68 protein-coding genes (1 of these 68 running past the window's edge) are annotated in these 53,291 nt (G+C 69.2%); 14 read left to right on the top strand and 54 right to left on the bottom strand.

The window, feature by feature from the left end; genetic code table 11:
- Positions 1-571, bottom strand: partial view of a LysR family transcriptional regulator gene (locus tag ACFYMC_RS08055; RefSeq protein WP_388520538.1) — the 5' portion only. It extends 335 nt beyond the left edge of the window; the window shows 571 of its 906 coding nt (coding positions 1-571); it begins with the start codon at positions 569-571; the stop codon falls past the left edge of the window.
- Between the two features lie 79 nt (positions 572-650).
- On the opposite strand from ACFYMC_RS08055, the gene ACFYMC_RS08050 reads away from it, so the two are divergent.
- From ACFYMC_RS08050 to ACFYMC_RS08035, 4 genes are all read left to right on the top strand, one after another.
- A complete protein-coding gene (locus tag ACFYMC_RS08050; RefSeq protein WP_388520535.1) occupies positions 651-1,331 on the top strand; it encodes an MOSC domain-containing protein in 681 nt (226 codons plus the stop codon).
- Between the two features lie 113 nt (positions 1,332-1,444).
- Entirely contained in the window at positions 1,445-2,983 is a 1,539-nt protein-coding gene (locus tag ACFYMC_RS08045; RefSeq protein WP_388520533.1) for a multicopper oxidase family protein, read from the top strand.
- A gap of 9 nt (positions 2,984-2,992) precedes the next feature.
- Positions 2,993-3,766: an SDR family NAD(P)-dependent oxidoreductase gene (locus ACFYMC_RS08040; RefSeq protein WP_388520531.1), complete on the top strand. Its 774-nt coding sequence runs from the start codon at positions 2,993-2,995 to the stop codon at positions 3,764-3,766.
- A 42-nt stretch (positions 3,767-3,808) separates the two neighbouring features.
- A complete protein-coding gene (locus ACFYMC_RS08035) occupies positions 3,809-4,507 on the top strand; it encodes an ester cyclase (RefSeq protein WP_388520528.1) in 699 nt (232 codons plus the stop codon).
- A 177-nt stretch (positions 4,508-4,684) separates the two neighbouring features.
- On the opposite strand, the gene groL is transcribed toward ACFYMC_RS08035, so the two are convergent.
- Complete coding sequence (groL, locus tag ACFYMC_RS08030) at positions 4,685-6,313, bottom strand: chaperonin GroEL (RefSeq protein WP_388520526.1); 1,629 nt, start codon at positions 6,311-6,313, stop codon at positions 4,685-4,687.
- 99 nt (positions 6,314-6,412) lie between these two features.
- A complete protein-coding gene (gene groES, locus ACFYMC_RS08025; RefSeq protein ID WP_369261375.1) occupies positions 6,413-6,721 on the bottom strand; it encodes a co-chaperone GroES in 309 nt (102 codons plus the stop codon).
- 311 nt (positions 6,722-7,032) lie between these two features.
- Here groES and ACFYMC_RS08020 point away from each other — a divergent pair, with 311 nt between their 5' ends.
- A complete protein-coding gene (locus tag ACFYMC_RS08020; RefSeq protein WP_388520523.1) occupies positions 7,033-8,463 on the top strand; it encodes an FtsW/RodA/SpoVE family cell cycle protein in 1,431 nt (476 codons plus the stop codon).
- Positions 8,464-8,731: 268 nt separating this feature from the next.
- Here the strand turns inward: ACFYMC_RS08020 and ACFYMC_RS08015 are convergent, their stop codons facing one another.
- Positions 8,732-9,610, bottom strand: coding sequence for a polysaccharide deacetylase family protein (locus ACFYMC_RS08015; RefSeq protein ID WP_388520521.1), 879 nt, complete (start codon positions 9,608-9,610; stop codon positions 8,732-8,734).
- A 64-nt stretch (positions 9,611-9,674) separates the two neighbouring features.
- Between ACFYMC_RS08015 and ACFYMC_RS08010 the strand changes: the two genes are divergently transcribed.
- Both ACFYMC_RS08010 and ACFYMC_RS08005 read left to right on the top strand, forming a co-directional pair.
- Positions 9,675-10,958, top strand: a complete 1,284-nt coding sequence (locus ACFYMC_RS08010) for an SAM-dependent methyltransferase (RefSeq protein ID WP_388520518.1) — start codon at positions 9,675-9,677, stop codon at positions 10,956-10,958.
- Between the two features lie 364 nt (positions 10,959-11,322).
- Positions 11,323-11,856, top strand: a complete 534-nt coding sequence (locus tag ACFYMC_RS08005; protein ID WP_388520514.1) for a hypothetical protein — start codon at positions 11,323-11,325, stop codon at positions 11,854-11,856.
- Positions 11,857-11,884: 28 nt separating this feature from the next.
- Here the strand turns inward: ACFYMC_RS08005 and ACFYMC_RS08000 are convergent, their stop codons facing one another.
- The 4 genes from ACFYMC_RS08000 to tsaB are packed head-to-tail and all read right to left on the bottom strand — an operon-like array spanning position 11,885 to position 14,452.
- A complete protein-coding gene (locus ACFYMC_RS08000; RefSeq protein ID WP_388520511.1) occupies positions 11,885-12,139 on the bottom strand; it encodes a hypothetical protein in 255 nt (84 codons plus the stop codon).
- Positions 12,136-13,254: a tRNA (adenosine(37)-N6)-threonylcarbamoyltransferase complex transferase subunit TsaD gene (gene tsaD / locus ACFYMC_RS07995; RefSeq protein ID WP_388520508.1), complete on the bottom strand. Its 1,119-nt coding sequence runs from the start codon at positions 13,252-13,254 to the stop codon at positions 12,136-12,138. The genes ACFYMC_RS08000 and tsaD overlap by 4 nt, the downstream gene beginning before the upstream one ends.
- Positions 13,255-13,259: 5 nt before the next feature.
- Complete coding sequence (rimI, locus tag ACFYMC_RS07990) at positions 13,260-13,745, bottom strand: ribosomal protein S18-alanine N-acetyltransferase (protein ID WP_388520881.1); 486 nt, start codon at positions 13,743-13,745, stop codon at positions 13,260-13,262.
- A gap of 50 nt (positions 13,746-13,795) precedes the next feature.
- Positions 13,796-14,452 carry a tRNA (adenosine(37)-N6)-threonylcarbamoyltransferase complex dimerization subunit type 1 TsaB gene (gene tsaB, locus ACFYMC_RS07985; protein ID WP_388520505.1) on the bottom strand — a complete coding sequence of 219 codons (657 nt, stop codon included), beginning with the start codon at positions 14,450-14,452 and terminating at the stop codon, positions 13,796-13,798.
- Between the two features lie 351 nt (positions 14,453-14,803).
- On the opposite strand from tsaB, the gene ACFYMC_RS07980 reads away from it, so the two are divergent.
- Entirely contained in the window at positions 14,804-15,358 is a 555-nt protein-coding gene (locus tag ACFYMC_RS07980) for a L,D-transpeptidase (protein ID WP_388520502.1), read from the top strand.
- A 154-nt stretch (positions 15,359-15,512) separates the two neighbouring features.
- Here ACFYMC_RS07980 and ACFYMC_RS07975 read toward each other — a convergent pair whose 3' ends face one another.
- The 8 genes from ACFYMC_RS07975 to ACFYMC_RS07940 form a co-directional block, all read right to left on the bottom strand.
- A complete protein-coding gene (locus ACFYMC_RS07975) occupies positions 15,513-15,707 on the bottom strand; it encodes a hypothetical protein (protein WP_388520499.1) in 195 nt (64 codons plus the stop codon).
- A 241-nt stretch (positions 15,708-15,948) separates the two neighbouring features.
- A complete protein-coding gene (gene tsaE / locus ACFYMC_RS07970; protein ID WP_388520496.1) occupies positions 15,949-16,488 on the bottom strand; it encodes a tRNA (adenosine(37)-N6)-threonylcarbamoyltransferase complex ATPase subunit type 1 TsaE in 540 nt (179 codons plus the stop codon).
- Positions 16,460-17,653, bottom strand: a complete 1,194-nt coding sequence (locus ACFYMC_RS07965; protein WP_388520493.1) for an alpha/beta fold hydrolase — start codon at positions 17,651-17,653, stop codon at positions 16,460-16,462. Before ACFYMC_RS07965 ends, tsaE begins: the two co-directional genes overlap by 29 nt.
- 60 nt (positions 17,654-17,713) lie before the next feature.
- On the bottom strand, positions 17,714-18,859 hold the full coding sequence (gene alr, locus ACFYMC_RS07960) for an alanine racemase (protein WP_388520490.1): 1,146 nt from the start codon (positions 18,857-18,859) through the stop codon (positions 17,714-17,716).
- Positions 18,860-18,938: 79 nt separating this feature from the next.
- On the bottom strand, positions 18,939-20,372 hold the full coding sequence (locus ACFYMC_RS07955; RefSeq protein WP_388520487.1) for an NAD(P)H-hydrate dehydratase: 1,434 nt from the start codon (positions 20,370-20,372) through the stop codon (positions 18,939-18,941).
- Positions 20,373-20,503: 131 nt separating this feature from the next.
- On the bottom strand, positions 20,504-20,872 hold the full coding sequence (locus tag ACFYMC_RS07950; RefSeq protein ID WP_388520484.1) for a holo-ACP synthase: 369 nt from the start codon (positions 20,870-20,872) through the stop codon (positions 20,504-20,506).
- A gap of 13 nt (positions 20,873-20,885) precedes the next feature.
- The gene (glmS, locus tag ACFYMC_RS07945; protein WP_388520482.1) at positions 20,886-22,733 is read right to left on the bottom strand and encodes a glutamine--fructose-6-phosphate transaminase (isomerizing); all 1,848 of its coding nucleotides are present in this window, start codon (positions 22,731-22,733) and stop codon (positions 20,886-20,888) included.
- Between the two features lie 50 nt (positions 22,734-22,783).
- Positions 22,784-23,572, bottom strand: coding sequence for a hypothetical protein (locus tag ACFYMC_RS07940; RefSeq protein ID WP_388520479.1), 789 nt, complete (start codon positions 23,570-23,572; stop codon positions 22,784-22,786).
- A 305-nt stretch (positions 23,573-23,877) separates the two neighbouring features.
- Between ACFYMC_RS07940 and coaA the strand changes: the two genes are divergently transcribed.
- Together coaA and ACFYMC_RS07930 are read left to right on the top strand one after the other, a co-directional pair.
- Positions 23,878-24,873, top strand: a complete 996-nt coding sequence (coaA, locus tag ACFYMC_RS07935) for a type I pantothenate kinase (protein ID WP_388520476.1) — start codon at positions 23,878-23,880, stop codon at positions 24,871-24,873.
- A gap of 58 nt (positions 24,874-24,931) precedes the next feature.
- Positions 24,932-25,903 (top strand): DUF389 domain-containing protein, encoded by a 972-nt coding sequence (locus ACFYMC_RS07930; protein WP_388520473.1) that lies wholly within the window; start codon positions 24,932-24,934, stop codon positions 25,901-25,903.
- 75 nt (positions 25,904-25,978) lie between these two features.
- On the opposite strand, the gene glmM is transcribed toward ACFYMC_RS07930, so the two are convergent.
- From glmM to ACFYMC_RS07740, 38 genes are all read right to left on the bottom strand, one after another.
- Entirely contained in the window at positions 25,979-27,337 is a 1,359-nt protein-coding gene (gene glmM / locus ACFYMC_RS07925) for a phosphoglucosamine mutase (protein WP_388520470.1), read from the bottom strand.
- A gap of 114 nt (positions 27,338-27,451) precedes the next feature.
- Positions 27,452-27,961: a 30S ribosomal protein S9 gene (gene rpsI, locus ACFYMC_RS07920; RefSeq protein WP_388520467.1), complete on the bottom strand. Its 510-nt coding sequence runs from the start codon at positions 27,959-27,961 to the stop codon at positions 27,452-27,454.
- A gap of 42 nt (positions 27,962-28,003) precedes the next feature.
- A complete protein-coding gene (gene rplM / locus ACFYMC_RS07915) occupies positions 28,004-28,447 on the bottom strand; it encodes a 50S ribosomal protein L13 (RefSeq protein WP_388520464.1) in 444 nt (147 codons plus the stop codon).
- A gap of 235 nt (positions 28,448-28,682) precedes the next feature.
- The gene (locus tag ACFYMC_RS07910; RefSeq protein WP_388520461.1) at positions 28,683-29,948 is read right to left on the bottom strand and encodes a glycosyltransferase 87 family protein; all 1,266 of its coding nucleotides are present in this window, start codon (positions 29,946-29,948) and stop codon (positions 28,683-28,685) included.
- Positions 29,945-31,573 (bottom strand): ABC-F family ATP-binding cassette domain-containing protein, encoded by a 1,629-nt coding sequence (locus ACFYMC_RS07905; protein ID WP_388520458.1) that lies wholly within the window; start codon positions 31,571-31,573, stop codon positions 29,945-29,947. Before ACFYMC_RS07905 ends, ACFYMC_RS07910 begins: the two co-directional genes overlap by 4 nt.
- 52 nt (positions 31,574-31,625) lie before the next feature.
- On the bottom strand, positions 31,626-32,492 hold the full coding sequence (gene truA / locus ACFYMC_RS07900; RefSeq protein ID WP_388520455.1) for a tRNA pseudouridine(38-40) synthase TruA: 867 nt from the start codon (positions 32,490-32,492) through the stop codon (positions 31,626-31,628).
- Positions 32,493-32,578: 86 nt separating this feature from the next.
- A complete protein-coding gene (gene rplQ / locus ACFYMC_RS07895; RefSeq protein WP_388520453.1) occupies positions 32,579-33,058 on the bottom strand; it encodes a 50S ribosomal protein L17 in 480 nt (159 codons plus the stop codon).
- Between the two features lie 105 nt (positions 33,059-33,163).
- Positions 33,164-34,186, bottom strand: coding sequence for a DNA-directed RNA polymerase subunit alpha (locus tag ACFYMC_RS07890; protein ID WP_010473911.1), 1,023 nt, complete (start codon positions 34,184-34,186; stop codon positions 33,164-33,166).
- A 148-nt stretch (positions 34,187-34,334) separates the two neighbouring features.
- Positions 34,335-34,739 carry a 30S ribosomal protein S11 gene (gene rpsK / locus ACFYMC_RS07885; RefSeq protein WP_003948617.1) on the bottom strand — a complete coding sequence of 135 codons (405 nt, stop codon included), beginning with the start codon at positions 34,737-34,739 and terminating at the stop codon, positions 34,335-34,337.
- A 68-nt stretch (positions 34,740-34,807) separates the two neighbouring features.
- Entirely contained in the window at positions 34,808-35,188 is a 381-nt protein-coding gene (gene rpsM / locus ACFYMC_RS07880) for a 30S ribosomal protein S13 (protein WP_101389611.1), read from the bottom strand.
- 197 nt (positions 35,189-35,385) lie between these two features.
- A complete protein-coding gene (rpmJ, locus tag ACFYMC_RS07875) occupies positions 35,386-35,499 on the bottom strand; it encodes a 50S ribosomal protein L36 (protein ID WP_003956441.1) in 114 nt (37 codons plus the stop codon).
- 73 nt (positions 35,500-35,572) lie between these two features.
- Positions 35,573-35,794, bottom strand: a complete 222-nt coding sequence (infA, locus tag ACFYMC_RS07870; RefSeq protein WP_003956442.1) for a translation initiation factor IF-1 — start codon at positions 35,792-35,794, stop codon at positions 35,573-35,575.
- A gap of 168 nt (positions 35,795-35,962) precedes the next feature.
- Complete coding sequence (gene map, locus ACFYMC_RS07865) at positions 35,963-36,799, bottom strand: type I methionyl aminopeptidase (RefSeq protein WP_388520450.1); 837 nt, start codon at positions 36,797-36,799, stop codon at positions 35,963-35,965.
- A gap of 144 nt (positions 36,800-36,943) precedes the next feature.
- On the bottom strand, positions 36,944-37,603 hold the full coding sequence (locus tag ACFYMC_RS07860) for an adenylate kinase (protein WP_388520447.1): 660 nt from the start codon (positions 37,601-37,603) through the stop codon (positions 36,944-36,946).
- Positions 37,603-38,916 (bottom strand): preprotein translocase subunit SecY, encoded by a 1,314-nt coding sequence (secY, locus tag ACFYMC_RS07855; RefSeq protein WP_388520444.1) that lies wholly within the window; start codon positions 38,914-38,916, stop codon positions 37,603-37,605. Before secY ends, ACFYMC_RS07860 begins: the two co-directional genes overlap by 1 nt.
- 187 nt (positions 38,917-39,103) lie before the next feature.
- Positions 39,104-39,568 (bottom strand): 50S ribosomal protein L15, encoded by a 465-nt coding sequence (gene rplO, locus ACFYMC_RS07850; protein WP_388520441.1) that lies wholly within the window; start codon positions 39,566-39,568, stop codon positions 39,104-39,106.
- Position 39,569: 1 nt separating this feature from the next.
- Positions 39,570-39,752: a 50S ribosomal protein L30 gene (gene rpmD, locus ACFYMC_RS07845; RefSeq protein WP_053682614.1), complete on the bottom strand. Its 183-nt coding sequence runs from the start codon at positions 39,750-39,752 to the stop codon at positions 39,570-39,572.
- Positions 39,752-40,357: a 30S ribosomal protein S5 gene (gene rpsE, locus ACFYMC_RS07840; RefSeq protein ID WP_030201551.1), complete on the bottom strand. Its 606-nt coding sequence runs from the start codon at positions 40,355-40,357 to the stop codon at positions 39,752-39,754. The genes rpmD and rpsE overlap by 1 nt, the downstream gene beginning before the upstream one ends.
- A 45-nt stretch (positions 40,358-40,402) precedes the next feature.
- Positions 40,403-40,786, bottom strand: a complete 384-nt coding sequence (rplR, locus tag ACFYMC_RS07835; protein ID WP_388520437.1) for a 50S ribosomal protein L18 — start codon at positions 40,784-40,786, stop codon at positions 40,403-40,405.
- Between the two features lie 4 nt (positions 40,787-40,790).
- The gene (rplF, locus tag ACFYMC_RS07830) at positions 40,791-41,330 is read right to left on the bottom strand and encodes a 50S ribosomal protein L6 (protein ID WP_365104012.1); all 540 of its coding nucleotides are present in this window, start codon (positions 41,328-41,330) and stop codon (positions 40,791-40,793) included.
- Positions 41,331-41,350: 20 nt separating this feature from the next.
- The gene (gene rpsH / locus ACFYMC_RS07825; protein WP_365104010.1) at positions 41,351-41,749 is read right to left on the bottom strand and encodes a 30S ribosomal protein S8; all 399 of its coding nucleotides are present in this window, start codon (positions 41,747-41,749) and stop codon (positions 41,351-41,353) included.
- 222 nt (positions 41,750-41,971) lie between these two features.
- Positions 41,972-42,157 carry a type Z 30S ribosomal protein S14 gene (locus tag ACFYMC_RS07820; protein WP_003956452.1) on the bottom strand — a complete coding sequence of 62 codons (186 nt, stop codon included), beginning with the start codon at positions 42,155-42,157 and terminating at the stop codon, positions 41,972-41,974.
- Positions 42,158-42,162: 5 nt separating this feature from the next.
- A complete protein-coding gene (gene rplE / locus ACFYMC_RS07815) occupies positions 42,163-42,714 on the bottom strand; it encodes a 50S ribosomal protein L5 (protein WP_388520433.1) in 552 nt (183 codons plus the stop codon).
- Entirely contained in the window at positions 42,714-43,037 is a 324-nt protein-coding gene (rplX, locus tag ACFYMC_RS07810; RefSeq protein ID WP_388520430.1) for a 50S ribosomal protein L24, read from the bottom strand. Before rplX ends, rplE begins: the two co-directional genes overlap by 1 nt.
- Positions 43,038-43,039: 2 nt before the next feature.
- Positions 43,040-43,408: a 50S ribosomal protein L14 gene (gene rplN, locus ACFYMC_RS07805; protein WP_003956455.1), complete on the bottom strand. Its 369-nt coding sequence runs from the start codon at positions 43,406-43,408 to the stop codon at positions 43,040-43,042.
- Between the two features lie 138 nt (positions 43,409-43,546).
- Positions 43,547-43,831 (bottom strand): 30S ribosomal protein S17, encoded by a 285-nt coding sequence (rpsQ, locus tag ACFYMC_RS07800; RefSeq protein WP_388520427.1) that lies wholly within the window; start codon positions 43,829-43,831, stop codon positions 43,547-43,549.
- Positions 43,831-44,055 (bottom strand): 50S ribosomal protein L29, encoded by a 225-nt coding sequence (rpmC, locus tag ACFYMC_RS07795; RefSeq protein WP_388520424.1) that lies wholly within the window; start codon positions 44,053-44,055, stop codon positions 43,831-43,833. Before rpmC ends, rpsQ begins: the two co-directional genes overlap by 1 nt.
- Positions 44,055-44,474 carry a 50S ribosomal protein L16 gene (gene rplP / locus ACFYMC_RS07790; RefSeq protein ID WP_028812370.1) on the bottom strand — a complete coding sequence of 140 codons (420 nt, stop codon included), beginning with the start codon at positions 44,472-44,474 and terminating at the stop codon, positions 44,055-44,057. The genes rpmC and rplP overlap by 1 nt, the downstream gene beginning before the upstream one ends.
- A gap of 5 nt (positions 44,475-44,479) precedes the next feature.
- Positions 44,480-45,313, bottom strand: a complete 834-nt coding sequence (gene rpsC / locus ACFYMC_RS07785; RefSeq protein ID WP_219664737.1) for a 30S ribosomal protein S3 — start codon at positions 45,311-45,313, stop codon at positions 44,480-44,482.
- A complete protein-coding gene (gene rplV, locus ACFYMC_RS07780) occupies positions 45,313-45,660 on the bottom strand; it encodes a 50S ribosomal protein L22 (RefSeq protein WP_388520878.1) in 348 nt (115 codons plus the stop codon). The genes rpsC and rplV overlap by 1 nt, the downstream gene beginning before the upstream one ends.
- A 41-nt stretch (positions 45,661-45,701) precedes the next feature.
- Complete coding sequence (gene rpsS / locus ACFYMC_RS07775; RefSeq protein ID WP_166628878.1) at positions 45,702-45,983, bottom strand: 30S ribosomal protein S19; 282 nt, start codon at positions 45,981-45,983, stop codon at positions 45,702-45,704.
- 12 nt (positions 45,984-45,995) lie between these two features.
- Positions 45,996-46,832 carry a 50S ribosomal protein L2 gene (gene rplB, locus ACFYMC_RS07770; RefSeq protein WP_388520419.1) on the bottom strand — a complete coding sequence of 279 codons (837 nt, stop codon included), beginning with the start codon at positions 46,830-46,832 and terminating at the stop codon, positions 45,996-45,998.
- Positions 46,833-46,871: 39 nt separating this feature from the next.
- Positions 46,872-47,195 carry a 50S ribosomal protein L23 gene (rplW, locus tag ACFYMC_RS07765; protein WP_388520416.1) on the bottom strand — a complete coding sequence of 108 codons (324 nt, stop codon included), beginning with the start codon at positions 47,193-47,195 and terminating at the stop codon, positions 46,872-46,874.
- Positions 47,195-47,845 carry a 50S ribosomal protein L4 gene (gene rplD / locus ACFYMC_RS07760; protein ID WP_388520413.1) on the bottom strand — a complete coding sequence of 217 codons (651 nt, stop codon included), beginning with the start codon at positions 47,843-47,845 and terminating at the stop codon, positions 47,195-47,197. Before rplD ends, rplW begins: the two co-directional genes overlap by 1 nt.
- A 5-nt stretch (positions 47,846-47,850) precedes the next feature.
- Positions 47,851-48,495, bottom strand: a complete 645-nt coding sequence (gene rplC, locus ACFYMC_RS07755) for a 50S ribosomal protein L3 (RefSeq protein WP_388520410.1) — start codon at positions 48,493-48,495, stop codon at positions 47,851-47,853.
- 14 nt (positions 48,496-48,509) lie between these two features.
- Positions 48,510-48,818, bottom strand: a complete 309-nt coding sequence (gene rpsJ, locus ACFYMC_RS07750) for a 30S ribosomal protein S10 (protein WP_003948644.1) — start codon at positions 48,816-48,818, stop codon at positions 48,510-48,512.
- A 415-nt stretch (positions 48,819-49,233) separates the two neighbouring features.
- Complete coding sequence (locus ACFYMC_RS07745; RefSeq protein ID WP_388520407.1) at positions 49,234-49,440, bottom strand: DUF397 domain-containing protein; 207 nt, start codon at positions 49,438-49,440, stop codon at positions 49,234-49,236.
- Positions 49,437-50,294: a helix-turn-helix domain-containing protein gene (locus tag ACFYMC_RS07740; protein WP_388520405.1), complete on the bottom strand. Its 858-nt coding sequence runs from the start codon at positions 50,292-50,294 to the stop codon at positions 49,437-49,439. Before ACFYMC_RS07740 ends, ACFYMC_RS07745 begins: the two co-directional genes overlap by 4 nt.
- Positions 50,295-50,433: 139 nt before the next feature.
- Here ACFYMC_RS07740 and ACFYMC_RS07735 point away from each other — a divergent pair, with 139 nt between their 5' ends.
- The 4 genes from ACFYMC_RS07735 (at position 50,434) to ACFYMC_RS07720 (ending at position 53,105) form a co-directional block, all read left to right on the top strand.
- Positions 50,434-50,856 carry an ATP-binding protein gene (locus ACFYMC_RS07735; protein WP_388520402.1) on the top strand — a complete coding sequence of 141 codons (423 nt, stop codon included), beginning with the start codon at positions 50,434-50,436 and terminating at the stop codon, positions 50,854-50,856.
- Positions 50,857-50,910: 54 nt separating this feature from the next.
- Positions 50,911-51,315, top strand: a complete 405-nt coding sequence (locus ACFYMC_RS07730; protein WP_388520400.1) for a hypothetical protein — start codon at positions 50,911-50,913, stop codon at positions 51,313-51,315.
- A 197-nt stretch (positions 51,316-51,512) separates the two neighbouring features.
- Positions 51,513-52,166, top strand: a complete 654-nt coding sequence (locus ACFYMC_RS07725) for a hypothetical protein (RefSeq protein WP_388520397.1) — start codon at positions 51,513-51,515, stop codon at positions 52,164-52,166.
- A 432-nt stretch (positions 52,167-52,598) separates the two neighbouring features.
- Positions 52,599-53,105: a transposase gene (locus tag ACFYMC_RS07720; RefSeq protein WP_388520394.1), complete on the top strand. Its 507-nt coding sequence runs from the start codon at positions 52,599-52,601 to the stop codon at positions 53,103-53,105.
- Positions 53,106-53,291 lie beyond the last annotated feature (186 nt).

The raw sequence follows: 53,291 nt of genomic DNA, 5'->3' as shown, positions 1-53,291 counted from the left end.
CCGTCTCCGCGTCCGCCAGCCGGTGGCCCTCCGGGACCAGTCCCACCAGGCGGTCGGTGAGCACGGGTCGCACCACTAGGTCGTCCCACTCCCCCGGCGCGGCGGCCGGGCCGGTGCTCGCGTAACGGAAAGCGAGCGCCACATCGCAGTCGCCTTCGCGCAGCATCTCAACCGAGCGTGGTGGTTCTGCCTCCACCAACGACACCCGGGTACCGGGGTGGTCCCGGCGCAGTGCGGCGAGCGCCGTGGGCACCAGCGTCGAGCTGCCGCTGGGGAAGGACACCAGGCGCACCCGGCCGGCACGTAGCCCGGCGATGGCGGCGACCTCCTCCTCGGCGGCGGTGAGTCCCGCGAGGATGCCGGCGGCGTGCCGCACCAGGGCTTCCCCCGCCTCGGTCAGGCGCATCTCGCGGCCGGTGCGGATCAGCAGCGTGGTACCGGCGGACTGTTCGAGCGCCTTCATCTGCTGACTGACCGCGGGTTGGGTGCAGCCCAGTTCACGGGCGGCGGCGGAGAACGAGCCGGTGGCGGCCACCGCGCGCAGGATTCGGAGATGTCGAGCCTCGATCACCCTTTGAGCATAAGGGTCGCTTTGCCTTCGATACCAATGCCAAGTCACCTCTTTGAGTGAGGTCGGCTACCGTGCAGGAATGCACGTTCTCTCCGTGAACCTGGGCAAGGCGACCAGGGTCGACTACACCGACAACGAAGGCGGCCTCACCGGCATCGCCAAACGCCCCGCCACCGGACCGGTCCGGTTCTTCGCCCCGGGTCCCAAGGGGATCGGGGCCAGCGGCGTCGAGGGCGACGACCTCTGCGACCAGCGCCACCACGGCGGCGACCACCAGGCGGTCTACGCCTACGCCCGCGAGGACCTCGACCGCTGGGAGGGAGAACTGGGCCGCCCGCTACCGGCCGGCATGTTCGGCGAGAACCTCACCACCTGGGGAGTGGACGTCAACGGCGCCCGGATCGGCGAACGCTGGCAGGTGGGCCCGGAGGTGGTGCTGGAGGTCGCCTCGGCGCGCATCCCCTGCCGCACCTTCGCGGGCTGGCTCGGGATCCGCGGCTGGGTCAAACGGTTCACCCAGGACAACACCCCCGGTGCGTACCTGCGGGTGGTGAGGCCCGGGTACGTCCAGGCCGGTGACCCCGTGGAGGTGGTGCACCGGCCCGACCACGAGGTCACCGTCGCCTTCTTCTTCCGGGCCTTCACCCTGGAGCGGACGCTGCTGCCGCGCACCCTGGCCGCGGGCGACGCCCTGGAGCCCGAAGCGGTGGAGAAGGTCCACAGCTACCTGGCCGCCCAGGGCTCATCCGGCTTCCGGTAGACCGCACCGCCCGCGTGAGGGAACTTCCCCGGGGTGGCCGCTGCGGGCGGCTGGGGGATTCCTCAGGGACTCCCCCGATGCCCCGGGTCGGGCGCCTTCGGCAGGCTCGGGACATGCCCCGCTTCAAGCGCCTCCTGCTCGTGCTCGGCTCCGTCGCGGCCTTGGTCTCCGCCCTCCTGGGCGGCGGCTTCCTCTGGCTGTGGAACTCGGCCAAGGTCTCCACCGCCGGGTCCGTCGAGTTCCGCAACGAGTTGGCCGTACCACCGCTCGCCCCCTCCACGGTGCGCGCCGACGGCACCCGGGTCTTCCGGCTGGAGATGCAGTCGGGGAGCACCGAGTTCCGTCCCGGGCGGCCCACCCCGACCTGGGGCTTCAACGGCGACTACCTCGGACCCACGTTGCGTGCCAGGCGCGGCGAGAGGGTCGAGGTGCAGGTACACAACACCCTCGGCGAGACTTCCAGCGTCCACTGGCACGGGATGCACCTGCCCGCCCGGATGGACGGCGGTCCGCATCAGCCGGTCGGGGCGGGCGGCACCTGGACCGCGCGCTGGACGGTGGATCAGCCGGCTGCGACCCTCTGGTACCACCCCCACCCGCACGGCGAGACGGAGAAGCACGTGCAGCGGGGCCTCGCGGGGATGTTCCTCCTGGACGACGACGTCAGCACCGGGCTGGCCCTGCCCTCCCGGTACGGGGTGGACGACCTGCCCGTCATCGTTCAGGACGTGAAGTTCGACGGCGCGGAGTTCGACCACAGCCGGATGTTCCTGGCCAACTCCGGCTCCCTGGGCAAGGAGATCCTGGTCAACGGCACGCTGGCGCCGTACCGGCAGGTGCACGACGAACTGGTGCGGCTGCGAGTGCTGAACGCCTCCACCGCCCGGATCTACACCTTCGGCTTCGAGGACGACCGCGCGTTCTCCCTGATCGGCACTGACGGTGGGCTCCTCGAACGCCCCGCAGAGCTGGACCGACTCCAACTCACGCCCGGGGAAAGGGCCGAGATCGTGGTGCGGATGAAGCCCGGTGAGCGGACCGTGCTGCGCAGCGGGCCGTGGGCCGGGGGCGAGGCGTGGGAGAAGCGGTTCAGCGGTGGCGACGACTCCTTCGACGTGCTCCAACTGCGTGCCGCGCCTTCGCTGCGCCCCTCCCCCGCGCTACCCGCGCGGCTGGGGGCCGTGGACCTGCCCGACGCCCGGCAGGCGGTCAACGAACGGCACTTCGAGCTCAAGATGTCCGGCATCAACGGCAAGAAGATGGACATGGGTCGGATCGACGAGGTGGTCACCAGGGGTTCGACGCAGTTGTGGACCCTGCGCAACGGTGGGGACGCCACTCACAACTTCCATGTCCACGACGTGCAGTTCCGGGTGGTGGAGGTGGAAGGTGGCAGACCGCCGGTGGAGTTGAGGGGGCGCAAGGACACCGTCCCGGTCCCCAAGGGCGCGACCGTGAAGCTGGCGGTCCGCTTCGACGGGGACAGCGACCCGAACCTCCCGTACATGTACCACTGTCATCTGCTGTGGCACGAAGACCGAGGAATGATGGGGCAGTTCGTGGTGGTGGACCCGGCAGCCGCGGCGGGTCGGGTGCCCGGTGCCGCCACCGGGAGCCAGCACCCAGCACACTCCGCCCACCGGGGGCACTAAGTTGCCGGTATGACGACTGCACTGATTACGGGATCCACCGCAGGCATCGGCGCCGCCTTCGCCCGGAGGCTGGCGGCCCAGGGACACAACCTGGTGCTGGTGGCCAGGGACACCGAACGACTTCAGGAGCAGGCGACCGAACTGCACGACCGGCACGGCATCGAGGCCGAGGTCCTCACCGCCGACCTGTCCACGGAGGACGGCATCGCTTCGGTCGAGAACCGTCTGGGCGATCTGCGCGACCCGGTGGACCTGCTGGTCAACAACGCGGGGTTCGGTAACCGGGGCCGCTATCTGGAAGTCCCGATGGCGGACGAGCTGACGATGCTGAAGGTGCACGTGGAGGCCGTGCTCCGGCTCACTTCGGCGGCGGCACAGAGTATGCGTACCCGGGGCCGGGGCGGGGTCGTGAACGTGGCCTCGGTGGCTGCCTTCGTGCCCCGCGGCACGTACGGGGCGAGCAAGTCCTGGGTGGTCCAGTTCACCCAGGGAGCGGCCAGGGACCTTGCGGGGTCCGGTGTGCGGCTGATGGCACTGTGCCCGGGCTTCGTGCGCACCGAATTCCACCAGCGGGCCGGGATGGGCACCGACAACATCCCGAACTGGCTGTGGCTGGATGCGGACAAGCTGGTGGTGGAGGCGCTGGCCGACCTGGCCCGCGGCAGGACCGTCTCGATTCCGGATCCGCGGTACAAGGCGTTGATGGGCGTCGTGAAGCTGACTCCGCGGACCCTGCTGGGCGGGCTGTCCTCTCGGACCGGCCGCAAGTACGGACCGGCATAAAAAGCGCAGAATGGACGTATCCCTTCCACTGCGGGAGACGCCATGACATTCGTGCAGATCATCGATTACGAGACTCATCGGCCGGAGGACCTCAACGCCGCCCTCGACCGGTGGCTGGAGCAGTCCGACGGCAAGCGCACGGCCACCCACAGCATGGTCGGCAAGGACCTCGACTCGGCGACGCACTTCGTCGACGTGGTCGAGTTCCCGTCGTACGAGGCGGCCATGCGCAACTCCGCCCTGCCCGAGACCGACCGCATGTTCAAGGAGATGGTGGCGCTCTGCGACGGCATGCCGCAGTTCACCAACCTCGACGTGGTGCGCGACGAGAACCTGAACAAGGTACTGGTCAACCGGACCTTCGACGCGATCGCCGCGGAGGACGGCTTCGCGTTCGTCGAGGAGTGCTTCGCCGAGGGCTACGTCGACCACGACATCATGCCGAACACCAGCGGGGCCACCGGACGCGAGATCATCCGCCACGACGTGGGCATGTGGCGGGACGCGTTCGACTTCTCCTTCACCATGGACCGGCAGGTCGCCGAGGGTGACAGCGTGGCCACCCTGTGGACCTGGACCGGAGTCCACCGAGGTGAGTTCATGGGAGTGGCGCCGACCGGCAAGGAGTGCACCATGACCGGCTGTACCGTCTTCCGGATCGCCGACGGGCAGATCGCCGAGGGGTGGTGGCAGTTCGACGCCATGTCCCTGATGCGACAGCTGGGCATGACGGAGTCCTAGCCCGATCCCACCCGTGCGGCACCTGGTGCCGTGCACCGCACCCGAGACCGCACGTCGACCCAGCGGGGCGCACTGCCCCGCCCGTCGTGGCCCGCCACCGGCCGTCGGCGGTGCGCAGAGAACACGGAAGGCCCCGCCACCCGTCGCACGGCGAGGGTGGCGGGGCCTTCCGACGGCTCAGTGGCTGTGGCCGTGACCGTGGCCGTGCCCGGCCTCCGGCTCCTCCTCGGCCGGCTTCTCGACGACCAGGGTCTCGGTCGTGAGCAGCAGGGAGGCGATGGAGGCGGCGTTCTCCAGGGCGGAGCGGGTGACCTTGACCGGGTCGATGACGCCGGCCTTCACCAGGTCACCGTACTCACCGGTGGCGGCGTTGAAGCCCTGGCCCTTGTCGAGCTCGGCGACCTTGGAGGTGATGACGTAGCCCTCAAGGCCGGCGTTCTCGGCGATCCAGCGCAGCGGCTCGACGACGGCGCGGCGGACGACCGCGACACCGGTGGCCTCGTCGCCCTCCTTGCCGAGGTTGCCCTCCAGCACCTTGGCGGCGTGCACCAGGGCGGAGCCACCACCGGAGACGATGCCCTCCTCGACCGCGGCGCGGGTCGCGGAGATGGCGTCCTCCAGACGGTGCTTCTTCTCCTTGAGCTCCACCTCGGTGGCGGCGCCGACCTTGATCACGCACACGCCGCCGGCCAGCTTCGCGAGGCGCTCCTGGAGCTTCTCGCGGTCCCAGTCGGAGTCGGTGGACTCGATCTCGGCCTTGATCTGGTTGACGCGGCCCACGACGTCCTCGTGGTTGCCGCCGCCGTCGACGATCGTGGTGTCGTCCTTGGAGACGGTCACGCGGCGGGCGGAGCCCAGCACGTCCAGACCGGCCTGGTCCAGCTTGAGACCGACCTCCTCGGCGATGACGGTGGCGCCGGTGAGGGTGGCCATGTCCTGGAGCATCGCCTTGCGGCGGTCACCGAAGCCGGGGGCCTTGACGGCCACGGCGTTGAAGGTACCGCGGATCTTGTTCACGACCAGGGTCGACAGGGCTTCGCCCTCGACGTCCTCGGCGATGATCAGCAGCGGCTTGGAGCCACCCGCCTGGATGACCTTCTCCAGCAGCGGCAGGAGGTCCTGGATCGAGGAGATCTTGCCCTGGTTGATCAGGATGTACGGGTCGTCGAGGACGGCCTCCATACGCTCCTGGTCGGTGACCATGTACGGCGAGAGGTAGCCCTTGTCGAAGGCCATGCCCTCGGTGAACTCCAGCTCCAGGCCGAAGGTGTTGGACTCCTCGACGGTGATGACACCGTCCTTGCCGACCTTGTCCATCGCCTCGGCGATGAGCTCGCCGACCTGCTGGTCCTGCGCGGAGAGCGCGGCCACGGCGGCGATGTCGGCCTTGTCCTCGATCGGGCGGGCGGTCGCGAGGAGGTCCTCGGACACGGCCTTGACCGCGGCGTCGATGCCCTTCTTCAGGGCGGCCGGGGAAGCGCCGGCGGCGACATTGCGCAGGCCCTCGCGGACCAGCGCCTGGGCCAGCACGGTGGCGGTGGTGGTGCCGTCACCCGCGATGTCGTTGGTCTTGGTCGCCACCTCCTTCACCAGCTGGGCACCGAGGTTCTCGTACGGGTCGTCGATCTCGACCTCACGGGCGATCGTGACACCGTCGTTGGTGATGGTGGGGGCGCCGAACTTCTTGTCGATGACGACGTTGCGGCCCTTGGGGCCGATCGTCACCTTCACCGTGTCGGCCAGCTTGTTGACGCCGCGCTCAAGGGCGCGACGGGCGTCCTCGTCGAACTTCAGGATCTTCGCCATGGGAGCGTTTCAGTCCTCTTCTGAGAAACGAACAGCGCCCCGTGCCCGGATACGAAGGTCAGGGCCCGGGGCGCAGCTCAAAGCATCTGCTTCGGTGAATTACTTCTCGATGATCGCGAGCACGTCGCGAGCCGAGAGGACGAGGTACTCCTCGCCGTTGTACTTCACCTCGGTGCCGCCGTACTTGCTGTAGAGCACGATGTCGCCGACGGTCACGTCGAGCGGCAGGCGGTTGCCGTCCTCGAAGCGGCCCGGGCCAACAGCGAGGACGACGCCCTCCTGGGGCTTCTCCTTCGCAGTGTCCGGGATGACCAGGCCCGAGGCCGTGGTCTGCTCGGCGTCGAGCGGCTGGACCACGATGCGGTCCTCAAGCGGCTTGATGGCAACCTTGGAGCTGGCGGTCGTCACGATCCGACCTCCCCCTTCGGAGATCTCACGGGGTTAACTGTCTGAGGTGGCGACCAGGTGGATCCGTCGTCGCGGGTGCCGGACCTGCCCGTCGCTGTGTTGGCACTCCCCAGTGGCGAGTGCCAGAGCCGAGACTATTCCGGTGATTAGCACTCGGTCAAGCGGAGTGCCAATCCAGCGGCGATTCGACCCCATCGAAGGGCTCCTGGGCAGCAGCTCGGCGGGAACTGAGGGAACCTCGGGGTCGAGCCTCTCGTCGTTGAAGATATGAAGATGAAACATGGCAAAGGACAACAGACCGGGCCCAGGTCTTGAGGTCCGCGCTGGCCCCGGCAAACACGGCCATCGCCCGCCGGCGCGTGGAGGCGACCCTGCTCCTCCTGGTCCTCGGGATCACCGTCGCCGGGCAGGCGAGCGTGGGTCTGGCCATGACCGGCCGACTACCGGGCGACCTCAGCGGATTCGCCGTCAGCATGTCGCTGCTGGCCTTCGTCTCCCACCTCGCCGTGCGCCGCTTCGCCGCTTACGCCGACCCCCTGATCCTGCCGCTGGCGCTCCTCCTTACCGGCCTTGGCCTGGTGCTCCTGGCCAGATTGGACCCGACGTACCAGGAGAAATGGCCGAAATCCGAGCTGACGGCACCCGGGCAGCTGCTCTGGACCGTGATCGGAGTGGGCGTCTGCACCGCGCTGCTGGCGCTCGTGCGGGACCACCGGCTGCTCCAGCGCTACATCTACCTGACGATGGCCGTATCGCTGGTGCTCCTGATGGCGCCCGCCTTCTTTCCCGGCGACACCTACGGGGCCAAGCGGTGGATCCTCGTCGGCGGGCTCTCGCTCCAGCCAGGCGAATTCGTGAAGATCATGATTGCGGTGTTCTTCGCCGGTTACCTGGTGGTCCACCGTGACGCGCTGGCCCTGACCGGCCGTCGGGTCCTGGGTGTGCGTCTCCCGCCTGGCCGCCAGCTGGGGCCGATCGTCACCGTGTGGGTCGTGAGCCTGCTGGTGCTGGTCTTCGAACGGGACCTCGGCACCTCGCTCATCTTCTTCGGCGTCTTCGTCGTCCTGCTCTACGTGGCCACCGAGCGCACCAGTTGGATCGTCTGCGGCCTGTTCATGGCCGCTGCCGGCGCTTTCGTGGTCGGTTCCACCGAACCGCACGTCAAGGGCAGGGTGGCGGCCTGGCTCGACCCGATGGCCATCTACCTCCCGCCGGAGCTCCGCCCCGACGGGATCGTCTCCGACCAGTCGGCGCAGGCCCTGTTCAGCTTCGGCAGCGGCGGCGTCACCGGCACCGGACTCGGACTCGGCCACCCCGAGCTCATCGGCTTCGCCGGACGCTCGGACTTCATCCTCACCACGGTGGGCGAGGAGTTGGGGCTGGCCGGAACGATGGCCGTGCTCCTGCTCTACGGACTGCTGGTCCAGCGGGGCCTACGGATGGCCGTCGCCGCCCGCGACCCCTTCGGCAAGCTGCTCGCGGTCGGGTTGGCCGCCGCACTGGCCCTCCAGGTCTTCGTGGTCACCGGCGGCGTCACCGGCCTGCTCCCCCTGACCGGAAAGGCCCTGCCGTTCCTGGCCAAGGGCGGCTCCTCGGTGGTGGCGAACTGGCTCATGATCGCCTTGCTGCTGAGGATCAGCGACAGCGCAGAACGCCAACGGGAGGCCTCGGTGAGCCTGCCGCAGCCGCTGGCCGAGGCCCAGACGGCGCTGACGCCGGTGGCGGTGGCGCAGCGCCCCTGAGCGCCGCCGGCCCCCGAGCGGCCTTGGCTGCCCCGCGCCCTGCCGCCACGGGGCGGTGAAGCGACGGGTGACGCTCGCGGTCAACGAGCTGCGCGCGGCTGCGGCCTTCGGGTGGCGTGGCGGGAGGGCGTGCCGGAGTTCCCCAGGGAGCGGCACTCGGGCCTCGCCGCACCGGCGGGCCCGTGCCCGGGCAGGACCGCGCACCCGCCGAGAGGGAGCGCGTACGCGCCGGCTGCCAGCGCTCCGGCCGTCAGCCGGCGCCCGGGTCTCACAGGTAGTCCTCCAACCGACCCACCGCATACCCCTTGTCCGTGATGGTCTTCATGACCTGCCGGATCATGTCGGGCATGCTGCCGTCCCAGTCCTCCCGGCCACGGAAGTGGGTGAGGACGATATCGCCGGGGTGCAGGTCGCGGTCCCATTCCCGCCAGTCCATGCGGTCCGGGAAGCCCTCGGCGGCCCACAGCGGCACCGCGGTGATCCCGCAGGACTTCGCGGCGCGCAGGGTGTCCTTGTTGTAGTTGCCGTAGGGCGGGCGGAAGACGGTCGGCCGCTTGCCGAACTTCTTCTCGATGGTGTCCTGCATGCCGCAGATCTCGTGCTTCTGCTGCGCGTACGACAGTGCCGGCAGGTAGCGGTGGTTGACCGTGTGGTTGTTCAGGGTGACGCCGAGGTCCTGCATCTTCTTGAAGTACGGGTAGTCGTCCCGTACGAGGTAGTCACTGAGGAAGGCGGTGTACGGGATCTGGAGTTCCTGCATCATCTGGAGGAACTTGGGGTCCTTCTCCGCCCCGTCGTCCACGGTGAGGAAGACGACCTTCTCCTCGGTGGGCACCGTGGTGAAGACCGGCGGCAGATCGTCGTGGTCCTCGACTTCGAAGCCCTCGCGGGTTTCGATGTCGGGCTTCTCGGCCGGTGGTCGCGGCGCGATCAGCGGCACCTTGGCGAGGCCCCACTTCTTGGCGGCGGCGGCCCGGGCCAGCTCGGCCTGCTTGAGATTGGCGGCGTAGGCGGACAGCGCACCCGCCGGACCTGCCATGGCCTTGGGCTTCTCGGGGGCGTTGGCGGGTCGGGGCGCCTGCGAGGAGTCCGCGGAGCTTCCGCAGGCCGTACCGAGGGCGGCGACGAGCAGGGCGGTCAGAGCCATCCGGAGCCGGCGGGCCCGACCCGCACCCCTGTGGTGCGCTTTTCGGACTTTTCGTACTAGCTGCATGGCGCCGCATCCTGTCAGCCGGATCGCGCACCAGCCCGACGACACCTCGGCCACACCTCGCACCGTCCACCGACTGGCCCACAATGAACCGGTGAACGACCCCGACACCGCCACCGCCGCTTTCCACGCCCTCCTGACCCCCGAGGGCCAGTCCCTGCTCGATGCGCTGCGCGACTACGACCCCGCAACGGAAATCGCCGTCGCCACCCGGCTGCGTCGAGAGCACCCCGCCGAACTCGTCTCGGCCGCGCTCGGCCAAGCAAGGCTGCGGCAACGGGCGGTGGCCAAGTTCGGCGCCGAGGACGCGCACCGGATGTACTTCACGCCCGACGGAGTGGAACAAGCCACCCGCACCAGCGTGGCCACCCACCGCGCCGCCCGGTTCGCCGCGCTAGGCGTCCGCTCCGTGGCCGACCTCTGCTCCGGGATCGGCGGCGATGCCATCGCGTTGGCCCGCGCCGGGATCGCAGTCCTGGCCGTGGACCGCTCCCCACTGACCGCGGCGGTCGCCCGAGCCAACGCCGCGGCCCTGGGACTGGCCGAACTGATCGAGGTGCGCTGCGCCGACGTCACGCAGATCGACACCTCCGCCCACGACGCCGTGTTCGTGGACCCGGCCCGCCGCGGTGGACGAGGGCGCATCTTCGACCCGGAGTCGTACTCCCCTCCGCTGTCCTGGGCCGTCGGGGCCGCCCTCGGCGCCTCCCGCTGCGCCGCGTTGAAGATCGCCCCCGGAGTGCCGCACGAGGCCGTACCGCCTCAGGCGGAAGCCGAGTGGATCTCTGACGGCGGCGACGTGAAGGAAGCCGTGCTCTGGTTCGGCACCACCCCGGGGTCGGTCCGCGCCACCCTGCTGCCCACCGGCGCCTCGCTGGTCACCACCGCCCCCCTGCCCGACCCGCCCGTGGGCCCGGTGGGCCGGTACCTCTACGAGCCGGACGGTGCGGTGATCCGCGCGCATCTGGTGGCGGAGGTGGCCGGGGCCCTGGGCGGTCGCCTGATCGATCCGACGATCGCCTACGTCACGGCCGACGAACTGCGCCCCACGCCGTTCGCCACGGCGTACGAACTCACCGATGTTCTCCCCTTCAACCTGAAGAAGCTCAAGGCCCTCTTGCGGGATAGGGAGGTGGGCGTGCTGACGGTGAAGAAGCGGGGCTCGGCGGTGGAACCCGAGGAGGTCCGACGCAAGGTCAAACCACGGGGGCGGAACGCGGCCACGGTGATCCTGACGCGTGTTGCCGGCGCCCCGACGATGCTGATCGGCCGCCCGGCGGGCTGAGGGCGCTCCCGCAATCCGCTGGGCGGTCAGCGCACGGCGGCACACCGCAGGCGGAGGGACGACCCCACACCGGGCGCACTCGGGTCGTACGCCGACGCGGCTGGGGCCTGTCCGTCATCGTGCGCCCGCCGGGGCTGCGGGAGCGCCCGGAGACCGACCCCTTCAACGCCCCCGCGCCGGGCGTGAGCCCGGTCAACCCCGCCATGGTGGACTTGCCCGTTCGGCCTCCAGTTCCTGCTGCTCCACCGGGGAGTGAAGGCGCAGCGGCGACGGGGGGTCCGCCAGGACCCGGCGAGGCGCCGAGTTGACCCCAACTCCCCCACAGCGGCGGCTCGGCACGCGAGAGGGAGCGCATGATGGAGTCATGGCCGGTGACCACGGCGCTTCGGGCGCCTTCGTGTGGCGAGCCCGACCGCGGCCACCGTGGTGGCGACGGGACGGCATCATCGCGACGGCCCTGCTGCCGCCGCTGTTCGTGATCTTCCTCTACCTCTGGGAGCTCGGCGCCTTCCTGCTCCTCCTCGCCGCCGTGTACGCGGCCACCAGCGGCCATCCCCGGTGGTGCCGCGACGTCCGTACCGTCCGCGAGATCCGTGTGGAGCCGGGACCGCCCGCCCAGTTGGTGTTACGCCAGGTGTACGGGCGGATCTCCGTGCACCCGACCGAGGCGGTCACCGAGTTGCAGCCCTACGTGGTGGGTGTCTGCCGCGGACCGTACGTCGCGGACCAGCGCACTCTGTTGCTGCGGCTGGGGCGCCGCACGTACCGCACCCGCGACTCGCGCAACCCGGCTTTCGAGGTAAGGCAGTTGGAGGAGGCGCTGCGCAGGGCCTGCCCGAACATGGTGGTCCGGGAGCCGGAGGACCGCCGCGTCTGGGTTCTCGATCTCGGCATCTGAGGACCCCCAACCCGTCGGCCGGGCGCGCTCAGCCCACCGACTCGAACCGCCAACGGTGTACCGGCCGAGTGATGAGGTCCGCCGCCGGCTCCGGCAGTTCCGGGAGCTCCTCGGCTCCGGTGTCCGTCCACCAGGTGATGACCAGCACCCGGTCCCCCGGGGCACGGAAGTGTTCGCGACGCGCGGGCTCCCTGGCCAGCACCTGAGCCCGGGCCCATTCGAGCAGTTCGGGGCCGCGGCCCTGGGCGGCCCGGGCCTCCCACATCAGCGCCAGGGTGCTCATGAGTAGAGGTTGTCCTTGCTGATCTCATGCACGTGATCGTGCGAGTGGCCGGCGTCGTGCCCCTGCGTCCCGCTGCCCGGAACGTGCGGATCAGTCACCGGAAGTGAGGAGTCCGCGGGCAGGTCCCAGTCGGAGGCGGGCCGGTTGCGGGCCACCATTTCGGCGCCGAGGGCAGCGACCATCGCCCCGTTGTCCGTGCACAGCTTGGGCCGTGGCACCCGCAGGACGATCCCCGCGGACTCGCAACGCTCCTGGGCCAGCGCCCGCAGACGGGAGTTGGCGGCGACCCCGCCGCCGATCATCAGATGGTCCACGCCTTCGTCCTTGCAGGCCCGGACGGCCTTGCGGGTGAGCACGTCGACCACGGCTTCCTGGAAGGAGGCCGCCACATCACGCACCGGAACCTCTTCCCCCGCCTTCCGCTTCGCCTCGATCCAACGCGCCACGGCGGTCTTCAACCCGGAGAAGGAGAAGTCGTAGGCGGGGTCCTTGGATCCGCTCAGCCCGCGCGGGAAGTGAATGGCGGCGGGATCCCCCTCCCGGGCCAGCCGGTCGATGACCGGGCCGCCGGGAAAGCCCAGGTCCAACACGCGCGCGATCTTGTCGAACGCTTCGCCCGCGGCATCGTCGATGGTCGCGCCGAGCGGTCGGACGTCGCTGGTGATGTCCGGCGCCAGCAGCAGCGAGGAGTGGCCGCCGGAGACCAGCAGCGCCATCGTCGGCTCCGGCAGCGGCCCGTGTTCCAGCTGGTCCACGCAGATGTGTGAGGCGAGGTGGTTCACCCCGTACAGCGGCTTTCCCAGCGCGTAGGCGTACGCCTTGGCCGCCGAGACGCCGACCAGGAGCGCACCCGCGAGACCGGGACCCGCCGTGACGGCGATGCCGTCGAGGTCGCGGGCGCTGACGCCGGCTTCCTTCAACGCCCGCTCGATGGTGGGGACCATGGCCTCCAGATGGGCCCGGGAGGCCACCTCGGGCACGACCCCCCCGAAGCGGGCGTGCTCGTCGACGCTGGAGGCGACGGCGTCGGCCAGCAGGGTGGTGCCCCGTACGACGCCGACGCCGGTCTCGTCGCAGGAGGTCTCGATGCCGAGGACGAGGGGTTCGTCAGCCATGGTTGTCAGATCTCACTTCGTAGGGCCGGGCCCGTCGCCGAGCTCGCTGGGTCGGTCAGTCGCATGACGAGCGCGTCCACGTTGCCGGGTTGGTAGTAGCCGCGCCGGAAGCCGATCGGCTCGAAACCGAAACGTTCGTAGAGCCGCTGGGCCCGGGTGTTGTCGACCCGGACTTCGAGCAGCACCTCGGTGCACTCGAAGGCGGTCGCCGCGCTCAACAGCTCGGTCAGCAGGCGGGAGCCGAGGCCGGTGCCCCAGGCCTGCGGCGCCACCGCGATGGTCTGCACGTCGGCCAGGTCGCCGGCGGCGGCCAGGCCCGCGTAGCCGGTCAGCCCGCCCGTCTGCGGGTCCTCGGCCACCACGTAGCGACGGGTGGCGCGGGGCCCGCGCGCATGGGCGAGCTCGGACCAGAACATGCCCGCGGACCAGGCGTCCTCGGGGAAGAGGACGTGCTCCAGTTCCAGCACCGGCTCGATGTCCCACCAGCGCATCTCCCGCAAGGTGACGGGGCTGGCGGTCTCGGTGCTCGAAGGGCTGGTGCTCACTGCGGGGTGACCACCTTGTAGTTCTTGGGCACCTGCGCGTCGGGGCGCCGCAGGTAGAGCGGCAGCGGATCGAGGAAGCCGTCGCCGCCCGCGGCGATCCGCTCCGCGGCGAGTGCGGCCAGGGCGCTCGCCGACTGGTGCTCCGGGCCGCGCGCGTCCGGGAACGCCTCGGGGTAGAGCCGTGCACCGGCGCCGACCACGGGCAGTCCAGCCAGTTCTTCGGCGATCTCCGCGGGCCGGTCCACGGACGGCTCGCCGATCCGGGTACGGGCATCCGCGTAACGGGCCCAGTAGACCTCCTTGCGCCGGGCGTCGGTGGCGACCGCGAAGGGGCCCTCGATGCCGCAGGCGTAGGCGAGTCCGTCCAAGGTGCACAGGCCGTGAACCGGCACGCCGAGCGCGGACCCGAAGGTCACCGCGGTGACCAGGCCGACCCGCAGGCCCGTGTAGGGGCCGGGCCCGACGCCCACGACGATCCCGGTCACCGCGTCGAGGGCGAGCCCTGCGGTCCTTAGGACCCGGTCGACGGCGGGCAGCAGCAACTCCCCGTGTCGACGGGCATCGACCTGGTGGGACTCGGCGATGACGCGGGCGCCGTCGTGGAGTGCGACGGTGACTGCGGGCGTGGCGGTATCAACAGCGAGCAAGAGCACGCAAACAGCCTAAGGGTTCTCCCGCACTCCGTGGTCGGGCCCACGGGTGGCGCCCGGAGCACCGTCCGGGCGCCACCCGTGGGGACACCAGTGGCCGCGCCTTGCGTTGGCCGCGTCCGCTGCCGGAGCCCATGCCGCTCATCGGCCCGACCGGCTCGGCTCACCGGCGACTGTGAGACGGCGGCGGGAGGCTCGCAGCATCCCTTGTGGGCCGCTCCGTTGCGAAATACCGGGGTCCTTTGCCCGCGTACGGCGGTGATCGGCGGGGCGTTGGCGAGCCTGCTGCTAACGTCACCCCCGGTGCTGCCGGTGGGCGGCACTGATGCGCCGGTGAGCGAGAGGTGGAGCAAGGTGGCACGGAGCAGCTCGGGATTCGTGGCCGGGCTCACCGCGGCGGCCCTGGCCGTGGTCGGATTCCTCGCTTACCAGGCCTCGGCCAGTGCTCCTGAGGGGTTGGCCGGCTCCCAGCCGGCAGGGGCCCGCCCCTCCAACAGTGCGGCGCAGACCGAGGTGGACCCCAAGAGCACCAGGGTTCCGGAGAACTCCGGCACCGGGGAGCGGGTGGTCTACTCGCTGACCGCCAAGCGGGTGTGGCTGGTGGGCGCCGACGGACAGGCCCAGCGGACGTTCCCGGTCGTGCCGGGCACCCTCAACCCGGGTCCGGGGACTTACGTCGTGACCTCCCGCTCCGGCTCCGTCACCGGTTCGGACGGGGCGCCGGTGGAGCATGTGGTGCGGTTCGCCAGCAACAGTGGTCTGGCCATTGGCTTCAGTGCTCGGGTGGACGGCGCGACGCCGGCACCCGACCCCGGTGTGAAGGCCGGCGGTATCCGCATGAGCCGGGCGGACGGGGACGCGATGTGGTCCTTCGCGACGGTCACGTCCAAGGTCATCGTCATCCCCTGAGGGCCGTCGGCCGACTCCGGTGGGCTGCGGTCGCGAGGCCGGCCAACCCGTCAGGAGCAGCACACCGGCGCCTGTCGAATAGACCCGTACGGAGTACCTTCGGGGCGCCGCTCGTCCACGGCGGGCGGTCGCCGCCGTGGACGAGCGGTGTCGGTCAGGCCGCGTCGGGGGCGGCCCTGGGGTGGTCGACGCTGCGTACCGCCGGCAGGAGCTCGCTGGCGGAGCTGCGCTCTTCGTCGTCGCTGTCCGGCGCGCGGTGTCGACCGGGTGGGGTGGAGACGGCCGAGGCCGCGGCGCAGGAAGCCAGCAGGTCCCGTGTCGACAGGGCGGGGTGTGGCGTGGGTGCCATGGCTGCCTCCTGAGCTCGGGAGAGCCGACGTGTCAGCGTGGACTCGGGCACGGCCGGAGCATGCGAACTTAGGCACACCTAACCAAGCCCGCTACCATGTCATCACGTTCCCCACCCGCGACGCAACAGGTTGCCGACACCTCGTCGGAATCCACGAAGTCCCACCGAGAACGCCCGGACGCGGGCACAGCTCGCCACGGTCCGGGCGCCGCGGCGGCGCCCGGACCGCAGGGGTGGGAACTCAGCCGAGCCCGGCCAACACGTCGGAAACCGCGGCCCAGCGCGCACCGACGCCCAGGAGCGAGACCGTGCGCACGTCGTCGAGGACCTCCTCGTGCCCGACCGCACGGGCGATCACCACGTGCAGTCGGTCCTCCGACAGCTCCTCGACCTTGCCGTCGCCCCATTCGACGACCACCACGGAGTCCGGCAACGACACGTCGAGGTCGAGGTCCTCCATCTCCTCCAGCCCGCCGCCGAGCCGGTAGGCGTCCACGTGCACCAGCGGCGGACCCGCGACGAGGGAGGGGTGCACCCGGGCGATCACGAAGGTCGGTGAGGTCACCGCCCCCCGCACACCGAGCCCCTCGCCGAGGCCCCGGGTCAAAGTGGTCTTGCCGGCGCCGAGTTCGCCGGTGAGCAGGACCAGGTCGCCCGGGCGCAGCAGCGCGGCCAGCCGGCGGCCGAGGTCCTGCATGGCCGCCGGAGAACCGACGGTGATCCGGCCTGCGGCCCCGGTCTCGGTGGCGATCTCAGGAGCCTGGTTGTGCGGTGCTTCCATAGGCGCCAACGTTAGTCGCTGCCGGGCGCGTCCCGGCCCGACCCAGCAGGTCCGCCAGCCGGTCCGTGACCACCTCCGGGTGCTCCAGCATCACCAGGTGCCCGGCGTCGGGGACGATCACCAGCTCGGCGTCCGGAAGCAGATCGGCGATCAGCACGCTGTGCTCGGCCGGCGTGACCACGTCCCGGTCGCCGGCCAACACCAGCACCGGCAGGGAGGCGAACACTCCCAGCGACTCCGCCTTGTCGTGGTCCTGGAAGGCCGGGTAGAACTCGGCCACCACGTCGATCGGGGTCGCCTCGATCAGGCGTTCCGCGAAGCGAGCGACTGCGGGGTCCACGTCGCCGGACCCGAAGGAGTACCGTTTGATCATGCCGGCGAACAGGTCCGCGGTGGCCTGACGGCCCCGCTCGACCAGCGCCGCTTGCGAGCCCAACGCCCGCAGCACGCCCGGCAGAATGCGGCGCACCGCGTCCATGCCGGCGGCCGGCAGCCCGTAGGTGACCTCTCCCAGCCGCCCGCTGGAGGTTCCGATCAGGGCCACGGCGGCGACCCGGTCCCGCACCAGCTCGGGGAACTGCGCCCCCAGCGCCATGACCGTCATCCCGCCCATCGAGTGGCCGACAAGCACCAGCGGCCCCTCGGGCGCCGCCGCGTCGATCACCGCCTTGAGGTCGCGGCCGAGCCGGTCGATGGTGACCGGCTCGCCGTCCGCCTGCGCGAGGCCCCGCGCGGAACGTCCGTGACTGCGCTGGTCCCAGTGGACGGTACGGACCACCCCGCGCAGGGCCGCCCGCTGGAAGTGCCAGGAGTCCTGGCTCAGGCAGTAGCCGTGGCTGAAGATCACCGTGACCGGCGCCGGCGCTTTCCGGCCGAACAGGCGCTTCTTGCGGGGGGCCGCGCCACCCGCGTGCCGGTCTGCTTCCTCGACCTCGTAGTACAGCTCGGTGCCGTCCTCGGCCCGCACCTTGCCGGGGGTGCCGCGCAGGGTGCCGTACGGGCCGGAGGCGTCCAATGCCAGCCGCGCCTTCATCCGCATGCCGCGGCCGACGGTCAGCCGCTCCACCGCGACCCCCGCCGCCGCGCCCGCGGCTATCACTCCGATCGCCGCGCCGGCCAGTCCGGCCTTGCGCCAGCCGCCTACGGCGGCGCTGGTCTCGTTCACCGTGCCGTACTCCTCAGCCTGGTGGAGAACTGTCTCGGTACTACCCGGGTGGGATCACCGTCACCTATGCAGGTGGACCCGTGGAACGCGACTTCCGATCCGGGTGACGATCTCGTACGCGATGGTGCCCGAGGCCTGCGCCCAGTCCTCGGCCGTAGGCTCGCCCCGGTCGCCCGGACCGAACAGCACCGCCTGGGCCCCGGCGGTCACCGATTCCCCACCGAGGTCCACCACGAACTGGTCCATCGCGACACGACCGGCGATCGTGCGCACCTTGCCTCCAAGGAGCAGCGGGCCGCGACCGGAGGCATGGCGCGGGACGCCGTCGGCGTAGCCGGCGGGCACCAGGGCCAGGTTGGTTTCGGCAGGGGTGGTGTAGTGATGCCCGTAACTGACGCCGTGACCCCCCGGAACGGCCTTCACCAAGGCGACGGAGGCAGTGAGCGTCATCGCGGGGCGCAGGCCCAGCTGCGCCGAGGTGCCCAGCTCGGGGGCCGGTGAGATGCCGTAGATCGCCAGCCCGGTCCGCACCAGGTCGAGATGGGCCTCGGGCAGGGTCAGCGTGGCGGGCGAGTTGGCGATGTGCCGCACCTCCGGCTCCAGGCCCTCCTTCTCCGCGTAGGCGGCCATCTCGCCGAAGAGGTCAAGCTGAGCGGCGATCGAGGGGTGACCGGGCTCGTCCGCGCAGGCAAGATGCGACCAGACGCCGGTGACCTCGACGGTTCCCTCCGCCTGAGCGGCGACCGCGGCACCCACCAGCTCCGGCCAGCCCGCCGGCGGGCAGCCGTTGCGGCCCAGCCCGGTGTCGGCCTTGAGCTGGATCCGGGCAGTCCGCCCGGCGCACCGGGCGGCCCGCACCACCTCGTGCAAGGCCCACATCCCGCTGACCGCCACGTCGATATCGGCCTCGATGGCCTCCTGCCAGGGGCCGCCCGGTGTCCACAGCCAGCACAACAGCCTGGCCTGGTCCACTCCGATTCCGGCAGCGCGCAGCGCCAGCGCCTCCTGCGGCGTTGCCGTGCCCAACCACTTCGCGCCGGCCTGCAGCGCGGCCCGCGCACAGGGGACCGCCCCGTGCCCGTAGCCGTCGGCCTTGACCACGGCCATCAGCTGCGCCCGGGGCGCCCGATCGCGCAACGCGCGCACATTGGCGCGTACGGCGTCCAGATCGATCTCGGCACGTACGCGCGGCGGTGTCTCGTTCATCTCGCCCAGTCTCTCAGAGCCCCCGCCCGGCCCCCGGATCCGACCCATCCCGGCGCCCGTACCGCAGCCGCGCCGGCTCTCAGGAGCCGGTGACCTCGCGCCAGGCCCGCGGCAGCGCCCGGGCCACCTCGTGGGCGGTCACCGGAGCCCGCCGCGCCGCGAGACGGGCCGCCAACCCGTGCAGGTGGGCACCCACCGAACCGGCGTCCAGCGGGTCGAGGCCGGCCGCCAGCAAGGAGCCCGTCAGGCCGGACAGCACGTCCCCACTGCCGGCCGTCGCCAGCCACGGCGTCCCCGTCGGGTTGACCCGCACCGGGCCACCCCCGGGGTCGGCAACCAGGGTGGTCGCCCCCTTGAGCAAGACCGTGGCACCGTAGCGGGCGGCCAACTCCCGTGCCGCGGCGAGCCGTGACGCCTCGACTTCCTCCCGGCCCACTCCCAGCAGTGCCGCAGCCTCGCCGGCGTGCGGGGTGAGCAGCGTCGGCGCCACCCGGGCGCGCAGCGCTTCCGGGTCCAGGCCGCGCAGCCCGTCGGCGTCCACCAGGACCGGCACCTCGGAAGCGAGCACCTCCGTCACCGCCCCCCTGGTGTCACCGAGCCCGGGGCCGACCACCCACGCCTGCACCCGTCCCGCCTTCGCGGGCGTGCCCTCGTGGACCAGGGTCTCCGGGTAGTGGGCGAGCACTTCACCGGCCGCCGGCCCCACATAGCGCACGGCGCCGGCGCCGCCGCGCAGGGCCCCGGCGACGGCCAGGACCGCCGCGCCCGGGTAGCGAGCCGAGCCGGCGGTCACCCCAACGACCCCCCGCCGGTACTTGTCGCTCGACGCTCCGGGGGCCGGCAGCCGGGCGGCCACGTCCGCGTACTGGAGCGCTTGGAGGTCCGGGACGACCGGCAGTGCGGCCTCCAACCCGATCGGAACCAGCCGGAGGGCGCCGACCCGTTCCGCCGCCGGGTCGATCAGCAGGGCGGGCTTGTACGCGCCGAAGGTGACGGTCACATCGGCGTGGACGGCTGCTCCCGCGACTTCCCCGGTGTCCGCGTCCACCCCGCTGGGCAGGTCGACCGCGACCACCACCGCCCCGGCCGCTCGGGCCGCGCGCGCCTGCCCGGCAAGGGCGGCTGCGGCCGGGCGCAGCCCGCCGTAGCCGCCGATCCCGGTCAGTCCGTCCAGTACCAGGTCTACTCGGGCCGGCAGCTGTTCGCAGATCCGGCCGCCGGCCCGCCGCAGAGCGGCCAGTCCAGCCGGGTGCGCCCGCTGCGGGTCCACCAGTACGGCGCTCACGCGCGCGCCGCGACGGGCCAGCCGGGCACCGGCGTAGAGCGCGTCCCCACCGTTGTCGCCGGCACCGACCAACAGGCCGACGCGCGCCGCGTACACCCGCCTGAGCAGGCCCGCGCAGGTTGCGGCGAGCCCTGCCGCAGCCCGCTGCATCAGGGCGCCTTCGGGGAGGACGGCCATGAGCGCGTGCTCGGCGGCCCGAACGGTCTGGACGCTGTAGGCGTTACGCATGCCCTGAGTCTGCCCCACCGCTCCCCGGGCCCGAGGGAACGGGCTGCTTCCCGTGACCGCCGGGGTGTCGGGGCGGGGACACGGTGGGCGCGGCTTCCGGCGAGCGGTGGAAGGGGGCGGGCCGCAGACGGTCACCCCTCGGCGATCACCACGGCCGAGGCCACTCCGGCGTCGTGACTCATCGACAGGTGCCAGGAGCGCACTCCTCGTTCGGCTGCGGCCAACTCCACCGTGCCGCGCACCCGCAGCCGCGGCTGCCCGGATTCCTCGACGTAGACCTCGGCGTCCGTCCACAGCAGCCCTGCCGGCGCACCGAGGGACTTGGCGAGCGCCTCCTTCGCGGCGAACCGGGCGGCGAGTGAGGCCACTCCGCGCCGCTCGCCGCTGGGCAGCAGCAACTCCCTTTCAATGAAGAGTCGTTGCGCCAGCCCCGGTGTCCGCTCCAAGGACGTGGCGAAGCGTTCGATCTCCGCCACGTCGATGCCCACCCCGATGATCATCTGCTGTTGGCCCTCACTCCACGGTCACGGACTTCGCCAGGTTACGCGGCTGGTCCACCTCGTTCCCCCGCGCCGTCGCCAACTCGCATGCGAACACCTGCAGGGGCACCGCCGCCACCAGGGGCTGGAGCAGCGTGGGCGTGGCCGGGATGCGGATGAGGTGGTCCGCGTAGGGCACCACCGCCTCGTCCCCCTCCTCGGCGATGACGATGGTCCGGGCCCCGCGCGCCCTGATCTCCTGGATATTGCTGACGATCTTGTCGTGCAGTACCGAGCGTCCGCGCGGCGAGGGGAGGAGCACCACCACCGGCAGGTCCTCTTCGATCAGTGCGATCGGCCCGTGCTTCAACTCGCCCGCCGCGAAGCCCTCCGCGTGCATGTAGGCCAGTTCCTTGAGCTTGAGGGCGCCCTCCAGGGCCACCGGATAGCCCACGTGGCGGCCGAGGAAGAGCACGGTGTTCTTCGCCGCCAGGGAACGGGCCAGCTCCCGCACGGGTTCCATGGTCTGGAGCACCCGCTCAACCGCGTCGGCCATCTGCGCGAGCTCACGGATCACCGCCCCGACCTCGTCGCCCCATTTGGTCCCGCGTACCTGCCCGAGGTACAGCGCCACCAGGTAGCAGGCCACCAGCTGGGTCAAGAACGCCTTGGTGGAGGCCACCGCGACCTCCGGCCCGGCGTGGGTGTAGAGCACCGCGTCGGACTCGCGGGGAATGGTCGAACCGTTGGTGTTGCAGATAGCCAGGACCCGGGCTCCCTGCTCCCTGGCGTGCCGCAGGGCCATCAGGGTGTCCATGGTCTCGCCGGACTGGGAGATGGCGATGACCAGGGTCCGCTGGTCCAGGATCGGGTCCCGGTAGCGGAACTCGCTGGCCAGCTCCGTCTCGCAGGGGATGCGCGTCCAGTGCTCGATGGCCAACTTGGCGATCATGCCCGCGTGGTAGGCGGTCCCACAGGCCACGATGACGACCTTGTCGACCTCCCGCAGCGCCCAGGGCGCGATCCGGACCTCGTCCAGGGTCAACTGCCCGCTGGCGTCGATGCGCCCCAGCAGCGTGTCGGCGACCGCCTTGGGCTGCTCGGCGATCTCCTTCAACATGAAGTAGTCGTAGCCGCCCTTCTCGGCGGCCGAAGCGTCCCAGTCCACGTGGTACGAGCGGACCTCGGCCGGTACCCCGGAGAAGTCCGTGACGGTGACCGCGTCCCGGCGTAGCTCCACCACCTGGTCCTGGCCCAGCTCGATCGCCGAACGCGTGTGCGCGATGAAGGCGGCCACGTCGGAAGCGAGGAAGGACTCCCCCTCGCCCACCCCCACCACCAACGGCGAGTTCCGGCGTGCACCCACCACCACGTCCGGCTCGTCGGCGTGGACGGCGACCAGGGTGAAGGCGCCTTCCAGCCGGCGGCACACCTGCCGCATGGACTCGGCGAGGTCTCCGCAGGAGGAGAACGCCTCGCCGAGCAGATGTGCCACCACCTCGGTGTCCGTGTCGGACTCCAGCCGGTGCCCGCGCTCGGCGAGCTCGGCCCGCAGGGCGGCGAAGTTCTCGATGATCCCGTTGTGCACGACCGCGACCCGACCCGAATTGTCCAGGTGCGGATGCGCGTTGACGTCGTTGGGTGCCCCGTGCGTGGCCCACCGGGTGTGACCGATACCGGTGGACCCGCTCGGCAGCGGCCGGTCAACGAGCTCCTTCTCCAGGTTGACGAGCTTGCCCGCCTTCTTCGCCGCGGCCATCCCCCCGTCGGCGAGGACGGCTACCCCCGCCGAGTCATAGCCCCGGTACTCCAGCCGCTTCAGTCCCGCGATGACGACTTCGAGCGCCGACTGCGCTCCGACGTAACCCACGATTCCGCACATGGCGGCAGCCTACGTCGCGCGTCGGCCGCCGCCAGGGAACCGAGCGGAGATCAGCCGAGCTTCTTCAGCTGGGCCTCGATCAGCGCCGGGGGAACCTCCTTGGCTCCGTCCTTGCCGAAGGCGACCGTCATGAAGGTGGCCAGCGTGCCTCCCTGGCGCGCGGCGGCGACCTGGAACACGGACTTCTCGCCCTCGTCCTCGATGGTGAGGGCCCAGCCGGCCGCCTCCTCGCCGCCGGAGACCGTCACCGGAGCGACCTTCACCACATTGGTCTTCGCGCCCTTGTTGTCGGCCTTGAAGCCGCCGGCGCAGGCCTCACCGGCCGTGCGCAGCAAGGCGAGGGCGTCCTTTGCCCCGGTGCCCTCGTAGCTGCCCAGCGCGATGGAGGTGACCGTCATGTTGCCCAGGGCCATCATCGCCGCGTTGGCCTTCTCCTCCTCCGAGGCGTTCGCGGCCGGCTCCTCCGGCGCGGCGAGCGCCTTACGACGGACCGTCGCGGCGGGGGACCCGGTGGAGATCAGCACGGCGGCCTCGGCCAGCGGCTTGCATTCGGCCTTGTCGGTGCTGACATCCGTCGCAGCGACGATGTCGGCGGGCTTGGCGGGCTCCACCTTGTGTCCGGAGAGGTCAGCCGTCGCCAGCGCCAACTTCTCCAGCTCCGCTTCGCCCAGTGCCACCGCGGGCTTCGTCTCCGGGGCGGCCGACCGGGTCGACCCCGCGGCCTTGTCGCCCTTGTCTCCGGAGGCCTCGTCGGATCCGGACCCACAGGCCGTCACGACGAGCGCCAACGAGACCGCTCCGGCGACGACACCGAACCGACGAACCACACTGCTCTGCACAGACAACCCCTGTTGTTTGGCCCAACCTGGCCAGTTGGGCGTTTACTACCGCATCCGACGCGGTCGTCGCGGGCGCGGCCAGTTGGCTGACCGTCCCGCCGTTGCGCAGTACGACCAGGGGGGCGGCACAATGGTTGCCCTGGCGATCCAGAGGAGTTTCAACTTTCTCGTGACCCGCCCGCTGCCTCCTCCCCGAGCAGCCCGCCACCAAGGATGCGGAGCAGTGCCCGTTCCCCGCTGGCCCGGGGTCATGCCGTGAGGCATCCCACCCGCCACGTCCGGCCGGCAGCCGACACAATGGGCGGGTGATCACATCTCCGCCGCCACGGAGCGCCCAGCGTCGGGCGGCCGAATCCAGCCCTTACGTCGACCTCAGCCGCGACGAGTGGAGCGCGCTGCGCGAGCGGACCCCGCTGCCACTGACCGCCGACGAGGTCGAGCGGCTCCGCGGCCTCGGCGACGTCATCGACCTCGACGAGGTACGTGACGTGTACTTGCCTCTGTCCCGGCTGCTCAACCTGTACGTGGGTGCCACCAGCGACCTGCGCGGCGCGCTCAACACCTTCCTGGGCGACGCGGGCAACGGCCACGGTGCGCAAAGCGGCACCCCGTTCGTCATCGGGGTCGCCGGCAGTGTGGCCGTGGGCAAGTCCACCGTCGCCCGCCTGCTCCAGGCGCTGCTGGCGCGCTGGCCGGAACACCCCCGGGTGGAGCTGGTCACCACCGACGGCTTCCTCTACCCGATGCGGGAGCTGCGCGAGCGGGGCCTGATGTCGCGCAAGGGCTTTCCGGAGTCCTACGACCGGCGCGCGCTGACCCGCTTCGTCGCCGACATCAAGGCGGGCAAGCAAGAGGTCACCGCCCCGGTCTACTCCCACCTGATCTACGACATCGTGCCCGGCGAGCGGCTGACCGTCCGCCGGCCGGACATCCTGATCGTGGAAGGGCTGAACGTCCTCCAGCCGGCACTGCCTGGCAAGGACGGGCGCACCCGGGTGGGCCTCGCCGACTACTTCGACTTCAGCGTGTACGTGGACGCCCGGCCTGAGGACATCGAGCGCTGGTACCTCAACCGCTTCCGCAAGCTCCGCGAAACCGCCTTCCAGAACCCCTTCTCCTACTTCCGCAAGTACACCCAGGTCTCCGAGGAGGAGGCCCTGGACTACGCCCGCACCATGTGGCGGACCATCAACCGCCCCAATCTGTTGGAGAACGTGGCCCCCACCCGCGGCCGGGCCACGCTCATCCTGCGCAAGGGGCCGGACCACAAGGTGCAGCGCCTGAGCCTGCGCAAGCTGTGAGAGCGCGCTAAGGCCCCTGATCCACCGCGGAGCTCGGGCCAGCCCCTAAGGTGCACGCATGCTGCATCTGCGGATGATCACCCCGCAGGACCGCACCGAAGAGGTCCTGGCCCTGGTCGACCGTACGGTCGGCACCACGCATGTGGCGGTGTTCGCCGGTGTCGGCCGCGATCCGGCGGGCGACATGGTGATGTGCGACGTGACCCGCGAGGCGGGCGACGGACTCCTCAACGCGCTACGCGCCCTCGGTCTCGACAGGGACGGCTCGATCGCCGTCGAGAACATCGACCTGACGCTCTCGCAGCGGGCGGTGGCCGCGGAACGGGAGAGCCCGGGCGAGCCGGCCGACGCGGTGCTCTGGGCTCAGCTCTCGGAGGCCACCCAGGAGGAGTCCACCTTCTCCTTCACCTACCTGGCCTTCATCAGCCTCGCGACGATGATCGCGGCCTGCGGTGTGGCCCTGGACAACGCGATCCTGATCGTGGGAGCGATGGCTGTCGGCCCGGAGTTCGGCCCGCTCGCCGGGGTCTGCACCAACCTGGTGCAACGACGGGCTCGGCTGGCCGGCCACTGCCTGGCCACGCTGCTGGGCGGCTTCGCCGTGGCCATCGCGGTGACCACGCTGTTCAGCCTGCTGATGACCCTGCTCGGCCAGTTCGACGTGGCGATACTGGAGAACCCTCGCCCGAACACCGGGTTCATCTGGCGCCCGGACTCCTTCTCCTTCGTGATCGCCCTGCTCGCCGGGGTCGCCGGGATGCTCTCACTGACCTCGGCCAAGTCCGGCGCCCTGGTGGGCGTGGCGATCTCGGTGACGACCGTGCCGGCGGCGGCGAACGCCGCGGTGGCCCTGAGCTTCGCGGAGTTCGCCCAGATGTGGGGATCGCTGGAACAGTTGTTGCTCAACCTGGCCGGCATCATGCTGTCCGGCACCGTGACCCTGGTCGGTCAGAAGCTGCTGTGGCGAACCCAGCGCGGGCGGATGACCCGCCTGCCGGGCGCGCCGATGGGTGGCAAGCCCGGCAGCTGAGGTACGGGCGGCCGGATCGCCTTCGCAGGGCGGAGACTTGCGGTTGCTCCCGCGGTCCCCGCCCGTGTCAGGCCCTCAGCCGAGGGCGGACTTCACCACGTCGGCCAACCGCCCGGCCACGGCGCGTGCCTGCTCGATGTCGGCGGCCTCCACCATGACCCGTACGAGCGGTTCGGTGCCGGAGGGACGCAGCAGGACCCGGCCGGTGCTGCCCAGTTCCCGTTCGGCTTCGGTGACGGCCGCTGCCAGGTCCCCGGAGGTGGCGACGCGGCTTCGGTCCACGTCGGGCACGTTGATGAGAACCTGCGGGAGCCGGGTCATGACGCCCGCGAGATCGCGCAGCGTACGGCCGCTGGCAGCCACCCGGGCGGCCAGCATCAGGCCGGTGAGGGTGCCGTCACCGGTGGTGGCGTGGTCCAGGATGATCACGTGGCCGGACTGTTCGCCGCCGAGCGCGTAGCCGTGCTCCTTCATCGACTCCAGGACGTACCGGTCGCCGACGGCGGTCTGGATGAGTTCGATGCCCTCACCCTCCATCGCCAGCTTGAAGCCCAGATTGGACATGACGGTCGCGACCACGGTGTTCTTGCGGAGCTGACCGGCCTCCCGCATGGCCAGGGCCAGGACGGCGAGGATCTGGTCGCCGTCGACCTCCTCGCCGGTGGCGTCCACGGCCAGGCAGCGGTCGGCGTCGCCGTCGTGCGCGATGCCGAGGTCGGCTCCGTGCTCGACGACCGCCTGCCGGAGCAGATCCAGGTGGGTGGAGCCGCAGCCGTCGTTGATGTTGAGGCCGTCCGGCTCGGCGCCGATGGTGATCACCTCGGCACCAGCCCGGGCGAACGCCTCCGGCGAGACGCGGGCCGCGGCGCCGTGCGCCTCGTCCAGGACCACCTTGAGGCCGTCGAGGCGGTTGGGCAGGACGGCGATGAGGTGTGCGACGTACTTGTCGAAGCCCTCGTCGTAGTCGCTGACCCGGCCGACACCCGCGCCGGTGGGGCGGTCCCAGGGCGCGCCGGTGCGGTGCTCCTCGTAGACCGACTCGATCCGGTCTTCCAGGTCGTCGGCAAGCTTGTGTCCGCCACGGGCGAAGAACTTGATGCCGTTGTCGGGCATGGCGTTGTGGCTGGCCGAAAGCATCACACCGAGGTCCGCGCCCAGGGCACCGGTGAGGTAGGCCACCGCCGGGGTGGGCAGCACGCCCACCCGCAAGACGTCCACACCCGCACTGGCGAGCCCCGCGACGACAGCTGACTCCAGGAACTCTCCCGACGCACGGGGATCACGCCCGACCACCGCGGTCGGCCGATGGCCCTCGAAGCTGCCCGCTTCGCCCAGCACGTGCGCAGCCGCCACGGACAGGCCGAGCGCGAGCTCCGCCGTCAGATCCGCGTTGGCAACGCCACGTACCCCGTCCGTACCGAAGAGTCGTCCCACTGTTGTCCTCCGAGTTAGCGCTTGAGACAGGTATACGCCGCATTGGCGGTAAACGAACCGCCCCGGCGGCACTGAGCGTGCCGCCGGGGCGGTTCGTGCAGACCAGCGGCGTGTTTAGCGCTTGCTGTACTGCGGGGCCTTACGGGCCTTCTTGAGACCGGCCTTCTTGCGCTCGACCGCACGGTCGTCGCGGGAGAGGAAGCCGGCCTTCTTCAGGGCGCCGCGGTTGTTCTCCACGTCGGCCTCGTTGAGGGCGCGGGCCACACCCAGGCGCAGGGCGCCGGCCTGGCCGGAGACGCCGCCACCCGAGATGCGGGCGATGACGTCGTAGCGGTTGTCGAGTTCGAGCACCTTGAAGGGCTCGTTGACTTCCTGCTGGTGCACCTTGTTGGGGAAGTAGTCCTCAAGGGTGCGACCGTTGATCTTCCACTTGCCGGTGCCCGGGACGATCCGGACGCGGGCGATGGCGTTCTTGCGACGACCCAGGCCGGCGGCCGGCTGCGGGTCGCCGAAGCGGGACGCGAGCGACTCGGAGGTGTACTCCTCGACGACGGTCTCGGTGGTGTACTCCTCGGGCACCTCTTCGCCCTCGAAGACAGGGGTCTCGGCGGTGGTCTCGGCCACGATTCTCCTCAGATTCTTTTTCGTCTTAGGGGGTGGCCGGTATTACTGCGCGACCTGGGTGATCTCGAACGGCACCGGCTGCTGGGCAGCGTGGGGGTGCTGGTCGCCCGAGTAGACCTTCAGCTTCGAGAGCATCTGACGGCCCAGGGAGTTCTTCGGGATCATGCCCTTGATGGCCTTCTCGACAGCCTTCTCCGGGTTGTTCGCCAGAAGGTCGTCGTAACGGACGGAACGCAGACCACCCGGGTAGCCGGAGTGGCGGTACGCGAGCTTCTGAGTCCGCTTGTTGCCGGACAGGTGCACCTTGTCGGCGTTGATGATGATGACGAAGTCACCAGCGTCAACGTGCGGCGCGTAGACGGGCTTGTGCTTGCCCCGCAGGAGGGTCGCGGCCTGGGTCGCCAGACGACCCAGGACAACGTCCTGAGCGTCAATGACGTACCACTGGCGCGTGATGTCGCCGGGCTTGGGGCTGAACGTACGCACGGTCGTAGCCTTCGCTTCTTCAGTCGTGGTTTCCCCCGGGCCGCAAGGCCGTGGGGGACGGGTCCTGACAGGACCACCTCGGACGATCACGACAGCCCTGGTGCACTACGGGGACGCAACCCGTGTGCACCGCTGGTCATCGGCCCGGTGGACCGGCGTAAGGGCCCATCACGTGAGAATGAACAAGCCAATACGCATAACGAACAAGGAGAATACCCGCGATGCCCCGGGCGGGTCAAAACCGCGAGGATTCCGTTGCCGGAGCCCTGCCGCTCGCCGTGGGCTGGTGGGGAATCCTCGCCGGTTGCGCTCCCCCCACCGTACCCCGCGGTGGCGCCGCGCAGCGACGAACCGAGGTGACGGCCAGCACACACAGGGTGAAGCAGTCCTTGAAGGCACGGTGGCCCGAGCCGGAGAGGAAGGCCCAGCGGACCACCCCGAACTGCGGCACCAGCGCCACCCAGAACCAGGGGGAACGCGGCGCCGAGCCCTCCCGGACCCCGGAGGCCAGCAGCAGCGGCAGCACCAACAAGAGGTAGTGGTCGAAGGACGGGCGCGAGACCAAGAACGCGGCCAGCATGGTCGCGCAACTGGTCTCCACCAGGCACAGCGCGTCCACTCCCCCGCTCCCTGCCTGCTGCGGGGCCCGCCAGCGCAGCAGGGCGGCCCCCAGGCCCCCCAGCGCCCCCACCAGCGCCACGCCCAGGGCCAGCGGCTCCGGCACCCCCAGCCGAGGCAGCACGGCCACCGGCGACGCGTCCCAGACGAGCGCGAAGGAGTCCTGCCCGCCCAGCAGGAAGGGCAGGGTCTTGGTGAAGAACAACAACGGTCGGGGCACCAGCAGCCCGCCGAGCAACGCGGCGCACACGGGCACCAGCACCACCACGGCCAGCGCCCGCCACTTCCGCGCCAGCACGAACAACAGCACGACGGGCACCAGCATGGGCTTCGCGGCGATCGCCACCCCCACCGTCAACCCCGCCGCCAGCCAGCGGCCCCGGAAGGCCAGCAGCAGGGCGAGGGGCAGTGCCGCCACCGACAGCGCCGTCCAGTTGCTCAGCAACACCAGGTTGGACACCGGCGAGTACCCGACCACCAGCAGGCACAGGCCGCCGACCGCGAAACGACTACGCACCGGCACCTCGAACAGCCTCAGCGCACACCACCAGCCGACCACCAGCAGTCCGCAGGCCAACGCCGGCGCCACCACACGCAGCAGCCACCCTGGCAACAACGCCTCCGGCACGGCCATCAGCACCGCACTGGGCAGGTACAGGAAGCGCCTGTCCTCGTACGGGGAACGGCCGTCCAGCAGGGCGCGGGCGGCCTTGACCACGAAGGCGTTGTCCATCCCTCCGTCCGCGTGCAGAACCGCGCTGGTCAGCACAAGCCCCAGCACCACCGCGCAGGTCAGCAGCCGCCACGAGCGGGGCGCCGGGGCCAGCAGCCAGGCCCACCGGCCGGCCCGTCCCGCCCACACCGACGGGCGCGGGCGCTTCACCGCTTGCGCTCGACGCGCCGCTCGTCCCACACCGGCTCGGTACTCTCGCGCACCACGCCATCGGAGCCGAACACCAGGTAGCGGTCGAAGGAACGCGCGAACCAACGGTCGTGGGTCACGCACAAGACGGTGCCCTCGTACGCTTCCAGCCCTTCTTGCAGGGCCTCGGCGGACTCCAGGTCCAGGTTGTCCGTCGGCTCGTCCAACAGCAGGGCCGTGGTACCGGCGAGCTCCAACAACAGGATCTGGAAGCGGGCCTGCTGGCCCCCGGAGAGCCGGTCGAAGCTCTGGTCGCCCTGCCGTTCCAGTTCGTAGCGGCGCAGCGCCGACATGGCCGCCCCGCGGTCCTTGGCGTGCTCGGTCCACAGGATGTCCACCAGGCTGCGGCCGAAGAGTTCGGGGTGGGCGTGGGTCTGCGCGAAGTGGCCGGCAAGCACCCGCGCCCCGAGCCTGAAGGCTCCGGTGTGCGCCACCTCCCCACCTGCCAGCAGGCGCAGGAAGTGCGATTTGCCCGAGCCGTTCGAACCGAGTACCGCCACCCTTTCCCCGTAGAAGACCTCCAGGTCGAAGGGCTTCATCAGGCCCGTGAGCTCCAGCTGCTCACAGGTCAGGGCGCGTACGCCGGTGCGACCGCCCTTGAGCCGCATGGTGATCTCCTGCTCGCGGGGCGGTTCGGGCGGCGGTCCGGCCTCCTCGAACTTGCGCAGCCGGGTCTGGGCGGCGGCGTAACGGGAGGCCATGTCGTGGCTGACCGCAGCCGCCTGCCGCAGCGTCAGCACCAGCTTCTTCAACTGCGCGTGCTTCTCCTCCCAACGCCTCTTCAGCTCCTCGAAGCGCGCGAAGCGCTCCCGCCGGGCCTGGTGGAAGGTACTGAACCCCCCGCCGTGCACCCAGACGTCGGAGCCGTCGACCCCCGGCTCCACGCTGACGATCTTCTCGGCCGCGCAGGAGAGCAGTTCCCGGTCATGGGAGACGAACAACACCGTCTTGCGGGTGGCCCTCAGCTGCTCCTCCAGCCACCGCTTGCCGGGAACGTCCAGGTAGTTGTCGGGCTCGTCGAGGAGCAGCACCTGGTCAGGGCCGCGCAGCAGCGCCTCCAGCACCAGGCGTTTTTGCTCCCCGCCGGAGAGCGTGCGCACCTCGCGGAACTGGGCCTTCTCGTAGGGCACGCCGAGGGCCGCCGTGGTGCACATGTCCCAGACGGTCTCGGCTTCGTACCCACGGGCCTCCGCCCAGTCGCTGAGCGCCTGGGCGTAGCGCATCTGCGCGGCCTCGTCGTCGACCGTCATGATCAGGTGTTCGGCTTCGTCCACGGCCAGGGCGGCGGTGCGGATGCGCGGCTGTGCGACGGAGACCAGGAGGTCCCGCACGGTGCGTTCGTCACGTACCGAGCCGATGAACTGCGGCATCACCCCGAGTCCGCCGCTGACCGTGACCCCGCCCCCGTGCGGCCTGAGCTCGCCGGAGATCAGCCGCAGCAGCGTGCTCTTTCCGGCTCCGTTGGCCCCGACCAGTGCCGCCACCGATCCCTCCCCCACCCGGAAGGAGGCGTCGGAGAGGAGGACCCGCCCGTCGGGTAGCTGGTACTCCAGGTGGCTGGCTTCGAGATGTCCCATGCCGCGCATTGTCGCGGTCCGGCGGGCCGCCGCTCAAACCGTTATGTTCCGCCCCTCTCGTTCAGCAGCCGCCGCAGCCCGCGCCACCGGTTCCCGGCAGGGTGCGCAGGTTGCGCGCCTCGCGGTTGCGGGCCGCGAGTTGGTCGTCGGCGGGGTAGCCGACCTCCTCCAGCGTCAACCCGTGCGGGCGCACCACGTGCACCGCCGAGTCCCGTACTCCGGCCGCCAGTACCTTGCCCGGCCAGTCGACGGGACGGTGTCCGTCGCCGACGTACAGCAGTGCACCGACCAGGGAGCGGACCATGTTGTGGCAGAAGGCGTCCGCGCGCACGGTCGCGGTGATCACCCCGTCCGCGCCGCGCTCCCAGCTCAGGCGTTGGAGGGTGCGGATGGTGGTCGCCCCCTCCCGCTTCTTGCAGTAGGCCGCGAAGTCGTGTTCGCCCAGTAGCGCACGGGATGCCTCGTTCATGGCGGTCACGTCCAGCGGCCAGTCGTGCCACAGGACGTGACCGCGGCGCAGCGGGTCGACTCCGCCCTTGTGATCGCCGACGCGGTAGGCGTAGCGACGCCAGATCGCCGAGAAGCGGGCGTTGAACCCAGCGGGGGCCTGGGCCACCCGCCACACCCGCACATCGTGCGGGAGGCGTCCGGCGAGCCGCCGGAGCAGCTTGTCATGGTGTTCGGCCCATACCTCTTCGGGCAGGTCGAGGTGTGCCACCTGACCGCGGGCGTGAACCCCCGCGTCGGTTCGGCCTGCGACGGTCAGGTCGACCGGGTCGGGCAACCGCATGACGGTCTGGAGGGCTGACTCCAACTCGCCCTGCACGGTCCGCCGCGCGGTCTGCTTCGCCCAGCCGGAGAAGTCCTTGCCGTCGTAACTCAGGTCCAGCCGTACCCGGACGGAACCGGGCTCCACCTCGTCGCTCACCGGTAGATCCTCTCAAGCCTCGCGGGGAAACGGGAACGGGCCCGCCCCGTGTGGGGGCGGGCCCGTCCTGTGCCGTACGAACGCGCTTAGGCGTCCTTCGACTCCTCGGCCGGCGCCTCGGTCTCGGCGGCCTCGGTCTTCGCCTCGGCCTCCTTCACCGCACGCTTGGTGGCGGCCTCGGCCTCACCGGTGGCCTGCTGGGCCACGGTCAGCGCCTCGACCAGCTCGATGACCGCCATCGGGGCGTTGTCGCCACGACGGTTGCCGATCTTGGTGATGCGGGTGTAACCACCGGGGCGGTTCTCGTACCGCGGGGCGATCTCGGTGAAGAGCGTGTGGACGACGCCCTTGTCCGTGATCGTCTGCAGCACCAGGCGACGGTTGTGGATGTCGCCCTTCTTCGCCTTGGTGATCAGACGCTCGGCGACCGGACGCAGGCGGCGGGCCTTGGCCTCGGTCGTGGTGATGCGGCCGTGCTCGAAGAGCGACTTCGCGAGGTTCGCGAGCAGCAGCTTCTCGTGCGCGGCGGAGCCGCCGAGGCGGGCGCCCTTGGTGGGACGCGGCATGGTGTTTCTCCTCTGTGCTGCACCGGCCGTGTCAGGTACCGGTGTCAGTCCCAACCGGCTTTTGCCGGTGGGGGCGCGGCGGGCTCACGCCCGCCGCAAGCTTGATCAGTACTGCTCGGTCTCGACGAAACCGGCGTCCGCGTCGTCGTCGGCGCCGAAGGCGTCAGCGGCGGCGGTCGGGTCGAATCCGGGCGGGCTGTCCTTCAGGGCCAGGCCCATGCCGGCCAGCTTCGCCTTGACCTCGTCGATCGACTTCGCACCGAAGTTGCGGATGTCGAGCAGGTCGGCCTCGGAACGCGCCACGAGCTCACCCACGGAGTGGATGCCTTCGCGCTTGAGGCAGTTGTAGGAGCGGACGGTGAGCTCAAGCTCCTCGATCGGCAGCGCCAGGTCGGCGGCCAGGGCGGCGTCCGTGGGGGACGGGCCCATGTCGATGCCCTCGGCGTCGATGTTGAGCTCGCGCGCCAGGCCGAACAGCTCGACCAGGGTCTTACCAGCGGACGCCATGGCGTCGCGCGGGCGCATGGCCTGCTTGGTCTCGACGTCGACGATCAGCTTGTCGAAGTCGGTGCGCTGCTCGACTCGGGTCGCCTCGACCTTGTAGGTGACCTTCAGGACCGGGCTGTAGATGGAGTCGACCGGGATGCGGCCGATCTCCTGGCCCAGCTGCTTGTTCTGGACGGCGGAGACGTAGCCGCGACCGCGCTCGACGGTCAGCTCCATCTCCAGCTTGCCCTTGCCGTTGAGCGTGGCGAGGACCAGGTCCGGGTTGTGCACCTCGACACCGGCCGGAGGCGCGATGTCAGCGGCGGTCACCAGGCCGGGGCCCTGCTTGCGCAGGTACATCACGACCGGCTCGTCGTGCTCCGAGGAGACGACCAGCTGCTTGATGTTGAGGATGAGGTCGGTGACGTCCTCCTTGACGCCCGGCACGGTGGTGAACTCGTGCAGGACACCGTCGATGCGGATGCTGGTGACAGCGGCACCCGGGATCGAGGAGAGGAGGGTACGGCGGAGCGAGTTACCGAGGGTGTAGCCGAAGCCCGGCTCCAGCGGCTCGATCACGAACCGCGAGCGGTACTCGTCGACGACCTCTTCGGTCAGCGACGGACGCTGAGCGATAAGCATGTCTTTAGTCCTTCAGTCGTGGACGCCCACTATTTGACGCCCGACGGGGGTACTGCGTGGTGCTGGTACTGCAAGGGTACGGGCGACACGTCTCCGTGAGGAGTCGTGCCGCCCGGACTCTCAGCTCAGTGCGTCGAAACGCGCAGCGTCAGACGCGGCGGCGCTTCGGCGGACGGCAGCCGTTGTGCGGCGTGGGGGTGACGTCCTGGATCGAGCCGACCTCAAGGCCGGTGGCCTGGAGGGAGCGGATCGCGGTCTCACGGCCGGAGCCGGGACCCTTGACGAAGACGTCGACCTTGCGCATGCCGTGCTCCTGCGCGCGGCGGGCGGCCGACTCGGCGGCCATCTGCGCGGCGAAGGGGGTGGACTTGCGCGAGCCCTTGAAGCCGACGTGGCCGGCGGAGGCCCAGGAGATCACGTTGCCGGTCGGGTCCGTGATGGACACGATCGTGTTGTTGAACGTGCTCTTGATGTGCGCGTGGCCGTGAGCGACGTTCTTCTTTTCCTTGCGGCGCACCTTCTTGGCAGCGCCCTGACGACCCTTGGGGGGCATCTCTTACTCCTACAGGGAGGTGGTCGGTCCTACAGCGCAAGACCGCTGATGAGCGTGTCCGCTGAGGACTACTTCTTGCCCGGCTTCTTCTTACCGGCGATCGCGCGACGCGGGCCCTTGCGGGTACGGGCGTTCGTGCTGGTGCGCTGACCGTGGACCGGCAGGCCACGACGGTGGCGCAGACCCTGGTAGCAGCCGATCTCGACCTTGCGGCGGATGTCGGCCTGGATCTCGCGGCGGAGGTCACCCTCGGTGCGGAGGTTGGCGTCCACGTACTCGCGGATCTTGACCAGGTCCTCTTCGGCCAGGTCACGAACGCGGGTGTTCGGGTTCACACCGGTGGAGGAGAGGATCTCCTTGGACCGGGTGCGCCCGATGCCGAAGACGTAGGTGAGTGCGATCTCCACGCGCTTTTCGCGCGGGATGTCGACACCGGAAACGCGTGCCATTCAATGGCTCCTGTGTGTTCGGGGGTCTTCCGCAGAACCGCTCCCGACCGCCGACCCCACCGGATGGTGGTGTGGTACGTCCGGGTCCCCGGCCCCCGCCGGAGGTGCCGCCGGCCCCGGAAGGGGCTGGGCGGGTTCTGCGTATGTACGTATTACTTGCGTCGCGCGAAGAACTGCGAGGTGCAGGTCGGCGTGCGTCAGCCCTGGCGCTGCTTGTGGCGCAGGTTGTCGCAGATGACCATGACCCGACCGTGACGGCGGATCACCTTGCACTTGTCGCAGATCTTCTTGACGCTCGGCTTGACCTTCATGGGATGTGAGGTTCTCCGGGTCAGTGCCACCACCCCGTCGGAGCTACTGCTCCGCCGCGGGTGTGGGCAAGATCTACTTGTATCGGTAGACGATCCGGCCACGCGTCAGGTCGTACGGAGAGAGCTCCACCACGACCCGGTCATCGGGAAGGATGCGGATGTAGTGCATCCGCATCTTGCCGCTGATGTGCGCGAGGACCTTGTGACCGTTCTGGAGCTCCACCTTGAACATGGCGTTCGGGAGGGACTCGATCACGGTGCCCTCGATTTCGATGGCACCTTGCTTCTTGGCCACGCTTCGCCTTTCGAATCGGCTACCTTGATCGGCTCGGTGTTCGCATGGGGACATGCAGATGCACGCAAGCCGACGAGTCAGTCTACGTCAGGGCACCCAGAAAGACGAATCCGGAAAGTTTGCCCATCACTGTAGATCATTACGCCAGGTGGACGGGGGTGTCCGCGCCTAGCCCAGCGGGTCCGGGGCCACGGTGACCCCGTACTCCGCCAGCTTCGCCCGCCCGCAGTCGGGGGCCGTCAGCACCAGCGGGCCCTCCTCGGTCAACGCGATCGAGTGCTCCCAGTGGGAGGACCAGGTGCCGTCGGTGGTGATGACCGTCCAGTCGTCCGCGAGCACTTCGGTCTTCGCGGTGCCCAGGCTCACCATCGGCTCGATCGCCAGGCAGACGCCGGGACCCAGCTTGATGCCCTTGCCCCGCTTACGGGAGACGTAGTTCAGCAGGTGCGGGTCCATGTGCATCTCGGACCCGATGCCGTGGCCGCCGTAGTCCTCGATGATCCCGTACTTGCCGGTGGCCGGCCGCGGCTGGCGGCGGATGTAGGACTCGATCGCCTTCGAGATGTCCACGAGGCGGTTGCCGTTCTTCATGGCGGCGATGCCCGCCCACATCGACTCCTCGGTGACCCGGGAGAGCTCGACCAACTCCGGGGCGTGACCGGTGCCGACGAAGGCCGTGTACGCGGCGTCACCGTGCCAACCGTCGATGATCGCCCCGGCGTCGATGGAGATGATGTCTCCGTCACGCAGCACCGTCTTGTCGTCCGGGATCCCGTGGACGACCACCTCGTTGACCGAAGTGCAGATGGTGGCGGGAAAGCCGCCGTAGCCGAGGAAGTTCGACTTGGCGCCGTGCTCGGCGATCACCTTGCGGGCGACCTCGTCCAGATCACGCGTGGTGGCGCCCGGAACGGCCGCCTCCCGGGTCGCCGCGTGGATCGCGGCGACGACAAGCCCCGCCTGCCGCATCTTCGCGATCTGCTCCGGGGTCTTGATCTGGACCATTGCCTAGCCTTCCAGGTACGACGGGCGGGCGCTGCCTCGCACGGTGCTAGGCAGTCTGGCTCAACAGTACGGCCGCGGCGTCCTGGGGACACCGCGGCCGTACGGGGTACTGCGGTTCTGCTCTTCGATCGCGCCGAGCCGAGATCAGCTCGTGCCGGTCTTCTTCAGCGCGTCCATGGCGCGCTGGGTGACGTCCTTGACCTCGCCGAGCGCGGAGATCGTCACCACCAGGCCCTGGGCCTTGTAGTAGTCGATGATCGGCTCGGTCTGGGTGTGGTAGACGTCCAGCCGGTTGCGCACGGTGCCCTCGGCGTCGTCCCCGCGCTGGTACAGCTCACCGCCGCAGGCGTCGCAGACGCCCTCGGTCTTCGGCGGGGTGTACGACACGTGGAAGACGTGGGCGGAGTCGTTGCGGCAGATGCGGCGACCCGCGATCCGCTTGACGACTTCCTCCTCAGGGACCTCCAGGTCGAGGACCGCGTCCAGCTTCATGGACTCGGTCTTCAACATCTCGTCCAACGCCTCGGCCTGCGAAACGTTGCGCGGGAAGCCGTCGAGCAGAAACCCGCCCTCAGCGTCCGGCTGCTCCATGCGGTCCTGCGCCATGCCGATGGTGATCTCGTCGGGCACCAGGTCGCCGGCGTCCATGAATGCCTTCGCCCTCAGCCCGAGCTCGGTGCCCTGGCTGATGTTGGCGCGGAAGAGGTCGCCCGTGGAGATGTGCGGGATCGACAGGTTCTTGGCCAGGTACGCGGCCTGCGTGCCCTTGCCCGCACCCGGCGGTCCGACGAGGACGATTCGCATCAGCGGAGGAACCCTTCGTAGTTGCGCTGCTGGAGCTGGCTCTCGATCTGCTTCACGGTTTCCAGACCCACACCCACGATGATCAGGATGCTCGTCCCACCGAAGGGGAAGTTCTGGTTGGCGCCGAAGCCGGCCAACGCCACGGTTGGCACGAGAGCGATCAGACCCAGGTACAGCGACCCCGGCCAGGTGATCCGATTGAGCACGTAGCTCAGGTACTCGGCAGTAGGTCGGCCAGCCCGGATGCCCGGGATGAAGCCACCATACTTCTTCATGTTGTCGGCAACTTCCTCGGGGTTGAACGAGATCGCCACGTAGAAGAAGGCGAAGAACACGATCAGGAGGAAGTAGAGGGCGATGTGGAAGGTTGCGTCCGGATTCGCCAGGTGACGCTGGACCCAGGCGGCCCAGGGAGCGGTGGAACCGCTGAACTGGACGATCAGTGCCGGGATGTAGAGCAGCGACGAGGCGAAGATGACCGGAATCACACCCGCCTGGTTCACCTTGAGCGGGATGTAGGTGGACGTACCGCCGTAGGCGCGGCGGCCGATCATACGCTTGGCGTACTGGACGGGGATTCGGCGCTGCGCCTGTTCCACGAAGACGACCAGGGCGACCATGGCGAGGCCGACGAGGATGACCACGGCGAACTCGACCCAGCCATCGGCGATCTTGCCCTGCTCCTTGATGGTCCACAGGGCGCCGACGAAGCCGGCGGCGATCGAGATGAACATCAGGATCGACATGCCGTTACCGATGCCGCGGTCGGTGATGAGCTCACCGAGCCACATGACCAGGCAGGTGCCGGCGGTCATGGTCACAACCATGACGACGGTGTTGAAGATGGAGCGGTCGGGCACGATCTGGTTGGCCACGGCACAGCCCTGGAACAGGCTGCCGGTCTTGGCGGTAGCCACCAGGCCGGTGCCTTGCAGGACCGCGAGGGCTACGGTGAGATAGCGCGTGTACTGAGTGATCTTCGCCGTACCGGACTGCCCCTCTTTCTTGAGGGCCTCCAGCTTCGGGATGACCACGGTCAGCAGCTGCAGGATGATGCTCGCCGTGATGTACGGCATGATTCCGAGCGCGAAGATCGTGATCTGCAACAGCGCGCCACCGCTGAACATGTTGACCAGACCGAACAGGCCCCCGCCCGTTTCCGCCTGTTTGACGCAGATCTGAACGTTTTCGTAGCTCACGCCGGGTACCGGAATGTGGGACCCGAGCCGGAACAGCACGATGATGCCGAGCGTGAAGAGCAGCTTCTTGCGCAGGTCGGGTGTTTTGAACGCCCGGGCGAACGCGGTGAGCACGGTGCCTCCTGCGACCCCCGCGCTACTGCGTCAGAGGTGACGGTCTGAAGGATCGACGTTTATGACAATGCAAAGGTGCAGGCCACCTTACCGGCGACTGCGCCCCCTAGGAACGACCGACTGGGGATGCCCCATATGTGAGGCATCCCCAGTCGGTATTTTCTAGCTTTCAGCCACTGAACTCGTCTCAGACGAGCTCGGTGACGGTGCCACCGGCGGCGGCGATCTTCTCCTTGGCGGAGCCGGAGACGGCGTCAACCGAAACCTGCAGCGCCACGGAGATCTCGCCCTGGCCGAGGACCTTGACGAGGCTGTTCTTGCGAACCGCACCCTTGGCGACCAGATCGGCCACCGTGACCTCGCCACCCTGCGGGTAGAGCGCGGCCAGCTTGTCCAGGTTCACGACCTGGTACTCGGTGCGGAACGGGTTCTTGAAGCCCTTGAGCTTCGGGAGACGCATGTGGAGGGGCATCTGCCCACCCTCGAAGCGCTCCGGAACCTGGTAACGGGCCTTGGTGCCCTTGGTACCACGACCAGCCGTCTTACCCTTCGACGCCTCACCGCGACCCACACGGGTCTTCGCGGTCTTGGCACCGGGGGCCGGACGGAGGTTGTGGGCCTTCAGCGGGTTGTTCGCCGAGGACTCAGCCATGTCAGTCGACCTCCTCAACCGTCACGAGGTGGCGGACGGTCTGCACCATTCCGCGGAACTCGGGGCGGTCCTCCTTGACAACCACGTCGTTCAGGCGCTTGAGCCCGAGCGAACGCAGGGTGTCACGGTGGTTCTGCTTGCTGCCGATGTACGACTTCGTCTGCGTGATCTTGAGGCGAGCCATTACGCACCCGCTCCCGCACGTGCACGAAGCAGAGCCGCGGGGGCGACGTCCTCAAGCGGCAGACCACGGCGAGCCGCGATCTCCTCGGGACGCTGCAGGCCCTTCAGGGCCTCCACGGTCGCGTGCACGATGTTGATCGCGTTGTCGGAGCCGAGCGACTTCGACAGGATGTCGTGAACGCCGGCGCACTCCAGAACGGCGCGCACCGGGCCACCGGCGATCACACCGGTACCGGGGGAAGCAGGCTTGAGCAGGACGACGCCCGCAGCCTTCTCGCCCTGGATCGGGTGAGGGATGGTGCCCTGGATACGGGGGACCTTGAAGAAGTGCTTCTTGGCCTCCTCAACACCCTTGGCGATGGCGGCCGGCACCTCCTTGGCCTTGCCGTAGCCGACACCTACGGTGCCGTCACCGTCTCCCACCACGACCAGCGCGGTGAAGGAGAAACGACGACCACCCTTGACAACCTTGGCGACACGGTTGATCGCGACAACGCGCTCAACGTACGCGGTCTTCTCGGCGGCAGCGGCGCCACCGTCGCGACCCTTCCGGTCCCGCCGCTCGCCGCCACCGGCACCGCTCCCGCGGCGCTGGGGTCCAGCCATTGGATTACCTCTCTCTGTTACGTCCGTTAGTCCCGGAACCGGGGCTTAGAACTTCAGCCCGGCTTCGCGGGCGGCGTCAGCCAGAGCGGCAATGCGCCCGGCGTACCTGTTGCCACCACGGTCGAACACGACGGCCTCGATGCCGGCGGCCTTGGCGCGCTCGGCGACCAGGGCTCCGACCTGCTTGGCCTGCGCGGACTTGTCGCCCTCGCCACCGCGGATCGAAGCGTCCAGGGTCGACGCGGACGCCAGGGTGTGACCCTGGAGGTCGTCGATGACCTGAGCGACGATGTTGCGGTTGGAGCGCGTCACGACGAGGCGCGGACGCTCCGCCGTACCCGACACGTTCTTGCGGATGCGGATGTGGCGGCGTGCCTTTGCAGCGCGCTTGTAAGCGTCGCCCTTGGCGATCTTCACACCGTATGCCATGGCTTTACTTACCAGCCTTTCCGACCTTGCGGCGGATGACCTCGCCCGCGTACTTGACGCCCTTGGCCTTGTACGGGTCGGGCTTGCGCAGCTTGCGGATGTTGGCGGCGACCTCGCCGACCTTCTGCTTGTCGATGCCCTCGACCGAGAACTTGGTCGGCGACTCGACCTTGAAGGAGATGCCCTCGGGCGCCTCCACCAGGATCGGGTGGCTGTAGCCGAGCTGGAACTCCAGGTTGGAGCCCTTCGCGGCGACACGGTAACCGACACCGCTGATCTCGAGTGCCTTGGTGTATCCCGTGGTCACACCGGTGATCATGTTGGCCACCAGCGTGCGGGACAGGCCGTGCAGGGCCTTGTTCTGACGCTCGTCGTTCGGACGGGTGACGTTCAGAACGCCGTCCTCGCCCTTAACGATCTCGATCGGGGCGGCAACGGTGTGCGTCAGGGAGCCCTTGGAGCCCTTGACGGTGACCGTGCGGCCATCGATGGTGACGTCCACGCCGGCGGGAACCGGGATGGGGAGCTTGCCGATACGCGACATTTGCTTTCCTCCGTTCCCGACTACCAGACGTAGGCGAGGACTTCCCCACCCACGCCCTTCTTCTGCGCCTGCTGGCCGGTCAGGAGGCCGTGGGACGTGGAGATGATCGCCACGCCCAGGCCGCCGAGAACCTTCGGCAGGTTGGTGGACTTCGCGTACACGCGCAGACCCGGCTTCGAGATGCGCTTGATGCCAGCGATCGAGCGCTCGCGGTTCGGGCCGAACTTCAGCTCGAGGATGAGGTTCTTGCCGACCTCAGCGTCCTCGACCTTCCAGCCGGTGATGAAACCCTCCTGCTTGAGGATTTCCGCGATGTGCGACTTGATCTTGCTGTGCGGCATCACGACGGTGTCGTGGTACGCCGAGTTTGCGTTACGCAGACGAGTCAGCATGTCTGCGATCGGGTCAGTCATGGTCATGAATCGGCCTTCGGCCTCTCTCGCCGGGGTTTCCTGTATGCGCCATCCCTCTCCCCACTCAGTGGCGGGACGGGTGCGGTGCGGGGACCTACGGCGTAGTAAGTCGGTAGGGCGGCGGACGCCCAACCCCACAAGCCTACGGCATGTGAGAAGGGGGGCCCGCCGACCCAATACTTACCGAGAGCTTCAGGTATTCCTCAACGCCCAGTGGGCGAAGGGGAATTACCAGGAGCTCTTGGTCACGCCCGGCAGCTCGCCACGGTGAGCCATCTCACGGAGGCACACGCGGCACAGGCCGAACTTGCGGTACACGGAGTGCGGACGGCCGCAGCGCTGGCAGCGGGTGTACGCACGCACACCGAACTTGGGCTTACGAGCAGCCTTGGCAATCAGAGCCTTCTTCGCCATCTCGCTTACGCCTCCTTGAAGGGGAAGCCGAGGTGACGAAGGAGCGCGCGGCCCTCAGCGTCGTTGGTCGCCGTGGTGACCACGGTGATGTCCATACCCCGGACGCGGTCGATCTTGTCCTGGTCGATCTCGTGGAACATGACCTGCTCCGTGAGACCGAAGGTGTAGTTGCCACGGCCGTCGAACTGCTTCGGGGACAGGCCGCGGAAGTCGCGGATGCGCGGCAGCGCCAGCGACAGGGTGCGGTCCAGGAACTCCCACATGCGGTCGCCACGCAGCGTGACGTGGGCACCGATCGGCTGACCCTCACGCAGCTTGAACTGCGCGATGGACTTGCGTGCCTTGGTGACGGCCGGCTTCTGGCCGGTGATCGTGGTGAGGTCGCGGATGGCGCCCTCGATCAGCTTGGAGTCGCGGGCGGCGTCGCCCACACCCATGTTGACCACGATCTTCACGAGGCCGGGAACCTGCATGACGTTCTCGTAGGAGAACTCCTCACGCAGCTTGCCCGCGATCTCCTCGCGGTACTTCGTCTTCAGACGCGGAGTGGTAGCCATCAGATGTCCTCACCGGTCCGCTTGGCAACGCGGATCTTGTTGCCGTCCTCGTCGAAGCGGTAGCCGACGCGGGTGACGACCTTGTTGCCGTCCTTCTCCACCACGAGCTGAACGTTGCTCACGTGGATCGGGGCTTCAACGGTCACGATGCCGCCGGCCTTCGAAGCCTGGCCCGGCTGGTTCGCCTTGGTGTGCTTCTTGACCCGGTTGACACCCTCGACCAGGACGCGGTCCTCGCGGGGGAAGGCCGCGATGACCTTGCCCTGCTTGCCCTTGTCCTTACCGGTGATGACCTGGACCAGGTCGCCCTTCTTGATCTTCATGCTTACAGCACCTCCGGCGCGAGCGAGATGATCTTCATGAACTTCTTCTCGCGCAGCTCACGGCCGACCGGGCCGAAGATACGGGTGCCGCGAGGGTCGCCGTCGTTCTTCAGAATGACAGCGGCGTTCTCGTCGAAGCGGATGTACGAGCCGTCCTGGCGGCGGCGCTCCTTGACGGTGCGAACGATGACCGCCTTGACGACGTCACCCTTCTTCACGTTGCCACCGGGGATCGCGTCCTTGACGGTGGCAACGATGACGTCACCGATGCCCGCGTAGCGGCGACCCGAACCACCGAGAACACGGATGCAAAGGATCTCCTTGGCACCAGTGTTGTCGGCGACGCGAAGTCGCGACTCCTGCTGGATCACGTCTATCTCCTGTTTGTCTGCCGGTTCCCGGCAGGGGCAACCCCCACGAGGAGGTGCCGCCCCTGCCGAGCCTGGCGGAACTGACCTGAGGGAAACCCCTCAGGCTGTGTCTATTGGAATTCGCTGACGCGAAGTTCCTTACTTGGCCTTCTCGAGGATCTCGACTACGCGCCAGCGCTTGGAGGCGGACAGCGGACGGGTCTCCATCAGGAGAACACGGTCGCCGACACCCGCAGCGTTGGCCTCGTCGTGGGCCTTGAGCTTGTTCGTACGGCGGATGACCTTGCCGTACAGCGCGTGCTTGACGCGGTCCTCGACGGCGACGACGACGGTCTTGTCCATCTTGTCGCTGACGACCAGACCCTCACGGGTCTTGCGGAAACCGCGCGCGTTCGTCTCTTCAGTCACGTTCTTCTCGCTCATCAGGCGTTCTCCACCGTCTCGATGCCGAGCTCGCGCTCGTGCATCAGGGTGTAGATCCGGGCGATGTCCTTACGGACGGCCTTGAGCCGGCCGTTGTTCTCCAGCTGCCCGGTCGCCGCCTGGAAGCGGAGCTTGAACAGCTCGTCCTTGGCCTCGCGCAGCTTGGCAACGAGCTCCTCGCTGCCGAGCTCGCGGAGCTCAGACGCCTTGGTACCGGCCGCCATCACGACTCACCTGCCTCGCGCCGCACGATCCGGCACTTCATCGGAAGCTTGTGAGCAGCGCGGGTGAGCGCCTCACGAGCAATCTTCTCGTTCGGGTAGGACAGCTCGAACATGACCCGACCCGGGTGCACGTTCGCGATCCACCACTCGGGGGAACCCTTACCGGAACCCATGCGGGTCTCGGCAGGCTTCTTGGTGAGCGGGCGGTCCGGGTAGATGTTGATCCAGACCTTGCCGCCACGCTTGATGTGGCGGGTCATCGCGATACGCGCGGCCTCGATCTGACGGTTCGTCACGTACGCCGGGGTCAGCGCCTGGATGCCGTACTCGCCGAATGCGACCTCAGTGCCACCCTTCGCCATACCGCGACGCTTGGGGTGGTGCTGCTTGCGGTGCTTGACCCTACGAGGGATCAGCATTTCGGTCAGGCCTCCGTTCCGGTGCTCTCAGCCGGAGCGGCGGCAGCGGCCTCGGCCTTGGGGGCCTCGGTCGCAGCAGCCTGCTGCGGCTTGCGGCCGCCACGGCCGCCACGCTCGCCACCGCGGCCACCACGGCCGGCCGGGCGGTCAGCGCCACCGCGGGCCGGGCGGTTACCCGCACGGGCGGCAGCGTTCTCAGCGCGAACCTCGGCGATGTTCTTGACGTCGCCCTTGTAGATCCAGACCTTCACGCCGATGCGGCCGAAGGTCGTCTTGGCCTCGAAGAAGCCGTACTCGACGTTCGCGCGCAGCGTGTGCAGCGGCACACGACCCTCGCGGTAGAACTCCGAGCGGGACATCTCGGCGCCGCCGAGACGGCCACCACACTGGATCTTGATGCCCTTGGCGCCGGCCTTCATGGCGGACTGCATGCTCTTGCGCATGGCCCGACGGAAGGAGACGCGGGAGGACAGCTGCTCGGCAACGGCCTGGGCCACGAGCTGGGCGTCAACCTCGGGGTTCTTGACCTCAAGGATGTTCAGCTGGACCTGCTTGCCGGTGAGCTTCTCGAGGTCGCCGCGGATGCGGTCGGCCTCGGCGCCACGGCGGCCGATGACGATGCCCGGACGGGCGGTGTGGATGTCCACGCGGACGCGGTCACGGGTGCGCTCGATCTCAACCTTCGAGATGCCGGCGCGCTCCATGCCGGACGTCATCATCCGACGGATGGCGACGTCTTCCTTGACGTAGTCCTTGTACAGCTTGTCGGCGTACCACCGGGACTTGAAGTCCGTGGTGATGCCGAGCCGGAACCCGTGCGGGTTAACCTTCTGGCCCATTACCGGGTTCCTTCCTTGCTGCTGACGACCACGGTGATGTGGCTGGTCCGCTTGCGGATCCGGTAGGCACGGCCCTGAGCACGCGGACGGAACCGCTTCAGGGTCGGGCCCTCGTCGACGTACGCCTCGCTGATGACCAGCGAGGAGGCGTCCGTGTGGTTGTTGTTGTGCGCGGCGTTGGCGATGGCGCTGTCGAGCACCTTCTTGACCGGCACGCTCGCGGCCTGCGGGGCGAAACGCAGGACCGCCTGAGCCTCCGTGGCATCCATGCCACGGATAAGGTCCACCACGCGGCGGGCCTTCATGGGCGTGACGCGGATGTACCGCGCCTGGGCCCTGGCTTCCATGGTTGTCCCTTCGGTGTAAGTCATAGTCGTTCCACCCCGCGTTAGCGGCGCTTCGACTTCCGGTCGTCCTTGACGTGGCCGCGGAAGGTGCGAGTCGGCGAGAACTCGCCGAGCTTGTGGCCGACCATCGACTCGGTGACGAACACCGGGACGTGGGTCTTGCCGTTGTGCACCGCGATCGTGTGGCCCAGCATGGCCGGGATGATCATCGAGCGACGGGACCAGGTCTTGATGACGTTCTTGGTGCCGGCTTCGTTCTGGGCGTCCACCTTCTTAATGAGGTGGTCGTCGACGAAGGGCCCCTTCTTGAGACTGCGCGGCATCTAAACCCGCTCCTAGCGCTTCTTGTTCGTCTTGCGGCGGCGGACGATGTACTTGCTCGAAGCCTTCTTCGGCGAGCGAGTACGACCCTCCTTCTGACCCCACGGGCTGACCGGGTGACGACCACCGGAAGTCTTGCCCTCACCACCACCGTGCGGGTGGTCAACCGGGTTCATCGCGACACCGCGGACGGTCGGGCGGACGCCCTTCCAACGCATGCGGCCGGCCTTGCCCCAGTTGATGTTCGACTGCTCGGCGTTGCCGACCTCGCCGACCGTGGCGCGGCAGCGCGCGTCGACGAGACGGATCTCACCGGACGGCATACGAAGGTGGGCCATGGTGCCCTCCTTCGCCAGCAGCTGCACGGAGGCACCCGCGGAGCGGGCGAACTTCGCACCGCCGCCGGGACGCAGCTCGATGGCGTGGATGGTCGTACCGACCGGGATGTTGCGCAGCGCGAGGTTGTTGCCCGGCTTGATGTCGGCCGTCGGGCCGTTCTCAATCCGGTCGCCCTGCTGCAGGCCGCGCGGCGCGATGATGTAGCGCTTCTCGCCGTCGGCGTAGTGCAGCAGCGCGATGCGCGCAGTGCGGTTGGGGTCGTACTCGATGTGCGCGACCTTGGCCGGCACGCCGTCCTTGTCGTGACGACGGAAGTCGATCACGCGGTAGGCGCGCTTGTGGCCACCACCCTGGTGGCGAACGGTCACACGACCGGCGTTGTTACGGCCGCCCTTGCTGTGCAGCGGGCGGACCAGCGACTTCTCCGGCGTGGACCGCGTGATCTCGACAAAGTCGGCGACGCTGGAGCCACGACGGCCCGGGGTCGTCGGCTTGTACTTGCGGATACCCATTTCTCAGTCCTCGTCCGATTCCGGACGACTCGGACTCCGTTAGGAGACCGGGCCGCCGAAGATGTCGATACGGTCGCCCTCGGCGAGGGTCACGATGGCGCGCTTGGTGTTGGCGCGCTTGCCGAAACCGGTGCGGGTGCGCTTGCGCTTGCCCTGACGGTTGATCGTGTTGACCCCGGTGACCTTGACCGAGAAGACCGCCTCGACGGCCTGCTTGATCTGGGTCTTGTTGGCGCCGGGCGCGACGATGAACGTGTACTTGTTCTCGTCCAGCAGCGCGTAGCTCTTCTCGGACACGACCGGCTTGATGAGCAGGTCACGGGGGTCCGTGAAGGTCTTGCTGGTAACGGTCGCCTCAGTCATCAGGCGTCGCTCCCTTCGGTCTCAGCGGTCTGGGGGCCAGACACGAAGGACTCAAGAGCGGCCTTGGTGAAGACCACGTCGTCGGAGACGATGACGTCGTACGTGTTCAGCTGGCCCGGCTCCAGGATGTGAACCTGGGGCAGGTTGCGGGCGGACAGCCACGCGGCTTCGTCTGCGCGCTCGACGACCAGGAGCAGGTTCTTGCGCTCCGAGATCTTGCCGAACAGCGTCTTGGCGGCCTTGGTGGAGACCTCACCCTCGACCACGCCGGTGACGACGTGGATGCGGGAGTGACGAGCGCGGTCCGAGAGGGCACCGCGCAGGGCGGCGGCCTTCATCTTCTTCGGGGTGCGCTGCGAGTAGTCACGCGGCACGGGGCCGTGGACGACGCCACCACCGGCGAACTGCGGGGCGCGGGTCGAACCCTGACGGGCGCGGCCGGTGCCCTTCTGGCGGTACGGCTTCTTGCCACCACCACGGACCTCGCCACGCGTCTTGGTCTTGTGCGTGCCCTGACGGGCAGCAGCCAGCTGCGCGACGACGACCTGGTGGATCAGCGGAACGCTGGTCTTGGCGTCGAAGATCTCGGCCGGGAGCTCGAAGGTCCCGGTCTTGTCGCCGGAGGGCGACAGAATGTCAATGGTGCTCATAGTCCTCAGGCCCCCTTGGCCGCAGTGCGGACCAGGACGAGGCCGCCGTTCGGACCAGGAACCGCGCCCTTGATGAGCAGCAGGCCCTTCTCCGCATCAACGGCGTGAACGGTCAGGTTCTGGGTGGTGACCCGCTCGTTGCCCATGCGGCCAGCCATGCGGAGGCCCTTGAACACACGGCCCGGGGTGGCGCAGCCACCGATGGAACCGGGCGAGCGGTGCTTGCGCTGCGTACCGTGACCGGCACCCAGACCGCGGAAGTTGTGGCGCTTCATGACACCGGCGAAGCCCTTGCCCTTGCTCTTGCCCGTGACGTCAACCTTGACGCCGGACTCGAACACCTCGGCAGTGATCTCCTGGCCGAGCGTGTACTCGCTGGCGTCGGAGGTACGGAGCTCCACCATGTGGCGGCGCGGGGTCACGTCGGCCTTGGCGAAGTGGCCCTTGAGGGGCTTGTTCACCTTGCGCGGGTCGATCTCGCCGAAGGCGATCTGGACCGACTCGTAGCCGTCGATGTCGTTCGTGCGGACCTGGGTAACGACACAGGGCCCGGCCTTGACGACGGTCACCGGGACGACACGGTTGTTCTCGTCCCAGACCTGGGTCATGCCGAGCTTCTCGCCCAGGACGCCCTTGATCTGCTTTGCCATCTTCTCCGCGCCTCTCAGAGCTTGATCTCGATGTCAACGCCGGCCGGAAGGTCCAGGCGCATCAGCGAGTCAACGGTCTTGGGCGTCGGGTCGAGGATGTCGATCAGGCGCTTGTGCGTGCGCATCTCGAAGTGCTCGCGCGAGTCCTTGTACTTGTGCGGCGACTTGATGACGCAGTACACGTTCTTCTCAGTGGGCAGCGGCACCGGGCCTGCGACCGACGCACCAGTGCGGGTCACCGTCTCGACGATCTTCTTCGCCGAGGAGTCGATGACCTCGTGGTCGTAGGCCTTGAGCCGGATGCGGATCTTCTGTCCCGCCATGGCTACTCAGTAGTCCTTTGTCTAGTGAAACGCTCTGGAACTCGGTGAGCTGGACTGATCCCGCCCCGTCCTCCGACCCACGCGGTCGGGCGTGTCGCACTCCCACTACAGAAAATTTCCATACGGAAATTCCCTGTCCAAGGGGGTGCGGTCCCTGAGACCGCGCTTCGGGGGAAAAGACACCCGCCGAGTGCCTGGCCGGTACCCCGCCCACACTTCCCGGAAGATTCCCGTACGTCCGCCCCATTGCTGCCCGGAGGCAGATGAAGGCGACGAGTACTGTGGGACTCGCTTCCAGTCCTCCCGGCGGGAGGCGTGCAGCATCGATACTCAACCGAGCAACTTGAGTAGTCTGCCATACGAGGCAGGGGCCTGGCCAATCGGGGCGAAGACAATACCCGGGCCCCCACGAAGGTCAAACTGCGCCGCGCCCCCACGCTCCGACCCCGGCCACGAACCCGACCCAGGCGGCCGAGGTGAAGGCGAGCCGTGGGCCGTCAGGGACCTTGGAGTCCCGCACCCGCACCACGCTCACAGCGGCGGCCACCTCGACGCAGGAGTCACCCTCACTACCACTGCTGTAGCTGCTCTTGAACCACTTCGGCTCGGCCTCTCGGATCATGTCTCTCCCAGCATCTGCTCAATGAGGGCCAGGGACTCCCGGGGCGACAACGCCTGGGCCCGGATCGTGCCATAGCGAAGCTCCAAGATCCTCAGTTGCTTCGGGTCGGAGACCGGCCGACCGCTGAACGCCCCCGGGGACCGGCCGACCGCTGCCCCGTCTCCGAACTTCAGCACCTCGATCCCGCCGTCCATGCCGGCATGAACCTCACAGCCCATCGGCATCACCTGGAGTGCCATGTGCCGCAACTCCCCTAGCTCAAGCAGACGTTCAAGCTGCCTGCGCCAGACCATTGTGCCCCCGATCCTGCGGCGCAGCGGCCCCTCCTCCAGGACGAAGCTGAGAGCAGGCGCCGGGTCCCGGGCAAACACGGATCGCCTGGCCATCCTTGCCGCCACCCAGCGCTCCACCTCGTCCTGCGAGTAGGCCGGCTGACGCATCTCGAACAGAGCGCGGGCGTGCTCCTCTGTCTGGAGCAGGCCGTGAACCGTGTGGTTGTCGTAGACCAGCAACTCCACCGCCTTGGCCTCCATCTTCGCCAGGTCGCGGATCTTCTTCGGATACCGGACCTCGGCTACGTCCGCCTTCATCGCGGCGATCCGCCCCCGGGCACCCAGCACCTCGTCCGCCTTGTCCAGGTACTCGGGGCGGGGGATGCGCCGGCCTCCCTCGACCTTGTAGACCAGGTCCTCCCCGTACCCGATCGCGGTACCGAACTCGGCGGCCCGTAACCCGGCGGCCTCGCGCCAGAGCCGGAGCTGGCGGCCCACGGTGGCGATCACCGCCGCGCCCGACTCGTCGTCCGGATCGAGTTCCCAGCCCGGCTCGTCCACACCGTCACCGTCCACGCCCATGCGCGCCCACCTCCGACCGTGGCGTTCCCCTCGACGCCCGGCGGACAGACGGGACAGCGGCGGACAAGCGCCGGACAGTCACCGTACGCACCGGCGCCGATGCTGGTCAGACTAGTCAGCTTCGGCCACGCTCAGTGACGTGATTCGAGAATCCGCCCTCCCCTCGCAGCCGCACGCCTTCGAAGTACGGCTGTCCGCCACCCCGCGCGGCGCCCGACTGGCCAGGCTCCTCAGCGTCGAACAACTGCGCTCCTGGAGCTTGGGGTTCGTATCCGATCCAGCCGCCCAGATCGTGGCCGAACTGGCCACCAACGCGGTGACACACGGTCGCGTACCGGGCCGGGACTTCCGTCTCGCCCTGGCCGCCTCCTCGACCACGCTCCGTATCGAGGTCACCGACACCCGCGTCGACCTCCTTCCCGCCCTCCTGGCCAGTACCGCCCGCACCGAGACCGGCCGCGGACTACACCTGGTGGCGGCCTTAGCGGACTCCTGGGGCGTGACCGAGGGGCCGCCGCCCCGGAAGACCGTGTGGGCACAGCTGTTCCTCGAAGCCACGTGAGCGGCGCGAAAACCCGTGTCCCCGGGCACCAGCGTTCTGCCACTCTCCTGACGCATGTCCGCACGGAACCGAAGGCTGCCCCGACACCGGGCCTGGCCACTGACCACCACCGACATCCAGCAGTGCCTCGGGTCCCACATGGGCCAGGTGAAGGAACTGAAATTCCTGACGGGAGCCGACAGCGGGGGCATCGCCTTGGGGGCGGCCTGGGTCGCCCCGAGCCCCCGCAACTACGGTCGCGGCGTCCACCCGGACATGGTCGGCTTCTTCATCGACGTCCATCCCGTAGGGGCGACCGAACGCGCCACCGCCCGCGCCGTCCTGCGGAGCGAGGCCCTCCCCCAGCTCCGCGCCTGGGTCGCCGCAGCGGTCACCGCTGACGAGACCTGGCGACTGACCCCCCACCAGCGCTACTGGCGCATCAGCGCGGGCGGCCTCACCCGCCACGACGACGGCTGAGTGCGGCGGCGCCCCCACGGCTTGGCTACACGGCTGTGGCCCCGCCCATCCCCTAATCTGACGGCGCTGCGGAAACACCGCCGAATCCACGCCCGCCCCGCAACCACACCCCGATGCCACTGGCGCCGCGTCACCGTGCACTCCGCCCGTCATCAGGCGGCCCGCCGGCAGCGCGAACGCCCCAAGCGAGCAGCGATATGCACGAACTCACCATCACCCCATCGAGGAGACAGGCGACAGGGGGCCTGCTGTGGGTCTCCCTGCTCCAGATCTTCATCGTGGACGTGGTCGTCTTCATCCATGCCACCACCGTGAGACCCACGGACGAGATCATCTCGGCACTGGGCGAGACGCAGTGCGGTCGCCTCGGCGCCTTCCACGTGTGCTCACCCTGGCACGAGAGCGCCGACATCGCCTGGGTCATCGGAGGCCTGAGCCTCGCCGTGGGGGCGCTCTGCAACCTGGCGGTCTTCACGCCCGGCTTCCTGCGGAACCTGGCGTTCGGAGCTCTGACGATCAGTGGTCTGGCTCTCGTGTCCACCGGCCTCAACCCCTACAACGTGCGCCCGTCACCACACCTGTTCTCCGCGGGAACCTGCTTCTTCATGGGCTCCGCGGGAGTCGTGCTCCTCGGCCTGCTGTTCCTCCAGGCGAACAGGCCGCACTGGGGCTGGGCCGGCGTCAGCTGCGGTGCGATCGGGATCACCGGCACCACGCTCACGGCGCTGAAGCCGATCCCCGATTTGCAAGGGCTGTTCGAACGCGTCGGTGCCTGGCCCAGCGTCGTGTGGGTGATGGCCACCGGGGCGTTCATCGTCCGTGCGGTCTACCGTCACGCCGTTGCCCGATGACGTAGCAGGTGCGGAAACCACTGCCGTCGGACCGCGCCTAAGCCCCGCCGTACTCGGCGGGGCTTCTCCGTAGGCCATGGCGCGCTGAGCGCGGGCAGCACGGAACTGGCCCAGTTGGGACAAGGAGCGAGAGACAGCCGGATCGGACTGGAACAACAGCGGACGTGTTTTCCCCACGCCGACCGGCGGGCCTCTCGACCCGGCCAACCTCACCCGCCGCTTCCTCAGCTTCGTCGACCTCTCCGGTCTGCCGCCGCATCCGGTTGTTGAGTCGGCCCGGGGCGCGGTGCCGGGATTGCTCCCGGTCCGTTTCCCCGGACCGCTCGCCGAACCCGCCGTACCGATCTCTCGGTAACGGGCTCTCCACGGTGTCTGCCGCTGAGTTTGAAAGGGTGGGGTGACAGTGGCTGTTGGCGGTGCTACATCCTCGTCATGAGGTACGCGGATGGCGGCGGTCTGACCGCCGCGGGGCGGGCGAAGCGTGAAGCGGTGCGCTTCGAGGCCGCGGAGATGTTCAAGCAAGGGGTGCGGCCGCCGGAGGCGGCCCGCAGGTTACGGGAGTCGGCGTACGCCTGGCATGCCGTCTGGCGCGACGGCGGCAAGTCGGCCCTGGCCTCCAAGGGGTCCGGTGGCTTTCCCTGTCAGCTCAACGATGCCCAGGTAGAACGGCTGCAGGCCGAGCTGGATGCCGGCCCTGCGGCGCACGGCTGGAGCGAGGACCAGCGGTGGACCCTGGCGAGGGTGGCGGAGCTGATCCACGGGCTGTTCGGGCACCGGTACATCCCGCGCGGGGTGTCGTATCTGCTGCATCGGCTCGGCTGGTCGCCGCAGGTCCCCGCACATCGGGCCGTCGAGCGGGACGAGCATGCCGTCGCCGCGTGGCGGACGGAGCAGTGGTCACGGGTAAGAGGACGGCCCAGCTCCTGGGCGCGTGGATAGTCTTCGAGGACGAGGCCGGGCAGGACCTGAAACCCGGGAAGGGCCGGACCTGGTCGCGGCGGGGCAGGACGCCACTGGTCAGACGTACCGGGGCGCAGGGATGTCAAGCGGAGGTGGCGAGGGTTGCGTGGTGTGACCACGCGGTGGCCTCGTCGTAGGGGGTGCGGGTCTTGAGACACCCGTGGA

The sequence above is a fragment of the Streptomyces sp. NPDC006879 genome (assembly GCF_042869595.1).
Taxonomy (GTDB): domain Bacteria; phylum Actinomycetota; class Actinomycetes; order Streptomycetales; family Streptomycetaceae; genus Streptomyces.
Note: the sequence above shows the minus strand (reverse complement) of the source record. Positions and strands in the feature narration are given on the sequence as shown.

Coding starts and splice junctions, on each gene's coding strand:
- ACFYMC_RS08050 (WP_388520535.1), top strand. CDS start 651: ATGCACGTTCTCTCCGTGAACCTGGGCAAGGCGACCAGGGTCGACTAC.
- ACFYMC_RS08045 (WP_388520533.1), top strand. CDS start 1,445: ATGCCCCGCTTCAAGCGCCTCCTGCTCGTGCTCGGCTCCGTCGCGGCC.
- ACFYMC_RS08040 (WP_388520531.1), top strand. CDS start 2,993: ATGACGACTGCACTGATTACGGGATCCACCGCAGGCATCGGCGCCGCC.
- ACFYMC_RS08035 (WP_388520528.1), top strand. CDS start 3,809: ATGACATTCGTGCAGATCATCGATTACGAGACTCATCGGCCGGAGGAC.
- groL (WP_388520526.1), bottom strand. CDS start 6,313: ATGGCGAAGATCCTGAAGTTCGACGAGGACGCCCGTCGCGCCCTTGAG.
- ACFYMC_RS08015 (WP_388520521.1), bottom strand. CDS start 9,610: ATGGCTCTGACCGCCCTGCTCGTCGCCGCCCTCGGTACGGCCTGCGGA.
- ACFYMC_RS08010 (WP_388520518.1), top strand. CDS start 9,675: ATGGCGCCGCATCCTGTCAGCCGGATCGCGCACCAGCCCGACGACACC.
- ACFYMC_RS08005 (WP_388520514.1), top strand. CDS start 11,323: ATGGCCGGTGACCACGGCGCTTCGGGCGCCTTCGTGTGGCGAGCCCGA.
- ACFYMC_RS08000 (WP_388520511.1), bottom strand. CDS start 12,139: ATGAGCACCCTGGCGCTGATGTGGGAGGCCCGGGCCGCCCAGGGCCGC.
- tsaD (WP_388520508.1), bottom strand. CDS start 13,254: ATGGCTGACGAACCCCTCGTCCTCGGCATCGAGACCTCCTGCGACGAG.
- rimI (WP_388520881.1), bottom strand. CDS start 13,745: ATGCGCTGGTGGGACATCGAGCCGGTGCTGGAACTGGAGCACGTCCTC.
- ACFYMC_RS07975 (WP_388520499.1), bottom strand. CDS start 15,707: ATGGCACCCACGCCACACCCCGCCCTGTCGACACGGGACCTGCTGGCT.
- tsaE (WP_388520496.1), bottom strand. CDS start 16,488: ATGGAAGCACCGCACAACCAGGCTCCTGAGATCGCCACCGAGACCGGG.
- alr (WP_388520490.1), bottom strand. CDS start 18,859: ATGAACGAGACACCGCCGCGCGTACGTGCCGAGATCGATCTGGACGCC.
- ACFYMC_RS07955 (WP_388520487.1), bottom strand. CDS start 20,372: ATGCGTAACGCCTACAGCGTCCAGACCGTTCGGGCCGCCGAGCACGCG.
- ACFYMC_RS07950 (WP_388520484.1), bottom strand. CDS start 20,872: ATGATCATCGGGGTGGGCATCGACGTGGCGGAGATCGAACGCTTCGCC.
- glmS (WP_388520482.1), bottom strand. CDS start 22,733: ATGTGCGGAATCGTGGGTTACGTCGGAGCGCAGTCGGCGCTCGAAGTC.
- ACFYMC_RS07930 (WP_388520473.1), top strand. CDS start 24,932: ATGCTGCATCTGCGGATGATCACCCCGCAGGACCGCACCGAAGAGGTC.
- ACFYMC_RS07905 (WP_388520458.1), bottom strand. CDS start 31,573: ATGCGCGGCATGGGACATCTCGAAGCCAGCCACCTGGAGTACCAGCTA.
- rplQ (WP_388520453.1), bottom strand. CDS start 33,058: ATGCCGCGTCCCACCAAGGGCGCCCGCCTCGGCGGCTCCGCCGCGCAC.
- ACFYMC_RS07890 (WP_010473911.1), bottom strand. CDS start 34,186: ATGCTTATCGCTCAGCGTCCGTCGCTGACCGAAGAGGTCGTCGACGAG.
- rpsK (WP_003948617.1), bottom strand. CDS start 34,739: ATGCCCCCCAAGGGTCGTCAGGGCGCTGCCAAGAAGGTGCGCCGCAAG.
- rpsM (WP_101389611.1), bottom strand. CDS start 35,188: ATGGCACGCGTTTCCGGTGTCGACATCCCGCGCGAAAAGCGCGTGGAG.
- rpmJ (WP_003956441.1), bottom strand. CDS start 35,499: ATGAAGGTCAAGCCGAGCGTCAAGAAGATCTGCGACAAGTGCAAGGTG.
- map (WP_388520450.1), bottom strand. CDS start 36,799: ATGGTCCAGATCAAGACCCCGGAGCAGATCGCGAAGATGCGGCAGGCG.
- ACFYMC_RS07860 (WP_388520447.1), bottom strand. CDS start 37,603: ATGCGAATCGTCCTCGTCGGACCGCCGGGTGCGGGCAAGGGCACGCAG.
- rplO (WP_388520441.1), bottom strand. CDS start 39,568: ATGGCTGAGTCCTCGGCGAACAACCCGCTGAAGGCCCACAACCTCCGT.
- rpmD (WP_053682614.1), bottom strand. CDS start 39,752: ATGGCTCGCCTCAAGATCACGCAGACGAAGTCGTACATCGGCAGCAAG.
- rpsE (WP_030201551.1), bottom strand. CDS start 40,357: ATGGCTGGACCCCAGCGCCGCGGGAGCGGTGCCGGTGGCGGCGAGCGG.
- rplR (WP_388520437.1), bottom strand. CDS start 40,786: ATGGCATACGGTGTGAAGATCGCCAAGGGCGACGCTTACAAGCGCGCT.
- rplF (WP_365104012.1), bottom strand. CDS start 41,330: ATGTCGCGTATCGGCAAGCTCCCCATCCCGGTTCCCGCCGGCGTGGAC.
- rpsH (WP_365104010.1), bottom strand. CDS start 41,749: ATGACCATGACTGACCCGATCGCAGACATGCTGACTCGTCTGCGTAAC.
- ACFYMC_RS07820 (WP_003956452.1), bottom strand. CDS start 42,157: ATGGCGAAGAAGGCTCTGATTGCCAAGGCTGCTCGTAAGCCCAAGTTC.
- rplE (WP_388520433.1), bottom strand. CDS start 42,714: ATGGCTACCACTCCGCGTCTGAAGACGAAGTACCGCGAGGAGATCGCG.
- rplX (WP_388520430.1), bottom strand. CDS start 43,037: ATGAAGATCAAGAAGGGCGACCTGGTCCAGGTCATCACCGGTAAGGAC.
- rpsQ (WP_388520427.1), bottom strand. CDS start 43,831: ATGAGCGAGAAGAACGTGACTGAAGAGACGAACGCGCGCGGTTTCCGC.
- rpmC (WP_388520424.1), bottom strand. CDS start 44,055: ATGGCGGCCGGTACCAAGGCGTCTGAGCTCCGCGAGCTCGGCAGCGAG.
- rplP (WP_028812370.1), bottom strand. CDS start 44,474: ATGCTGATCCCTCGTAGGGTCAAGCACCGCAAGCAGCACCACCCCAAG.
- rpsC (WP_219664737.1), bottom strand. CDS start 45,313: ATGGGCCAGAAGGTTAACCCGCACGGGTTCCGGCTCGGCATCACCACG.
- rplV (WP_388520878.1), bottom strand. CDS start 45,660: ATGGAAGCCAGGGCCCAGGCGCGGTACATCCGCGTCACGCCCATGAAG.
- rpsS (WP_166628878.1), bottom strand. CDS start 45,983: ATGCCGCGCAGTCTCAAGAAGGGGCCCTTCGTCGACGACCACCTCATT.
- rplB (WP_388520419.1), bottom strand. CDS start 46,832: ATGGGTATCCGCAAGTACAAGCCGACGACCCCGGGCCGTCGTGGCTCC.
- rplW (WP_388520416.1), bottom strand. CDS start 47,195: ATGACTGAGGCGACCGTTACCAGCAAGACCTTCACGGACCCCCGTGAC.
- rplD (WP_388520413.1), bottom strand. CDS start 47,845: ATGAGCACCATTGACATTCTGTCGCCCTCCGGCGACAAGACCGGGACC.
- rplC (WP_388520410.1), bottom strand. CDS start 48,495: ATGGCAAAGCAGATCAAGGGCGTCCTGGGCGAGAAGCTCGGCATGACC.
- rpsJ (WP_003948644.1), bottom strand. CDS start 48,818: ATGGCGGGACAGAAGATCCGCATCCGGCTCAAGGCCTACGACCACGAG.
- ACFYMC_RS07745 (WP_388520407.1), bottom strand. CDS start 49,440: ATGATCCGAGAGGCCGAGCCGAAGTGGTTCAAGAGCAGCTACAGCAGT.
- ACFYMC_RS07740 (WP_388520405.1), bottom strand. CDS start 50,294: ATGGGCGTGGACGGTGACGGTGTGGACGAGCCGGGCTGGGAACTCGAT.
- ACFYMC_RS07730 (WP_388520400.1), top strand. CDS start 50,911: ATGTCCGCACGGAACCGAAGGCTGCCCCGACACCGGGCCTGGCCACTG.
- ACFYMC_RS07725 (WP_388520397.1), top strand. CDS start 51,513: ATGCACGAACTCACCATCACCCCATCGAGGAGACAGGCGACAGGGGGC.
- ACFYMC_RS07720 (WP_388520394.1), top strand. CDS start 52,599: ATGAGGTACGCGGATGGCGGCGGTCTGACCGCCGCGGGGCGGGCGAAG.